General features: G+C 68.9%; 52 protein-coding genes and 11 pseudogenes. 38 read left to right on the forward strand and 25 right to left on the reverse strand.

Annotated elements, in window-relative coordinates; genetic code table 11:
* Positions 1–115: 115 nt before the first annotated feature.
* Positions 116–1,435 (forward strand): IS701 family transposase, encoded by a 1,320-nt coding sequence (locus tag ADL01_RS01965; RefSeq protein WP_420719676.1) that lies wholly within the window; start codon positions 116–118, stop codon positions 1,433–1,435.
* Positions 1,436–1,560: 125 nt separating this feature from the next.
* Here ADL01_RS01965 and ADL01_RS01970 read toward each other — a convergent pair whose 3' ends face one another.
* The 14 genes and pseudogenes from ADL01_RS01970 to ADL01_RS02030 all read right to left on the reverse strand — a co-directional run bounded on the left by ADL01_RS01970 (position 1,561) and on the right by ADL01_RS02030 (position 13,493).
* The gene (locus ADL01_RS01970; RefSeq protein WP_053740096.1) at positions 1,561–2,235 is read right to left on the reverse strand and encodes a CoA transferase subunit B; all 675 of its coding nucleotides are present in this window, start codon (positions 2,233–2,235) and stop codon (positions 1,561–1,563) included.
* Positions 2,232–2,987 (reverse strand): CoA transferase subunit A, encoded by a 756-nt coding sequence (locus ADL01_RS01975; protein ID WP_053740097.1) that lies wholly within the window; start codon positions 2,985–2,987, stop codon positions 2,232–2,234. Before ADL01_RS01975 ends, ADL01_RS01970 begins: the two co-directional genes overlap by 4 nt.
* An 11-nt stretch (positions 2,988–2,998) precedes the next feature.
* Positions 2,999–3,361 (reverse strand): SDR family oxidoreductase, encoded by a 363-nt coding sequence (locus ADL01_RS01980; protein WP_234354459.1) that lies wholly within the window; start codon positions 3,359–3,361, stop codon positions 2,999–3,001.
* Positions 3,358–4,329, reverse strand: coding sequence for a fumarylacetoacetate hydrolase family protein (locus tag ADL01_RS01985; RefSeq protein ID WP_053740098.1), 972 nt, complete (start codon positions 4,327–4,329; stop codon positions 3,358–3,360). Before ADL01_RS01985 ends, ADL01_RS01980 begins: the two co-directional genes overlap by 4 nt.
* A gap of 104 nt (positions 4,330–4,433) precedes the next feature.
* Positions 4,434–5,372: a VOC family protein gene (locus tag ADL01_RS01990; protein WP_053740099.1), complete on the reverse strand. Its 939-nt coding sequence runs from the start codon at positions 5,370–5,372 to the stop codon at positions 4,434–4,436.
* Positions 5,373–5,395: 23 nt separating this feature from the next.
* The gene (locus ADL01_RS01995; protein ID WP_053740100.1) at positions 5,396–6,454 is read right to left on the reverse strand and encodes an amidohydrolase family protein; all 1,059 of its coding nucleotides are present in this window, start codon (positions 6,452–6,454) and stop codon (positions 5,396–5,398) included.
* A 68-nt stretch (positions 6,455–6,522) separates the two neighbouring features.
* Positions 6,523–6,774: pseudogene (locus ADL01_RS02000) on the reverse strand (FAD-dependent monooxygenase); the annotation flags it as partial.
* Positions 6,775–6,796: 22 nt separating this feature from the next.
* Positions 6,797–7,768, reverse strand: coding sequence for a cyclase family protein (locus tag ADL01_RS02005; RefSeq protein WP_053740102.1), 972 nt, complete (start codon positions 7,766–7,768; stop codon positions 6,797–6,799).
* On the reverse strand, positions 7,765–8,763 hold the full coding sequence (locus ADL01_RS02010; protein WP_053740103.1) for a fumarylacetoacetate hydrolase family protein: 999 nt from the start codon (positions 8,761–8,763) through the stop codon (positions 7,765–7,767). The genes ADL01_RS02005 and ADL01_RS02010 overlap by 4 nt, the downstream gene beginning before the upstream one ends.
* Before the next feature lie 47 nt (positions 8,764–8,810).
* Positions 8,811–8,921, reverse strand: a pseudogene (locus ADL01_RS43345) (cyclase family protein); the annotation flags it as partial.
* Between the two features lie 11 nt (positions 8,922–8,932).
* On the reverse strand, positions 8,933–9,952 hold the full coding sequence (locus ADL01_RS02015) for a dihydrodipicolinate synthase family protein (protein WP_053740104.1): 1,020 nt from the start codon (positions 9,950–9,952) through the stop codon (positions 8,933–8,935).
* A 107-nt stretch (positions 9,953–10,059) separates the two neighbouring features.
* The gene (locus tag ADL01_RS02020) at positions 10,060–11,538 is read right to left on the reverse strand and encodes an NAD-dependent succinate-semialdehyde dehydrogenase (protein WP_199834728.1); all 1,479 of its coding nucleotides are present in this window, start codon (positions 11,536–11,538) and stop codon (positions 10,060–10,062) included.
* 16 nt (positions 11,539–11,554) lie between these two features.
* The gene (locus ADL01_RS02025) at positions 11,555–12,529 is read right to left on the reverse strand and encodes an ornithine cyclodeaminase family protein (RefSeq protein WP_053740106.1); all 975 of its coding nucleotides are present in this window, start codon (positions 12,527–12,529) and stop codon (positions 11,555–11,557) included.
* Positions 12,530–12,560: 31 nt separating this feature from the next.
* On the reverse strand, positions 12,561–13,493 hold the full coding sequence (locus ADL01_RS02030) for a VOC family protein (protein WP_053740107.1): 933 nt from the start codon (positions 13,491–13,493) through the stop codon (positions 12,561–12,563).
* Positions 13,494–13,701: 208 nt separating this feature from the next.
* On the opposite strand from ADL01_RS02030, the gene ADL01_RS02035 reads away from it, so the two are divergent.
* The 11 genes and pseudogenes from ADL01_RS02035 to ADL01_RS41235 form a co-directional block, all read left to right on the forward strand.
* Complete coding sequence (locus tag ADL01_RS02035) at positions 13,702–14,658, forward strand: LysR family transcriptional regulator (protein WP_159049432.1); 957 nt, start codon at positions 13,702–13,704, stop codon at positions 14,656–14,658.
* Between the two features lie 179 nt (positions 14,659–14,837).
* Complete coding sequence (locus ADL01_RS02040) at positions 14,838–16,220, forward strand: aromatic ring-hydroxylating oxygenase subunit alpha (protein WP_053740109.1); 1,383 nt, start codon at positions 14,838–14,840, stop codon at positions 16,218–16,220.
* Positions 16,217–16,756: an aromatic-ring-hydroxylating dioxygenase subunit beta gene (locus ADL01_RS02045; RefSeq protein WP_078960270.1), complete on the forward strand. Its 540-nt coding sequence runs from the start codon at positions 16,217–16,219 to the stop codon at positions 16,754–16,756. The genes ADL01_RS02040 and ADL01_RS02045 overlap by 4 nt, the downstream gene beginning before the upstream one ends.
* On the forward strand, positions 16,753–16,971 hold the full coding sequence (locus ADL01_RS44450) for a ferredoxin (RefSeq protein WP_053740110.1): 219 nt from the start codon (positions 16,753–16,755) through the stop codon (positions 16,969–16,971). The genes ADL01_RS02045 and ADL01_RS44450 overlap by 4 nt, the downstream gene beginning before the upstream one ends.
* Entirely contained in the window at positions 16,968–18,239 is a 1,272-nt protein-coding gene (locus ADL01_RS02055) for an NAD(P)/FAD-dependent oxidoreductase (protein ID WP_053740111.1), read from the forward strand. The genes ADL01_RS44450 and ADL01_RS02055 overlap by 4 nt, the downstream gene beginning before the upstream one ends.
* Entirely contained in the window at positions 18,226–19,059 is an 834-nt protein-coding gene (locus ADL01_RS02060) for an SDR family oxidoreductase (protein WP_063783437.1), read from the forward strand. The genes ADL01_RS02055 and ADL01_RS02060 overlap by 14 nt, the downstream gene beginning before the upstream one ends.
* 91 nt (positions 19,060–19,150) lie before the next feature.
* A complete protein-coding gene (locus tag ADL01_RS41230; protein ID WP_234354460.1) occupies positions 19,151–19,417 on the forward strand; it encodes a hypothetical protein in 267 nt (88 codons plus the stop codon).
* 494 nt (positions 19,418–19,911) lie between these two features.
* Positions 19,912–20,435 (forward strand): annotated as a pseudogene (locus ADL01_RS02070) (alpha-hydroxy-acid oxidizing protein); the annotation flags it as partial.
* A gap of 573 nt (positions 20,436–21,008) precedes the next feature.
* Positions 21,009–22,682, forward strand: a complete 1,674-nt coding sequence (locus tag ADL01_RS02075) for an FAD-binding dehydrogenase (protein WP_053740113.1) — start codon at positions 21,009–21,011, stop codon at positions 22,680–22,682.
* A 160-nt stretch (positions 22,683–22,842) separates the two neighbouring features.
* Positions 22,843–22,983 (forward strand): annotated as a pseudogene (locus ADL01_RS45650) (hypothetical protein); the annotation flags it as partial.
* Positions 22,984–23,091: 108 nt separating this feature from the next.
* Positions 23,092–23,295 (forward strand): annotated as a pseudogene (locus ADL01_RS41235) (transposase); the annotation flags it as partial.
* Positions 23,296–23,619: 324 nt separating this feature from the next.
* Here ADL01_RS41235 and ADL01_RS02080 read toward each other — a convergent pair.
* Both ADL01_RS02080 and ADL01_RS02085 read right to left on the reverse strand, forming a co-directional pair.
* Positions 23,620–24,864 carry an MFS transporter gene (locus ADL01_RS02080; protein ID WP_063783438.1) on the reverse strand — a complete coding sequence of 415 codons (1,245 nt, stop codon included), beginning with the start codon at positions 24,862–24,864 and terminating at the stop codon, positions 23,620–23,622.
* Between the two features lie 313 nt (positions 24,865–25,177).
* On the reverse strand, positions 25,178–26,005 hold the full coding sequence (locus ADL01_RS02085; protein ID WP_053740114.1) for an SDR family NAD(P)-dependent oxidoreductase: 828 nt from the start codon (positions 26,003–26,005) through the stop codon (positions 25,178–25,180).
* Between the two features lie 271 nt (positions 26,006–26,276).
* Between ADL01_RS02085 and ADL01_RS02090 the strand changes: the two genes are divergently transcribed.
* The 10 genes and pseudogenes from ADL01_RS02090 (at position 26,277) to ADL01_RS02125 (ending at position 34,559) form a co-directional block, all read left to right on the forward strand.
* Positions 26,277–27,479, forward strand: coding sequence for a serine hydrolase domain-containing protein (locus tag ADL01_RS02090; RefSeq protein WP_053740115.1), 1,203 nt, complete (start codon positions 26,277–26,279; stop codon positions 27,477–27,479).
* A gap of 25 nt (positions 27,480–27,504) precedes the next feature.
* Positions 27,505–28,239: a TetR/AcrR family transcriptional regulator gene (locus ADL01_RS02095; RefSeq protein ID WP_063783439.1), complete on the forward strand. Its 735-nt coding sequence runs from the start codon at positions 27,505–27,507 to the stop codon at positions 28,237–28,239.
* A 22-nt stretch (positions 28,240–28,261) separates the two neighbouring features.
* Positions 28,262–28,456, forward strand: a pseudogene (locus ADL01_RS45655) (hypothetical protein); the annotation flags it as partial.
* Positions 28,457–28,703: 247 nt separating this feature from the next.
* Positions 28,704–28,976 carry a hypothetical protein gene (locus ADL01_RS45190; RefSeq protein ID WP_053740117.1) on the forward strand — a complete coding sequence of 91 codons (273 nt, stop codon included), beginning with the start codon at positions 28,704–28,706 and terminating at the stop codon, positions 28,974–28,976.
* A 78-nt stretch (positions 28,977–29,054) separates the two neighbouring features.
* Positions 29,055–29,825, forward strand: coding sequence for an IS3 family transposase (locus ADL01_RS02105; RefSeq protein WP_107090782.1), 771 nt, complete (start codon positions 29,055–29,057; stop codon positions 29,823–29,825).
* The gene (locus ADL01_RS43365) at positions 29,822–30,043 is read left to right on the forward strand and encodes an IS3 family transposase (protein WP_324614556.1); all 222 of its coding nucleotides are present in this window, start codon (positions 29,822–29,824) and stop codon (positions 30,041–30,043) included. The genes ADL01_RS02105 and ADL01_RS43365 overlap by 4 nt, the downstream gene beginning before the upstream one ends.
* Positions 30,044–30,701: 658 nt before the next feature.
* On the forward strand, positions 30,702–31,559 hold the full coding sequence (locus ADL01_RS02110) for a 3-hydroxyacyl-CoA dehydrogenase (protein WP_053740118.1): 858 nt from the start codon (positions 30,702–30,704) through the stop codon (positions 31,557–31,559).
* A gap of 54 nt (positions 31,560–31,613) precedes the next feature.
* Positions 31,614–32,513: an alpha/beta hydrolase gene (locus ADL01_RS02115; protein ID WP_053740119.1), complete on the forward strand. Its 900-nt coding sequence runs from the start codon at positions 31,614–31,616 to the stop codon at positions 32,511–32,513.
* 184 nt (positions 32,514–32,697) lie between these two features.
* A pseudogene (locus tag ADL01_RS45660) lies at positions 32,698–32,901 on the forward strand (Zn-dependent oxidoreductase); the annotation flags it as partial.
* Positions 32,902–33,002: 101 nt separating this feature from the next.
* Positions 33,003–34,559: a bifunctional 3-(3-hydroxy-phenyl)propionate/3-hydroxycinnamic acid hydroxylase gene (locus ADL01_RS02125; protein ID WP_053740138.1), complete on the forward strand. Its 1,557-nt coding sequence runs from the start codon at positions 33,003–33,005 to the stop codon at positions 34,557–34,559.
* A gap of 142 nt (positions 34,560–34,701) precedes the next feature.
* Here ADL01_RS02125 and ADL01_RS41245 read toward each other — a convergent pair.
* A pseudogene (locus tag ADL01_RS41245) lies at positions 34,702–35,429 on the reverse strand (4-hydroxy-2-oxovalerate aldolase); the annotation flags it as partial.
* A gap of 73 nt (positions 35,430–35,502) precedes the next feature.
* Here ADL01_RS41245 and ADL01_RS44460 point away from each other — a divergent pair.
* Positions 35,503–35,661 (forward strand): hypothetical protein, encoded by a 159-nt coding sequence (locus ADL01_RS44460; RefSeq protein WP_159049434.1) that lies wholly within the window; start codon positions 35,503–35,505, stop codon positions 35,659–35,661.
* Between the two features lie 458 nt (positions 35,662–36,119).
* Here the strand turns inward: ADL01_RS44460 and ADL01_RS02140 are convergent, their stop codons facing one another.
* The gene (locus tag ADL01_RS02140; RefSeq protein WP_199834726.1) at positions 36,120–37,052 is read right to left on the reverse strand and encodes an alpha/beta hydrolase; all 933 of its coding nucleotides are present in this window, start codon (positions 37,050–37,052) and stop codon (positions 36,120–36,122) included.
* A 444-nt stretch (positions 37,053–37,496) separates the two neighbouring features.
* Between ADL01_RS02140 and ADL01_RS47635 the strand changes: the two genes are divergently transcribed.
* The 3 genes and pseudogenes from ADL01_RS47635 to ADL01_RS43370 form a co-directional block, all read left to right on the forward strand.
* Positions 37,497–37,970, forward strand: a complete 474-nt coding sequence (locus ADL01_RS47635; RefSeq protein WP_420719677.1) for a group II intron maturase-specific domain-containing protein — start codon at positions 37,497–37,499, stop codon at positions 37,968–37,970.
* Between the two features lie 6 nt (positions 37,971–37,976).
* Positions 37,977–39,197, forward strand: coding sequence for a PucR family transcriptional regulator (locus ADL01_RS02145; protein ID WP_078960273.1), 1,221 nt, complete (start codon positions 37,977–37,979; stop codon positions 39,195–39,197).
* A 29-nt stretch (positions 39,198–39,226) separates the two neighbouring features.
* Positions 39,227–39,365, forward strand: a pseudogene (locus tag ADL01_RS43370) (succinyl-CoA--3-ketoacid-CoA transferase); the annotation flags it as partial.
* Positions 39,366–39,552: 187 nt separating this feature from the next.
* Here the strand turns inward: ADL01_RS43370 and ADL01_RS02150 are convergent.
* Positions 39,553–40,197 (reverse strand): helix-turn-helix domain-containing protein, encoded by a 645-nt coding sequence (locus ADL01_RS02150; RefSeq protein ID WP_053740124.1) that lies wholly within the window; start codon positions 40,195–40,197, stop codon positions 39,553–39,555.
* Between the two features lie 108 nt (positions 40,198–40,305).
* Between ADL01_RS02150 and ADL01_RS02155 the strand changes: the two genes are divergently transcribed.
* Positions 40,306–41,079 carry an IclR family transcriptional regulator gene (locus ADL01_RS02155; RefSeq protein ID WP_053740140.1) on the forward strand — a complete coding sequence of 258 codons (774 nt, stop codon included), beginning with the start codon at positions 40,306–40,308 and terminating at the stop codon, positions 41,077–41,079.
* A gap of 89 nt (positions 41,080–41,168) precedes the next feature.
* On the opposite strand, the gene dmpG is transcribed toward ADL01_RS02155, so the two are convergent.
* Genes dmpG through ADL01_RS02180 form a run of 5 tightly spaced genes read right to left on the reverse strand, consistent with a single transcriptional unit; the run spans position 41,169 to position 45,875 of the window.
* On the reverse strand, positions 41,169–42,191 hold the full coding sequence (gene dmpG, locus ADL01_RS02160; RefSeq protein ID WP_053740125.1) for a 4-hydroxy-2-oxovalerate aldolase: 1,023 nt from the start codon (positions 42,189–42,191) through the stop codon (positions 41,169–41,171).
* The gene (locus tag ADL01_RS02165) at positions 42,188–43,132 is read right to left on the reverse strand and encodes an acetaldehyde dehydrogenase (acetylating) (RefSeq protein ID WP_053740141.1); all 945 of its coding nucleotides are present in this window, start codon (positions 43,130–43,132) and stop codon (positions 42,188–42,190) included. Before ADL01_RS02165 ends, dmpG begins: the two co-directional genes overlap by 4 nt.
* 18 nt (positions 43,133–43,150) lie before the next feature.
* Positions 43,151–43,951 carry a 2-keto-4-pentenoate hydratase gene (locus tag ADL01_RS02170; RefSeq protein ID WP_053740126.1) on the reverse strand — a complete coding sequence of 267 codons (801 nt, stop codon included), beginning with the start codon at positions 43,949–43,951 and terminating at the stop codon, positions 43,151–43,153.
* The gene (locus ADL01_RS02175) at positions 43,948–44,895 is read right to left on the reverse strand and encodes a 3-carboxyethylcatechol 2,3-dioxygenase (protein WP_053740127.1); all 948 of its coding nucleotides are present in this window, start codon (positions 44,893–44,895) and stop codon (positions 43,948–43,950) included. The genes ADL01_RS02170 and ADL01_RS02175 overlap by 4 nt, the downstream gene beginning before the upstream one ends.
* A complete protein-coding gene (locus ADL01_RS02180) occupies positions 44,892–45,875 on the reverse strand; it encodes a zinc-binding dehydrogenase (protein WP_053740128.1) in 984 nt (327 codons plus the stop codon). The genes ADL01_RS02175 and ADL01_RS02180 overlap by 4 nt, the downstream gene beginning before the upstream one ends.
* Positions 45,876–45,976: 101 nt before the next feature.
* On the opposite strand from ADL01_RS02180, the gene ADL01_RS02185 reads away from it, so the two are divergent.
* The 7 genes from ADL01_RS02185 to ADL01_RS02215 are packed head-to-tail and all read left to right on the forward strand — an operon-like array spanning position 45,977 to position 52,847.
* The gene (locus tag ADL01_RS02185) at positions 45,977–47,329 is read left to right on the forward strand and encodes an SRPBCC family protein (protein WP_078960274.1); all 1,353 of its coding nucleotides are present in this window, start codon (positions 45,977–45,979) and stop codon (positions 47,327–47,329) included.
* Positions 47,326–47,661: a non-heme iron oxygenase ferredoxin subunit gene (locus tag ADL01_RS02190; protein WP_053740129.1), complete on the forward strand. Its 336-nt coding sequence runs from the start codon at positions 47,326–47,328 to the stop codon at positions 47,659–47,661. The genes ADL01_RS02185 and ADL01_RS02190 overlap by 4 nt, the downstream gene beginning before the upstream one ends.
* Positions 47,658–48,872, forward strand: a complete 1,215-nt coding sequence (locus tag ADL01_RS02195) for an NAD(P)/FAD-dependent oxidoreductase (protein ID WP_053740130.1) — start codon at positions 47,658–47,660, stop codon at positions 48,870–48,872. The genes ADL01_RS02190 and ADL01_RS02195 overlap by 4 nt, the downstream gene beginning before the upstream one ends.
* Positions 48,873–48,932: 60 nt before the next feature.
* Positions 48,933–49,508: a 3-phenylpropionate/cinnamic acid dioxygenase subunit beta gene (locus ADL01_RS02200; RefSeq protein WP_053740131.1), complete on the forward strand. Its 576-nt coding sequence runs from the start codon at positions 48,933–48,935 to the stop codon at positions 49,506–49,508.
* 29 nt (positions 49,509–49,537) lie between these two features.
* Positions 49,538–50,395 carry an alpha/beta fold hydrolase gene (locus tag ADL01_RS02205; protein WP_234354462.1) on the forward strand — a complete coding sequence of 286 codons (858 nt, stop codon included), beginning with the start codon at positions 49,538–49,540 and terminating at the stop codon, positions 50,393–50,395.
* On the forward strand, positions 50,392–51,228 hold the full coding sequence (hcaB, locus tag ADL01_RS02210) for a 3-(cis-5,6-dihydroxycyclohexa-1,3-dien-1-yl)propanoate dehydrogenase (RefSeq protein WP_053740133.1): 837 nt from the start codon (positions 50,392–50,394) through the stop codon (positions 51,226–51,228). The genes ADL01_RS02205 and hcaB overlap by 4 nt, the downstream gene beginning before the upstream one ends.
* Positions 51,229–51,248: 20 nt before the next feature.
* Positions 51,249–52,847: a long-chain-fatty-acid--CoA ligase gene (locus ADL01_RS02215; protein ID WP_234354463.1), complete on the forward strand. Its 1,599-nt coding sequence runs from the start codon at positions 51,249–51,251 to the stop codon at positions 52,845–52,847.
* A gap of 64 nt (positions 52,848–52,911) precedes the next feature.
* Here ADL01_RS02215 and ADL01_RS43375 read toward each other — a convergent pair whose 3' ends face one another.
* Positions 52,912–53,250 (reverse strand): hypothetical protein, encoded by a 339-nt coding sequence (locus ADL01_RS43375; RefSeq protein ID WP_053740134.1) that lies wholly within the window; start codon positions 53,248–53,250, stop codon positions 52,912–52,914.
* A 32-nt stretch (positions 53,251–53,282) separates the two neighbouring features.
* On the opposite strand from ADL01_RS43375, the pseudogene ADL01_RS45665 reads away from it, so the two are divergent.
* The 4 genes and pseudogenes from ADL01_RS45665 to ADL01_RS45675 all read left to right on the forward strand — a co-directional run.
* Positions 53,283–53,662 (forward strand): annotated as a pseudogene (locus ADL01_RS45665) (cupin); the annotation flags it as partial.
* Positions 53,659–54,495 (forward strand): fumarylacetoacetate hydrolase family protein, encoded by an 837-nt coding sequence (locus ADL01_RS02225; protein WP_053740135.1) that lies wholly within the window; start codon positions 53,659–53,661, stop codon positions 54,493–54,495. The pseudogene ADL01_RS45665 and the gene ADL01_RS02225, both read left to right, overlap by 4 nt.
* Positions 54,492–54,871: pseudogene (locus ADL01_RS45670) on the forward strand (maleylpyruvate isomerase N-terminal domain-containing protein); the annotation flags it as partial. The gene ADL01_RS02225 and the pseudogene ADL01_RS45670, both read left to right, overlap by 4 nt.
* Positions 54,872–54,939: 68 nt before the next feature.
* Positions 54,940–55,131 (forward strand): hypothetical protein, encoded by a 192-nt coding sequence (locus ADL01_RS45675; protein WP_234354465.1) that lies wholly within the window; start codon positions 54,940–54,942, stop codon positions 55,129–55,131.
* The last annotated feature ends 570 nt before the right edge of the window (positions 55,132–55,701 follow it).

Raw genomic sequence — 55,701 nt, forward strand, 5'->3', positions numbered from 1 at the left:
CTTCTCCATATGTCCTGGTCACAGGGCCCTTTCGGAGTCTAGTTGGCTGACGCTGCATCAGGTTGGTGGTGGTTCGTGACTCACTCGATCGGGGCGCGTTGAGCCGGTTGTGGATATGGAGAGCGATACCGAAGTCGGTTCGTGGGATGCCGAGTTGGAGTCGTTGCTGCTGCGGGTGGGCGAGCGGTTCGGCCGCGTCGAGCCGCGGCGGCGGATGCGGGACTACGTGCGTGGCCTGCTGGGCCCGGTGGGCCGGAAGAACAGCTGGCAGATCGCCGAGCACGCAGGCAATGACACCCCGTATGGGCTGCAGCGACTACTGTCGTGGTGCCAGTGGGACCCGGACGAGATCCGCGACGATCTGCGGGACTACGTAGCCGACCAGCTCGGGCAGCCGGACGGTGTCCTGATCGTGGACGACACCGGCTTCCTCAAGAAGGGCACCGTCTCCGCCGGGGTGCAAAGGCAGTATTCCGGTACCGCCGGCCGTACGGAGAACTGCCAGATCGGAGTGTTCGCCGCCTATGCCTCTGCGAAGGGCCGGGCCCTGGTGGACCGCGAGCTCTACCTGCCCAAGTCCTGGACGGAGGATCCGGACCGGTGCCGCGCCGCCCGGATTCCGGAGAAAAGGTCCTTCGCGACCAAGCCGGAACTTGCCCGTGCCATGGTTCGGCGGGCCCTGGACTCCGCACTGCCGATCGCCTGGGTGACCGCCGATGCGGCCTACGGGCAGGAGTGGCACTTCCGGCGGATGCTGGAGGAGGCCGGCGTGGGCTACGTCCTGGCGGTGCCCAAGTCGCAGCAGGTCAAGTCTCCAGCGGGCAGCTGGCGCATCGACCATGTCCTGACCGGTGCCCCGGCCGAGGCGTGGGAGCGGATCTCCTGCGGTGACGGTGCGAAGGGGCCACGGGTCTACGACTGGGCCGCGGCCAAGCTGCCCACCGTGGAGGGTTCGGATCCCGCCCACTGCCGCTGGGTGCTGGCCCGCCGCAGCGTGGCGCGTCCCGAGGAGATCGCGTATTACCTGGCCTTCGCGCCGGCGGACGCTACTGTCGGCGAACTGGTTCGGGTGGCCGGTGCCCGGTGGGCCATCGAGGAGTGCTTCCAGGCCGCGAAGAACGAGTGCGGCCTGGACCAGTACGAAGTCCGCCGCTACGTGGGCTGGTACCGCCACATCACCCTGGCCATGCTCGCGCACGCCTTCCTGGCGGCGATGACGGCCCAGGCCCTCGAAAAGGGGGCCGCAGAAACGGTTCGAGCGGCCTCGTTCCCCTCACCGTGGCAGAAGTCCGACGGCTCCTGGACCTTGCCCATCCCCCCTCGGCCCGGCACCGGTCACCCGCGCGGCGGTTCTACTGGTCCCGCTGGCGCCGACGCCACCAGGCCATCGCCCGCCGCTGCCACTACCAGCGCCGCACGCGCCCCGATCGAGTGAGTCACGAACCACCACCAACCTGATGCAGCGTCAGCCAACTAGACTCCGAAAGGGCCCTGTGACCAGGACATATGGAGAAGCGGGTCGCTGCCCGAACCTGCGAGCGGGGTCGTGGACGACCGCGTTCAGCAGGCAGCGGTGACGGAGTCGGTCCGCAGGGGCGCGGCCGTCTTCGCGGTGATCTCGTCGAGGGTGATGCCGGGTGCGGTCTCGACGACGGCGAGGCCGTCGGGTGTGACGTCGAGGACGCCGAGGTCGGTGATGACGCGGTGGACGCACCGTTCGCCGGTGAGCGGCAGGGTGCACTCGGTGAGGATCTTCGGGCTGCCGCCCTTGGCGGTGTGCTCCATCAGGACGATGACCCGGCGGGCACCGTGGACCAGGTCCATCGCCCCGCCCATGCCCTTGACCATCTTTCCGGGGATCATCCAGTTGGCCAGGTCACCGCGTTCCGACACCTGCATGGCGCCCAGCACCGCGGTGTCGATGTGACCGCCGCGGATCATGCCGAAGGACATGGCCGAGTCGAAGAAGGAGGCCCCGGGCAGGACGGTGACCGTCTCCTTGCCCGCGTTGATGAGATCCGGGTCGACCTCGTCCGGGGTCGGATAGCGGCCGGTGCCCAGGATGCCGTTCTCGGAGTGCAGCACCACCTGCACGCCGGGCGGGAGGTGGCCGGGGATGAGGGTGGGCAGACCGATGCCGAGGTTGACGTAGGAGCCGTCGGTGAGTTCGGCGGCGGCACGGGCGGCCATCTGGTCGCGGGTCCAGCCGCGGGGTGTGTCCGTCGTCGGGCTCATGCTCGTACCGTCCTCTTCTCGATCTGCTTGTCGGCGGCCTGAGCGGGGGTGAGCTCCACGATCCGCTGGACGAAGACGCCGGGGAGGTGGACGGCGTCGGGGCTCAGCTCGCCCGGTTCCACGAGCTCCTCGACCTCGGCGATTGTGATCCGGCCGGCCATCGCCGCGAGCGGGTTGAAGTTGGCCGCGGCGCGGCGGAAGACGAGGTTGCCGTGCCGGTCCCCCCGCCAGGCCCGGACGAGGGCGAAGTCGGTGGTGATGGCGTGCTCCAGGATGTGCGGTCGGCCGTGGAAGTCGCGGGTCTCCTTGGGCGGGGAGGCCACGGCGACCGAGCCGTCCGCCGCGTACCTCCACGGCAGACCGCCGTGCGCGACCTGGGTGCCCACACCGGCCGGGGTGTAGAACGCGGGGATGCCCGCGCCGCCGGCGCGCAGCCGTTCGGCCAGTGTGCCCTGCGGCACCAGCTCCACCTCCAGCTCGCCCGACAGGTACTGGCGGGCGAACTCCTTGTTCTCGCCCACGTAACTGCCCGTCACACGGGCGATCCGGCCGGCGGCGAGCAGCACGCCCAGCCCGCGGCCGTCCACACCGCAGTTGTTCGACACGACCTGCAGGCCGGTGGCGCCCTGTTCGTGCAGGGCCCGGATCACCACTTCGGGGATGCCGCTGAGGCCGAAGCCGCCGACGGCCAGTGAAGCGCCGTCGGGAATGTCGGCGACCGCCTCGGCGGCGTTCGCGCTGACCTTGTTCACTCAGCAACCTTTCAGCCGGGGAGTACGGATGACCAGCCGCCGTCGACGACGAGGTTGGCGCCGGTGATGTACGAGGCCTCGTCGGAGGTGAGGAAGACGGCGGCGCCCACGACCTCGTCGGGGAGGCCGACGCGGCCGAGGGGGATGTGGCGGGCGATGGTGCGCATGGGGTGATCGGTGGAGAGCAGGTCACCGCGCGAGCCCTCGGTGTCGACCATCCCGGGACTGACGCAGTTGGCCCGGATGCCGTGCGGGGCGCCTTCGGCAGCGAGCCTGCGGGTCAGGGCCTCGGCCTCGGCGGCGCCCTGGCCGTGCGCGGTGCCGGTGACGACGACGACCTTGCCGAGGAGTCTCTTGGGGTGCAGGTCGTTCACGGCCGTTCCCGGGTGCGGCGGCGGGCGGTCGGCAGGAGCTGCGGATCTCTGCCCGCTACCACGGTGTTGGAGACGGTGCCGATGCCCTCCACCGTGAGCGTGACGGTGTCGCCCGGCTTCAGTGGGGGCGGGGACTGCTCGCCCCGGACGCCCCACAGCTCGGCGAGGCAGCCGCCGTTGCCGCAGGTGCCGGAGCCGAGCACGTCGCCGGGGCGGACGACGGTGCCGCGGGATGCGTAGGCGACCATCTCCTCGAAGGTCCAGCTCATGTTGGACAACAGGTCCTTGCCGACGACCTCGCCGTTCACCGAGGCGGTCAGCGCCAGGCGCAGAAAGCCGTCGGTGTCGCGGTACGGCTCCAGTTCGTCGGCGGTGACCAGGTACGGGCCGAGGGTGGTGGCCGTGTCCTTGCCCTTGCACGGGCCGAGGCGGACCTGCATCTCGCGGGACTGCAGGTCGCGGGCCGACCAGTCGTTGAAGACCGTGTAGCCGATGATGTGGTCCCGTGCGTGTTCCGGCGTCAGGTCCTGCCCCTCCCGGCCGATGACGGCGGCGACCTCCAGCTCGAAATCGAGGACCTCGCTGCCCGGCGGCACCGGGACGTCGTCGTGGGCGCCGATGACGGCGTACGGGTTGGTGAAGTAGAACGTCGGGGCGTCGTACCAGGCTTCCGGCACCCCGCCGACGCCGTCCATGGACCGCCGTACCCCTTCGACGTGTTCCTCGAAGGTGACGAAGTCCCGCACGGTGGGCGGCTGAAGCGGTGGCAGCAGCCGCACCTCGGACACGTGAGGGCCCGGCGGGACGTCGAGCGTGGCGGCGCCGGCGCCCAGGAGTGCGTCGAGTCCGTCGCCGCGGCTGATCAGCTCCGTGAGCGAGCGCGCCCCGGGAACCGGGTGGAGGGTGCCGTCCTCCTCCACGACGGCGACACCGCGCTGGTGTCGGTGTTCATAGGTGGCGAAACGCATGCACGGCTCCAGGCTCTGGCGGTCTTCGACAGCGGTGGGAAGCAGGGACGCGGCAAGGGCGTCAGGGCGGTGACAGGGCCACCGCGTCCCCGGGGTTCGAGGCGTCAGACCGGCGGGGCGACGAAGCAGCCGCGGTCGACGTCGTTGAACGACTCCTTGGCGATCAGCTCGTTCATCGGGTTCGCCGTGCCCCACTGGTCGGCGACCCCGGGCTGGGAGAAGTCATAGACGTGGGGGTGCCAAGTGTCCTCGTCCAACAGCTCCAGTTCCGTCGTGTACTCGACGGTGTTGCCGTGCGGGTCGAGGAAATAGGTGAAGGTGTTGTCGCCCGCCGTGTGCCGGCCGGGCCCCCAGACCTTCTGGAAGCCGGCGCGGATCACGCGGCCGGAGCCGCGCATGTACTCGTCGATGCCGCGCATCTCGAAGGAGACGTGGTGCAGGGCCGTGTGCGGCCCTTGGGCGATGGCCATGGAGTGGTGCTGGTTGCTGATGCGCATGAAGTGCATCGCCTCGCCCATCTTCGGATGCATCAGCGTGTCGGAGAGCCGGAATCCGAGGTGACGCTCGTACCACTCCCGAGTGCGGTTCAGATCCGGGGAGTTGAGGACGACGTGCGACAGCTTGACCGGGATGGCCTCCTTCTCCTCGATCTTGCGGTGCTGCCGGACCTCGACGTCCGCGGAGACCTCGATGGTGCGTCCGTCGACATCGAAGAAGCGAAAGCCGTACCCGCCTCCGGGGGTGTCGACCTTGCCCGGCTGGGAGATCAACTGCACTCCTCCCGCGAGGAGTTGCTCGGTGAGGGTGTCCACGTCCGCCGCGCTCGCGGCGCCGTACGAGACGAGGTCGAGGCGCTTCTCCTCGGCCTTGCGCAGCCGCACCACGTACTGTTCGGGGCTGCCCTCGGCGGCGAGGAAGGAGATACCGGAGTCCTCTGCGACCTGGGTCAGGCCCCAGACGCCGCCGTAGAAGTCGAGTTGCTTGTCGTAGTCGGGCACGGCGAGGTCGACGTGTCGCAGATGGGTGAGCAGGCGTGCGCTCATGATGGGTTTTCCTCCTGTGGGGGTCAGGTGAGGCGCAGCAGCGTTGTCGCGTTGCCACCGCGCACGGCGTGGAAGTCGTGGTCGGGCAGGCGTGCGGCGCGCAGTGCGCCGACGGGGTCCTCGGTGCCCATGTCGAAGGGGAAGTCGGAGCCGAGCAGCACACGGTCAGCGCCGACCGCGCCGATCAGCGCCCGCAGTACGGCGGGGTCGTGGACCAGGGAGTCGAAGTACAGGCGCTTGAGGTAGCTGCTGGGCAGGTGGGCGCAGCCCGCGCCCGCGTCGGAACGGGCCGACCAGGCGTGGTCCGAGCGGCCGATGTGGGTGGGCAGATAGCCGCCCCCGTGCGCGGCGATGACCTTCAGCTCCGGGTGCCGGTCCAGCACCCCGGAGAAGATCAGGTGCGAGAGCGCGACGGCGTTCTCGGTGGGCTGGCCGACGGTGTTGGACAGGTACCACTGGTCGAGGCGTTCGTCGAGCGTGCAGCCGAAGGGGTGCAGGAAGAGGATCGCGCCCGTCTCCTCGGCCCGGGTCCAGAAGGGCTCGTACGCGGGGTCGGACAGCTCCCGGCCCGGCGCGTGCGAGGAGATCTCGACACCCAGCAGGCCCATGTCCATGGCCAGTTCGAGCACGCGCACGGCCGACTCCGGGTGCTGCAGGGGGACGAGGCCCAGACCGTGCAGCTGACCGGGCGCCTGGGCGCAGTGGGCGGCCGTCGCCTCGTTGGCCAGGCGGTACACCTTCTCCGCCGTCTCCTCGTCCGCCCAGTAGTGGTAGTGCGAGGGCGACGGGCTGACGAGCTGGACGTCCACACCCTGCGCGTCCATCGCGGCCAGTCGTACGGCGACGTCCGTCAGCCTCGGCATGCGCTCGGCGACCATGGGGCCGCTGACGGCCAGGGCCGCGGGCCCGTTGCGGCGGGCGTCGAGGGCCTTGGCCTGTGCCAGGCCCGGCAGGCCGGCCACCAGGGCCTCGACCTCGGGGATCAGGACGTGCGCGTGTACGTCGACCGTCGGGGAAGTGCGCGCGTCCGTGCTCGACGAGGGGCGTTTCCCGGCGGTAGCCGGGGGCGGGTGGGCCGTCACGGCAGCTCCTTGAGTACCGGCATGGTGGCGTCCAGCAGCCCGGGCACGTCACCGGGCACGCCGTCGAGCAGCACGGTGCCGTCGGGCGTCGTCAGCCCCAGGGCGTCGAAGCCGAAGCCGTGCTCGCGGACCTCGTCCCAGACGCCGATCTCGCGCAGCACGCGCAGGGCGTTGCCCTGAAGGGTGATGCCGGAGCCGCGTACGTTCCAGTCCTCCTTGACCTCGACGAGGTCGACGTCGATACCGGCCCGCCGCAGCAGTATGGTCAGGACGGTGCCGGAGGTGCCTCCTCCGATGACCAGTGCTCTCTTTCCTGCCATGCCAACTCCTTTGTTGGGCGGATTACTTGACGGCGACCGGGTTGACGGGGGAGCCCACGGCTCCGGTGATGGGCAGGGGTGCGGCGGTGAGCCAGAACTCGTACACGCCGTCGTGGGCGCAGTCGTCCGCGAGGGCGTCGGGGTCCCACATCTCGCCGATCAGCAGGCCCATGTTGGGAATGACGACCTGGTGCAGCGGCTGGAAGGCGCTGTCGAACTCGTTCGGCCGTACTTCGAAGCCCCACGTGTCGGTGGCGATGGCGGCGATCTCGCTCGTGTGCAGCCAGCCGGCGGTGGTGAAGGACAGACCGGGAGAGTCGCCGCCCGCGTAGTCGCCCCAGCCCTCGCGGCGGGAGCGCGCCAGCCGCCCGGTCCGGACGACGACGATGTCCCCGCGTCCTACGGCCACGCCGTGCGCCTCGGCCGTCGCGGTCAGGTGTTCCTCGGTGATCGCGAAACCGTCCGGCAGTGATCCGCGTGCGTCGCCGATCACCCGGCCGACATCGAGGAGGACTCCGCGCCCGGCGACGTACGGGGCCATGTGCTCGATGCCGGTGACCAGGTCGCCGTCCGAGGTGACGGTCTTCGCGGCGTCGCGGCCGTTCCATGCCTTGCCGTGGTCGAAGATGTGCCCGAGCCCGTCCCACTGGGTGGAGCACTGCAGGGGCATCGCGATCACGTCGTCGGCGCCGCCGAAGCCGTGCGGAAAGCCCTGGCTGCCGAGGGCCGCGTCCGTTCCCGTGGCCAGCATGGTGTGCACGGGGTTGGTGCGGCGGCGCCAGCCCTTCTGCGGGCCGTTCATGTCGAACCGCTGCGACAACGAGAAACTCACGCCCCGGCGGACCAGCGCCGCGCCCTCGCGGCGCTTGGCCTCGTCGAGGAAGTTCAGCGTGCCGAGCACGTCGTCCTCGCCCCAACGCCCCCAGTTGGAATACCGCTTGGCGGCCTCGTTGATCGCGCCCTCGGCGTCCGTGGGGTCGAGCGGGGCCGTCACGACGCGGTCCTGTCGGCGACACAGCGGGTGCGCTGCGCGCCCAGACCCGTGATGGAGCCCTCCATGACGTCGCCGTCGCGCAGCAGCCGCCCCCAGTGCATGCCGTTGCCGGCCGGGCTGCCGGTCAGCACCAGGTCGCCGGGCAGCAGCCGGGAGGTCCGGGAGATGTAGGACACCAGCCGGGCGATGCCGAAGAGCATGTCCTTGGTGGACTCGTCCTGCATGGTCTCGCCGTTGAGCTTAAGTGTGACCCGCAGGTCGCCCGGGTCGGCGATCGACTCGGCGGGCACGATCCACGGGCCGAGCGGGGTGAAGCCGGGGGCGTTCTTGGAGCGCAGCCAGTCGGTGCCGATGGCCTTCATGTCCCGGCGGAAGACGGTGGCGCGGTCGGTGAGGTCGTTGGCGATGGTGTAGCCGGCCACGTACTCCAGGGCCTCCTCGACCGTCACCCGGTAGGCGGGCTTGGTGATGACGGCCGCCAACTCCAGCTCCCAGTCGGGCTGTTCGGCCCAGTCCGGGAGTACGACGTCGTCGAAGGGGCCGGTGATCGCGCTCGGCAAGCCGATGAACACGTACGGCAGGTCCTCGGCCGCCCGCCGGTCCATGACCGCGGCGACCTCCGCGCGCGCCTCCTCCACGGTGCGGGGATCGTCGGCGGAGCGGTGGGCGACCTCCAGGTCGATCACGTGCTGCCGGTAGTTGGCGCCGGACTGGAAAACCTGACGGGGCTCGACCGGCGCGTGCACTTGCAGGTGCTCCAACGGCCGCCAGTCGGCCGTCTCGTCGGCCGCGAGCTCGTGCAGGCGAGGGAGCATCTCGTCCCAGCGCTCGAAGATCCCACGGGTCGTCAGGGTGGGCTCTCCGAGGGCCGTACGAAGATCCAGCACGCGCCCCCCGGGGATCACGAGACCGGGGAAAGGCGCCTGGTCAGAGGCGGAGAGAACGCCAAGCGCGAAGGGTCCGGAGAAGGACACGGAAGCGGCTGCGGGTTTCACGGGAATGTCCTCCAGATTGCGGTGGGACCAATGTGGCCCTCAACGCCCTCGTCGAGGAAGTTGAGGGTGCCCAGGACGTCGTCCTGTCCCCAGCGCCCCCAGTTGGAGCAGTGCTTGGCGGCATCGGCAATCGCGCCGGCAGGGTCGGCACGGTCCAGTTCGTCCGGGGTCACGCCGGGTTCCTTCCGATGAAGAACTCTCGGAACGGGTCCATGCTGGGTTCGAGGCCGGCGTCGAGGAGTCCCTTGCGCAGGGCGTGCATCTGGGCGTCGTGGATGCGCTGGGTGGGCTGGCGCAGCGGCCCGCCGTTGTAGCCCTGCAGCCACCCCTGGAATTTCCATGCCTGCCGGTTGATGAAGGCACCGCCGTTCAGCATGGGAGCAAGGCCGCCCTTGATCTTGCGGGCCGGATGCAGCTGCCAGTAGATGTCGGTGGCGTCGTCGTACTTGCCCTCGCGCAGCAGCTGCATGACGCGCGGGATCATGGGTCCGAAGTATTCGTGGTCGCTCGTGGCGGACAGCTGGATCGGCATGACCTGTGCCAGCGGGATGAGCTCGCTCTCGATGGGCACCGAGATGACGACCTCGTCGCCGAAGAGCCGGTGGCACTCGATAGCGCTCTGAATGCTGGGGAAGCCGCCCTCGGCCTTGATGACCGCGATGTTGGGGCAGTCGTCGATGAGGCGGCGGATGAGCCGCGTCGGGATGTCCGAGGGGTGCACCCGGGGACTGAACCCCCACAGGAACATCGGGAACAGCATGACCGCGAGGTTCGTGGCGTCGCAGACGGCCTTGGTGTAGTCGTAGATCTCCTGTTCCGACTCCGGGTAGAAGTTCGGCGGGTAGGACAGGAGCACCAGGTCGGCACCGGCCTCTTCGGCGCCGCGCACCGCCTCGATGTTCTGCTCCAGGGTGCTCCAACTGCCGTGGTGGACCACGACGAAGTCGTCGCCCGCCTCATCACGGACGATGCGCAGGAGGTCGAGGTACTCGGGCAGGGTGATGCTGACCTCGGAGACGCCGAGGGTGCCGAGGAATCCGTGCTGCTGGGCGAGTCTGATGTCGTGCCTGACGCCCTGCTCGTTGATGCCGCGAAGGTCGGCGGTGAACGACGGGATCGTGCAGTTGACGGCTCCGACAAGCTTTTCGCGGGCCCAGTCCCGGGCCTCGGTGCGGGTGTATGCGGGCATGGTCGTCCTTTGCCTCGGTGCGTGGGTGATGGGGGTGGTGACTCAGCGCCTGGCGGGTTGGTCTCGGCGCGCTCGTCTGTGCTGCGGTGTCCGGCGCGGCAGTCGGCTCAGGGCGCGCCGGCGCCTTCCCAGGCGAGGTACTTCATCTCCAGGTACTCGTCGATGCCGTAGACGGAGCCCTCCCGCCCCAGCCCCGACTGCTTGACGCCGCCGAAGGGGGCGACCTCGTTGGAGATCAGGCCGGTGTTGATGCCCACCATCCCCGCTTCCAGGGCGGCCGAGACGCGCCAGGTCCGCTCGGCGTCACGGGTGAAGAGGTAGGCGGCCAGACCGTAGTCGGTGTCGTTGGCCATACGGACGGCCTCGGCCTCGTCGGTGAAGCGGATGAGCGGGGTGAGCGGGCCGAAGGTCTCCTCGCGGGTGACGAGCATGCCCGGGGCCACGTCCGCCAGCACAGTAGGCTGGAAGAAGAGCCCTCCACGCCGGTGCCGCGAACCGCCGCACAGGATCCTGGCACCCCGGTTCGTGGCGTCGGCGAGATGTTCCTCGACCTTCGCCACCGCTGCCTCGTCGATGAGTGGTCCCTGCTGCACGCCGTCGTCGAAGCCGTCTCCGACGACAAGGTCCTCGACCCTGCGGGTCAACGCCTCTGCGAACCGGTCGTAGACTCCCGCCTGCACGTAGACACGGTTGGCGCTGATGCAGGCCTGGCCGGTGTTGCGGTACTTGCTGGCGACGACACCGGCGACGGCGGTCTCGACGTCGGCGTCGTCGAAGACGAGCACCGGCGCGTTGCCGCCCAGTTCCATCGAGGTCTTCTTCACCGTCTGGGCGGACTGGGCCAGGAGCAGCCTGCCGACCTCGGTGGACCCGGTGAAGCTGACCTTGCGGACCAGCGGATTGCCGGTCAGCTCGGGCCCGATCTCGCGCGGGTCGCCGATCACCACGTTGAGGACCCCGGCCGGTACACCGGCCCGCTCGGCAAGCTCGGCGAGGGCCAGTGCCGTCAAGGGGGTCTGCTCGGCGGGCTTGACGACCATCGTGCAGCCCGCGGCCAGTGCCGGAGCGGCCTTACGGGTGATCATCGCGGCGGGGAAGTTCCACGGGGTGATGGCCACGCACACCCCGACCGGCTCCTTGAGCACCAGCACCCTGCGCGATGCCTCCGGTGCCGCGAACACATCGCCGCGGATCCGTTTGGCCTCCTCGGCGAACCACTCGATGAAGGAGGCGGCATAAGCGACTTCCCCGCGGGCCTCAGCGAGTGGCTTGCCCTCCTCCAGGACGATCAGCCGGGCCAGGTCCTCCGTGTGCTCGGTGACAAGGTCGAACCAGCGCCGCAGCACCTGTGCGCGCTGTTTGCCCGACCGCGCCCGCCACTCGGGCAGAGCACGATGAGCGGCGCCGACGGCCTCGGCGGTCTGTGCTCTGCCGAGTGCCGGAAGCTCCGCAATGAGGTCACCGGTCGACGGGTTGCGGACGGTGAGCCGACCGCCGTCGCCGGCTTCCAGCCACTTGCCCTCAACGTAGGCGGCCGTGCGCAGCAGCGTGGGGTCGGACAGACCGAGTGGAACGGTCGTCTCCATGGTCATGGCGGCTCTCTCACTTCTGCACGGGATGAATGGTGGCCGGCATCCGGGTTCCGAGTCCCAGCCGCTCGGCGTTGCGCGCGCACATGCCGGCGACCGCCAGGTCCTGGGCCGCTGAGCCGACCGACTTGTACAGCGCGATCTGGTTGACGTGGGTGCGCCCGGGGACGCGCTCGCCGACGAGGTCGGCCAGCGAGCAGATCTCGCCCGCCACGTCGAGACCGGCGGCTCGCGCGGCGATCAGGTCCCCGGTGTCGTCGAGCACCTCCTCGACCATGTCCGCCACGATCACGTCGGCACGGGCAATGACCTCCGGGTCCACCTCACGCTGCTCGGGCAGGGTGGATCCGATGGACACCACGGTCATGCCTGGTCGGAGCCACTTGCCGAGCAGGGTTGGGGTCTCGTCGCGGGACCGGGCGGCGCAGACAACCAGCGTGGCCCCTGCGACGGCCTCCTCGGCGCTGGCCGCCTGCGTGATCGGCAGGTCGGACAGTTCGGCGACGAATCGGGCTCGGCTCTCCGGTCGTGGGCTGTACACCCGTACGGCCTTGAGGTCTCGTACGACAGCGAGGGCGCGCACATGGTTCTGCGCTTCGAAACCGGAGCCGATCACGGCGACGGTCAGGGCGCCGGGCGGCGACAGCAGGTCCGCCGCGACGGCCGAGGTGGCCGCCGTCCGGTAACCGGTGATGGAGTGGCCGTCGAGCAGGGCCACCAGCTCGGCCGTCCGCTGGTCGAACAGGGGGATGAGGTAGGAGGCGCGGCGCGTCGGCATCGCGGCCGCGATGATCTTCGCTCCCATCAGTTCGCGTCCGGCCGGTACGCCGGTGAGGGTGCGCAGCCAGCCGTGGTCTCCGCGGGCCATGCCGCGGGCCGGATAGCGTGCTGCGTCCACGCTCGTCGCGTATGCCTCGCGCACCGCCGAGGTTGCCAGCTCCCAGTCGAAGGCCGCCCGTACCGCTGCGTCATCAAGGAAAAGAGTCACTTCAGTGGCCTTTGCGGAGGAGGGGGAGGGATCAGATCGGAGAGGGGGTCCACAGACCGCCGTCCGTCTGCTTGAGCATCACCGGCAGCATGGTCTCGGTCATCGACCCACCGGTCCCCCACTGGTCCTGCGACTGAGGAGAGGTGCTGTCGAAGACGCGGGGCTCCCACGCCTCCTCGTCCTCGATCGTCTCCAGCTCCGTCGTGTACTCGACGACGTTCTCGTTCGGGTCGAGGAAGTAGGTGAAGGTGTTGTCTCCCGGGCCGTGCCGGCCTGGCCCCCACAGCGGGCGGTGACCGGCGCGCATCAGACGCCCGGTCCCGCGCATGTACTCGTCGATGCCGCGCATCTCGAAGGAAATGTGATTCAGCGAGACGCTCGGTGCTCGGGAGATGGCGAGGATGTGATGCTGGGTTCCGCTGCGCATGAAGCACATCAGGTCGCCGAGCCAGTCCGAGAGCCGGAAGCCGAGGTACGTCTCGTAGAACGCCTTGGTCGCGGCCACATCGGTGGAGTTGATCACCACGTGGCTGAGCTTCTTGGGGACGGATTCGCGTTCCTCGAGCTCCCGGAAGGGCTTCTGCGCGACGCCGGCGGACACCTCGACGAGTCGGCCGTCGGGGTCGAAGAACCGGACGCCGTAGCCGCCGCCGGGGGTGTCCAGCTTGTCGGGCTCCCGGTCGAGAGTGATCCCGCCGGCCGCCAGCCGCCGGGCCAGCTCGTCGACTTCTGCGGGAGAGTTCACACCGAAGGCGATGAGGTCCAGTCGCTTGTCTTGGTCCTGCCGGACGCGAAGGACGTACTGTTCCGGGTCCGCGGGAGTGGCGAAGAAGGTCACACCGCTGTCGTCGGCCACCGGCTGCAGTCCCCAGATGTTCTTGTAGAACTCCAGAGCCTTGCCGTAGTCGGGCACACCGATACCCACATGCCTGAGATGGGTGATCGGACGGAAGGCTGCGGTCATCGTCGACTCCTGCTCTTCAGTGACGCCGAACAGATCGCTCGCGTCGCTTTCCCCGCTGCAAGACGCTAGACAGACGCACTCCTCGATACAAACAATCGATAGTGATGCGTTCGGATTGATGACATCAATCCGTGGTCGGAGTCGACCGTCGAGCCGCGGCAGCCGACTTCTTTCGGCATGCCTTCAGCACAGACAGGAATCCCGGTCGATGCCCACCACCAATGCGCCCATGGATCTCAACCGGGTGGATCTGAACCTGCTCGTCGCCTTCGACGCCCTGATGGCGGAACGGAGCGTGACCGCGGCGGCGGCCCGGCTGTCCATCGGACAGTCGGCCATGAGCTCCACGCTGGCTCGGCTCCGCAAGCTCCTGAACGACCCGATCCTCGTCAGGCAGGGGCGGACCATGGTTGCCACACCGGTTGCCGAGTCGCTGGTGCAGCCAGTGCAGAAGACGCTGACCGACATCAAGTCACTGCTGTCACAGCGCGACAGCTTCGATCCCGCGACCGACCACAGGACGTACTCGGTGATGGCGACCAGCTACTCGGCCGTCGCCGTACTGCATCCGCTGTTGGTGCGGCTGCCGACCGAGGCTCCGAACGTGCGGTTGCGCATCCAGCCCTTCGCGGAGGAGTACGCGGAACAGCTGACCCGCCACCAGATCGACCTCGTCATCATTCCGCGCGAGATGGTGCCCAGCGGGCCGGACCTGTGCAGTGAGGCCGCGTACACCGACCGCTACATGCTCGCGGTCGACCAGGAGCACCCCGATGTGGGCGAGAGCATCTCGGTCGAGCAGTTCAGCGAGCTGCCGTACCTCGCGACAAGCCCCGACCGGCGACCCGCCCTGGCCGAACTGCAACTCGATCTGCTCGGCATCCCGCGCCACGTCGAGGTCACCACGAGTTTCGAACTCGCCCCGTTCCTGATCCGCGGTACCCGGCTCATCACCTTGATCCCCAATCGGCTCGGGCGCCGCATCGCCCCGGCGACAGGCCTGCGGCTGCTCGAACCTCCCATGGAGCTGCCGTCGGCCACAGAAATGATGGTCTGGACGAAACGCATGGACGACGATCCGGGCCACGCCTGGCTACGGCAGCGCATGCACCATTTCGCAGATGCCTACAGCCAGGACACACCGCCCGCCCCGGCAGCCGGCTGAGACAGGACCGGTCAGGAGGAGCCTGGCCGCGTTCCATCGATTGGATCAATGCCGACGCATCGACAGGAATTGCTTTTCACCATGTGATGACAGCCATAGCCTAACGTCTCGAGCCGCAGGCAGGGCCACGGAATTCCGCTGATCGCCCCTGCTGAGCACGACTGAGGCAAGGGAGCCCCATGACTGCCATCTCTCCAGAAACGGCTGATGCCGCTGCCATCCTGGACCGCGTCGAGGCCTCGCTGAAGAACGATCTCGTCCCGGTGGAAATCTTCAACGACGAGGCGGTGTTCCGCGCCGAGATCGAGCAGATATTCACCAAGTGCTGGGTGTTCGTGGCGCACGAGAGCGAGATCCCCAAGGCGGGTGACTTCGTGCAGCGCAGAATCGGCCTCGATCCGGTGATCGTCACGCGCGACGGCAAGGGCGGCATCAATGTGCTGTCGAGCTACTGCCGTCACAGGGGCACTCAGGTGTGCCAGACCGATGCCGGCAACTCCCGGTTCTTCAAGTGTCCTTACCACGGGTGGACCTACAGCAACAATGGCGACCTGGTCGGCACCCCGCACATGCACGACGCCTACGGCGAGCGTCTCGACCCCAAGGCGTGGGGCCTGATACGCGCGCCCCGGGTGGCTACCCGGCAGGGCTTCGTCTTCGCCTCGCTGGACCCGGACGGACCGTCACTGGACGAGTACCTGGGCGGGGCCGGGTGGATGCTCGACCTGATCGTCGGGCTGGCACCCGGCGGCATGCGGGTCGCCGGGCCTCCGGAGCGCTACCGGCTGCACGCCGACTGGAAGACGGCCGCCGAGAACTTCGCGGGCGACGGTTACCACGTCGACACGCTGCACTGGAGCACGGAAGAGGTCGCGGTCGCCCAGGGGCTGCAGATGACGTGCGAGATCGCGCGCATCTACGAATTCGAGAACGGCCACGCCTTCGCCGGCCACGCCTGGACCAAGGCAGTCCATCCCGGCTACGTGCTCTGGGGCTACGCGCCGGAAATCACCCAGCACTTCGACCTGTCGGGCCTGGACGAGGCACAGCTCCACGTAGTCAACCACGAGCCGCCGACGGTCGGAACGATCTTCCCAAACCTCAGCTTCATCCGGCTGAACACCCCATCTGTGTCGAGGGGTCCTATGTCGGTGATCACCAGCTTCCGGCAGTGGCAGCCGATCGGCCCCGGCGAGATCGAACTGTGGAACTGGCAGTTCGTCTGGGACTTCATGTCGGAGGACGAGGCCCGCGACTCCTACGTCAACGGCCAGTTCACCTTCGGCTCGGCAGGCATCTTCGAGCAGGACGACACCGTCGCCTGGGAAGGCGCGCCGCGCGCCGCCCGCAGTCCGTGGATGCGCAAGGCCGGCATGGAGTTCCACTTCCAGCAGGGCAACAACAGTCAGGTCGACCAGTCGCACGACCCCTCGTGGACCGGCCCGGGCCGCAAGCGCAACACCGGCTACGGCGAGCACGCGCAGCTTCACTTCTACCGCCACTGGCTGAACGTGATGCGCGGGAACACCGGCGCCGGCACCGAGGGAGCTGAGTCAGCATGAGCACGACCGACACCCCCCGCATCGTCCCGCCGGTGAGCGCCAACCCCGAACTTCAGGCCTTGGCCACCCAGTTCCTGGCGCTGGAGGCCCGGCTACTCGACGAGGGCCGCGAGGAGGAGTGGTACGGACTCCTTGACGACGAACTTCTCTACACCGTGCCGATCCGACAGGCAGCGGAACCGCGTTCCCAGGAGATCGACCGCAACGCCTTCCGGGTCCGGGACACCAAGGCCCACGTACGCACGCGCCTGGACCGGCTCAACACCGACCACGCGTACTCGGAAATACCTCCGTCCCGCACCTTGCGCGTCGTGGGCAGCGTCGAGGTCGAGGAGATCGACCGCCCCGAGGTCATCAAAGTGTCGAGCGCCCTGCTGGTCTACCGCCAGCGCGGCATCGACCCGCACTTCGATCTCATCCCGTGCAGGCGCTACGACCAGCTCCGACTCACACCGTCGGGCCCACGCCTGCTGTCCCGCGAAATCGTGCTGACCGAAACGGCGCTGGCCACTCCGAACCTTGGAGTCATCCTGTGAGCGACAACCTCTCCGTCTCCCTCGACGGCACCCGCTGCAGGTCCTACGGCATCTGCGTCAGCGTCATGCCCGACGTCTTCGACACCCCGCCCGGCAGCCCGACGGCTGTTCTCCTGCGCGACACCGTCGACGCCGACGAGCGGGAGGGCCTCGAAGAGGCCGCCCGCGGCTGCCCCGCACAGGCCATCGCGCTCAACTCGGGACCCAAGCCGTGACCGGCGGCTCCGAGCGGGTCGTCGTGGTGGGAGCCTCCGCCGCCGGCCTCAGCGCCGCCGACGGCCTCCGGGAGGCCGGATTCACCGGCTCCATCACCGTCCTCGGCGCCGAGCTGCACCAGCCGTACGACCGACCCACGATGTCGAAGGCCCTGCTTGTCGCCGAGGAGGACCCGCAACTCCTCGAACTCCGCTCTCCCGAACGCATCGAGGCGAACCGCCTCGACCTGCGTCTCGGGCACGCCGCGGCGGGGCTCGACGTCGACCGCCGCTATGTGGTGACCACGTACGGCGAGGCGCTTCCCTGGGACGCTGTGGTCATCGCCTGCGGCAGCCGCCCCCGCGAGCTGAGGAGCCTCGCGGGCGAGGTACTGCCGACCCTGCGCACCCCCGAGGACCTGCGGGTGCTTCGGGAGGCCGCGGCGCGATACGGCGAGATGACCCTGATCGGCTCCGGCTTCATCGGACTGGAGGTCGCGGCCGCTCTCGTCGCGCGGGGCGTGGCGGTCACGGTCCTCGACGCGCTCCCGCTGCCGCTGGAGCCCGTACTGGGGCCCGAGCTGGCCACCCATCTCCGCGACCTGCACACCGCACGCGGGGTCCGCTTCCGCAGTGCAGTCGCGGTGGCGTCGGTCACGGGACAACCAGGGGCGCACGAGGTCCGGCTCACGGACGGAAGTGTGCACCGGACCCCGTTCGTGCTGACGGGTATCGGCGCCGAACCCGCCGTCGACTGGCTGGCGGGCTCCGGGATCGAGGTGACCGACGGGATCGTCACCGACGCCGCCGGCCGGACCAACGTACCCGGCGTGTGGGCTGCCGGTGACGTGGCCGCGTTCCACCACCCGCTGCTGGGACAGCGCGTACGCGTGGAGCACTGGACCCATGCGGTCGAGCAGGGCCGGCACATCGGCTTGAACATCGCCCGCGGCGAGACCACGCCCTACCAGGTAGTGCCGTACTTCTGGACCGACCAGTACGGCATGCGGTTCCAGTGCTACGGCCGCCGCCGTGCGGGCGACCGCAGCCTCGTCGTCGAGGGGTCCCTCGACGCGGGCGAGTTTCTCGTCCTGTTCGGCCACGCCGGCGAGTTCCACGCCGCGTTCGCCTGCGGGCGGGTCCGCTCGCTGCGCGACTACCGCAAGCTGCTCGCACGCGGCGGCACCTGGGACGAGGCACTCGCTCTCGCCCGCACGAACAATCCCGCGCTCGACACCACCGTGTCGTGCGTCAACCGAAAGGAATGCACCACCCATGAAGCTGCTTGACGACCACGTCGTACTCATCACCGGCGGCGGCTCCGGCCTCGGTCTCGGCGTCGCCCGCCACTGCCTCGAAGAGGGCGCGCAGATCGCGATCCTCGAGTACGACGAGGCCAAGGTGCTCGGGCTGAAGAAGGAGTTCGGCGATGACGTCCTCGTCATGCACGGCGACGTACGCAACATCGACGATCTTCGTGCCTGCCGATCTCAGATCGAGGACCGCTACGGCCGGCTCACCTCCCTCATCGGCGCGCAGGGCATCTTCGACGGCAACATCCGGCTGGCCGACATCCCCGTCGAGCGCGTCGACGCTCTGTTCGACGAGGTCTTCTCGATCAACGTCAAGGGCTACGCGCTGACCGCGCGGATCATGCATGACCTGCTGCAGGCCGAGGAAGGCGCGATCGTCCTCACCGCGTCCCAGGCGGCGTTCGCAGCCGACGGCGGCGGTGCGGCCTACACGGCCAGCAAGGGGGCGGTGGTCAGCCTGGTGAACCAGCTGTCGTTCGAGTTCGCCCCGCGGGTACGGGTCAACGCCGTCGCCCCTACGGGCATCGCGGGCAGTCAGCTCCGCGGGCCCGGCGCTCTCGACCTGCACGAGTCCAAGCAGTCGGACATTCCTGCGGACGCCTTCCGCGCGGAGTTCGAATGGGGCACGCCCCTTCAGCACCTGCCCACCCCGGAGGAGTACGGGCCCTTCTACGCACTCCTCGCATCCCGGCACAACAAGGTGATGACAGGCCAGACCGTGATCGCCGACTCGGGCACCCTGAACCGGGCCCTCATGAGCATGGGTCGGCTTATCAGCAGCTACCCGTCGGCCTGAGTGCCGCGCCTCTGCGCATCAGACCAGGTCGCAGAGGCGCGCATGCCGTCTTCCTGGTGGACGTGCGTCAACCGTACGACCATTGACGTGCGTGCTGTTGCCGCTTGGCCAGCCTGGTCCCGAACTCCACCTTAAACCGCATCCGGACACTCTGGACGTCATCAGAAACCGGCACACCAAACGCGGACAGCTCAACCATGCCGTCCCCGAAGTCCTCCAACTCCAGCGCCGAATCCGCCGCTGCAACGCCGACACTGGCGTACCGCACGGAGACATCGTCGCTCTCGCCCTCGACATCTGGCTCCGCGCAAAGGGCTACCCGCCCGAGCTCAAGCCGCGGGAGACAGAAACCTTCTGAGCAGCCCTCTCGGGCGACGTTCCTGCGACCTGGTCGACGTAGTCTCGCAGCATGTCTCTTGCGGTGTATCCGTAGATCAGCAGCCGCACCATCAGCCGCGGGTCGTAGGGGGGTGCCCCTATCTGTTTCGTCAACCCCGGTGGGGTCGGCTTGTAGGGGTTGATCCTGGTTTTCGGGAACATCCCGCGAAGCGGGACGTTCCCGGCGGATCGGGTGGCTGATGGGCATCCCGGTGGCCGGCAGGGCCGGAGTGGCCGTGCCGGCCGTTGCTGGACCGTCCACGTCAGCACATCCGTCATGCACATCCCTCCCATCGGGAGGCTATGCAGTGGCCCGCTGCCCGGCCCGAGAATCCCAGAGAGCCCGCTGCCCGGCCCGAGAATCCCAGAGACCGCCTGTGACGGACGACCACGTGCTAACGATCTCCCACTCGACCGGCACGAGAACCTGCGGAGACCTCACACCGTCCCTTCTGACCAGCGGGAATCAGGATGGCGGATCTTCAGTGGGTCCAGATCTTCGGCAACCCCCTCACCTGGGACGACCTGCCGTGGCTGCGCTCACTCACCGACCTGCCACTGATCGTCAAGGGCATCTGTCACCCCGAGGACGCCCGGCGCGCCAAGGATGGCGGTGTGGGCGGCATCTACTGCTCCCACCGGCGGCCGGCAATCCAACGGCGGCCTCCCCGCCCTGGACGGGCTGCCCGCTGTCGTCGAGGCCGCCGACGGGCTGCCGGTCCTGTTCGACTCCGGCATCCGCAGCGGGGCCGACATCGTCAAGGCCATCGCCCTCGGCGCCACCGCCGTCGGCCGGCCCTACGCCTACGGCCTCGCCCTCGGCGGCACCGACGGCATCATTCACGCTGCGCTCACTGCTCGCCGAAACCGACCTGATCACGGCCGTCGACGGCTGTCCCAGGTCGTGTCCCGCTTCGTGGTGTAAGCGACCTTGCTCGACGCGTTCCGGTAAGCCGCGCGTCGGCCACCCCATGGGACACGGCTCCCGGGTCGCGTAGCGGCTGACATGCCGTCACCACCATGCACGGCCCTGAACCGCGCCTACGCGGCGGTGACCTGCGGATTCCGGCGTCTTGATCCGCTACACCCCATGGCGGGACGCCGCCCTCGGCCACCTCACTCCAGAAGCCCTCCAGCGTGTCATGTGAGAACGCCACAACACGTTCGGCTTGAGGAACCGGGGCGCACTCGCGCCGGCTCGCCACTTCATCGGTGTCAACAGTGGTGATAACTATGGTGTCAGCAAAGATGTCACCAGCGTTGACATGACTTTGGGTGAGTGGTCATGATGACGGCGGTGTCGTTGGACCCCCTCTCCGGCACTCCACTAAGGGACAGCCATGACAGCAATCCAAGAAGAGCTGTGCCGCAGGCCCGCCTCGGACGGACGCACGGTGAAGGCGCTCGCGGATCACAGGAACGGTGACCGAGAGCGGCACTGAACTGCCCAGGACGTCGACAGCGCCCGCGTCTGGCTCCAACAGCTGCTCAACGCGCTGCTGACCGACGGCAGCGGCACCCCGCCATGAGTTCCCCAACGAGCCCTCCCAACAAGAAAAGGATCGGTCGCCATGGATGCGGACGTCATCGTCGTCGGAGCGGGCCTCGCAGGCCTGGTCGCCGCGCACGAGCTCACCAGCCGGGGCCGCAGGGTCGCGCTGGTCGACCAGGAGAACGCCGCCAACCTCGGCGGTCAGGCGTTCTGGTCCTTCGGCGGACTCTTCCTCGTCGACTCCCCGGAGCAGCGGCGCCTGGGCATCAAGGACTCCTTCGACCTGGCCTGGAACGACTGGCAGGGCAGCGCGCAGTTCGACCGGGTCGACGACGAGGACTCCTGGGCGGTGCGCTGGGCGCGCGCGTACGTGGAGTTCGCGGCGGGGGAGAAGCGGTCCTGGCTGGACGGGCACGGCATCAAGCTGCTGCCGACGGTGGGCTGGGCCGAACGGGGTGACCTGCGGGCGGACGGGCACGGCAACTCCGTGCCCCGCTTCCATGTCCCCTGGGGCACCGGCACCGGCGTCGTGGAGCCGTTCGTCTACCACGCCAAGCAGGCCGCCCGCGATGGGCTGCTCACCTTCTACCACCGCCACCAGGTCGACCAGCTGGTGATCGAGGAAGGCTCCGCGCGCGGGGTGCGCGGCACGGTGCTCGCCGAAGACCGCTCGCCCCGGGGCGTCTCCTCCAACCGCGACCGCATCGGCGACTTCGAACTCACCGCCCAAGCCGTCATCGTCACCACCGGCGGCATCGGCGCCAACCACGACATCGTCCGCCGCTACTGGCCCGAGCGCCTCGGCACCCCGCCCACGAACATGGTCACCGGCGTACCCGCATACGTCGACGGCCGCATGCTCGACATCAGCGCCGAGGCGGGCGTCCGCCTGGTCAACCGCGACCGCATGTGGCACTACACCGAGGGCATCCAGAACTGGGACCCCATCTGGCCAGGCCACGCCATACGCGTCCTGCCCGGCCCGTCCTCCCTCTGGTTCGACGCTCTCGGCCGCCGCCTGCCCGACCCCTGCCTGCCGGGCTACGACACGCTCAGCACCCTCAAGTACCTACGCACCACGGGGGACATCGCCGAGTACGACCACTCCTGGTTCATCCTCACCCAGAAGATCATCGAGAAGGAGTTCGCGCTGTCGGGCTCCGAGCAGAACCCCGACATCACCGCCAAGGACAAGGGTGCCGTCCTGCGCGACCGCCTGCTCGGCAAGGGTGCCCCCGGCCCGGTGGATGCGTTCCTGCGCAAGGGCGCCGACTTCGTGACCGCGCCCACCCTGGAGCAACTCGTCACCAGGATGAACGAGTTGACGGACAAGCCGCTCCTCGACGCGGAGGAGCTGCGCCGCCAGATCGAGGCCCGCGACATGCAGATCGCCAACCCCTACAGCAAGGACTCCCAGATCCAGGGCATCCGCAACGCCCGCCGCTACATCGGCGACCGCCTCGGCCGCGTCGCGACCCCGCACCGCATCCTCGACCCCGCGGGCGGCCCGCTCATCGGCGTCAAGCTCCACGTCCTCACCCGCAAGACCCTCGGCGGCATCCAGACCGACCTCGACTCCCGTGCCCTGGGCGTCGACGGCACCCCGATCGACGGTCTCTACGCGGCGGGCGAGGTCGCCGGCTTCGGAGGCGGAGGCGTTCACGGCTACAACGCCCTGGAGGGCACCTTCCTCGGCGGCTGCCTCTTCTCCGGGCGAGCGGCGGGACGGGCGGCGGCGAAGCAGGCCGCCTGATCGACGAACGTGCGGCAGGGGCGGTCGGGGAACCTGACCGACCGCCCCTGCGGCGCGCACTCGGCGAAGCAGGCCGCCTGATCGACGAACGTGCGGCAGGGGCGGTCGGGGAACCTGACCGACCGCCCCTGCGGCGCGCACTGGGCTACAAGGCTCCTGCCAGTGGGTGGTGGGCTGTCCCACCGGCGCCAAGCAGAGCGTGCGGTTGTCCTTCCTGCCCGACACATGCGCCAACGGAGCGCGCATCGTTACGCGGACAAGACCGGGATGCGTTCCAGTGGCGCGGGAACGTCGAGCGTGATGCCTGCTTGTGGAGTTCACCGGTGACGGTGTCGGTCCAGCGTGTGCCGGCCAGGAGGTAGACGCTGCGGCTGCGGCTGCGGCTTCGGCGACCGGCGCGACGACGATGTCAGGACTGGACGCGAGCACGAAGACGCCGGGCCGCAAGCGCGGACTGGCCGTCGATGTATTGGGACTGGTCAACGGCGTCGTCGTCCTGGCCGCCTCCGCCCACGACAACGCCGCCGGCACCGCCCTGCTCGACATGGCGGCCGAACGGTGCGGGATGCGCCTGGAGAAGGCCCTGGTGGACCAGGGCTTCAAGGACGAAGTCTGTGGGCTGCCGGACCTGGCCCGAGCTGCGCAGCGAGTCGTTCTGGCAGTCAGTACCAGGGTGGGCGGATGCCCGTCGGAAGGTCGCGCCACCACCGACCCGACTTGTGCAACGGTTCGGAGTGGTCGCCGCCGTCCGAGCCGCAGCCCTGTTGGTCGCGTGCTCCCTGACGGGCATGACCGCCGCACCGAGCTGGCCGCTCGCCGTTCTCGCGACCGGGTGGTGGGCCTGGGAGCGTCAGTCTCGGCTTCGCCGTATCCCGCCTGGCGTTGAAGCACACCGGCCAGGATTCAGCCGTCGTGGACGCACCGTGGGGCGGGTGTTTCATTCCGCTGGTGAGGCTGGTTTCTCGGTGGCCGTCCTCGCGATGGGCATGGCCTGCGGGTGGGGTGAGACGGATGCGGTGTCTGCTGCCGCGTCGCTGGACGCGGCCATCTTGAGGAGAGGGAGCGCGGCGATGAGTGTTCCGGCGGTGAGGAGGATACTCAGGACGCCGACGCCCATGTTGTCCATGATCGCGCCGACGGCCAGGGGGCCGATGCCTCCGCCGAGTGCTCCGGCGCCGCTGAGGGCGGCCACCCACCGTCCGGTGGAGTCGACGACCGAGGCGGCGGCGAGTATCTGTACCAGGACGGCCAGCCAGCACGTCTGCCAGATGACGGCGGTGGCGATGAACAGGGTGGGGCTGTGGGTGACGATGAGCAGCCCCGTGCTCAACGCTTCGACGGCGACGAACCCGGTCATCGAGCGCAGGCGGCCGAAGCGCTTCACGGCGAGCGGTCCGGCTACGGCTCCGGCGAGTGCGACGACGCTGGAGATGGCCAGGACGGCGGAGAGCGCAGAGGCAGACATGCTGGTGTGGCCGCGCCCCAGGACGGAGGCGTAGGACCAGACTCCCTGCGTGACGGCCATCAGGAGGCCCGCGCCGGCCAGCAGCACGGCGGAGGGACGGGCCGGCCGGGAGGCTGCGTCGGGGGCGGTCGCGGAAGGCCTGCTCGCCGGGTCGGGGCCGTCGGGAAGGCGGCCCACCAGGAACCAGCCGGGCAGGCAGCACACGGCCAGCAGGAAGAAGCCGGTTCCCCCGCCTGCGGACTCGTTGACCGCCGGGAAGGCGAGGAGCAGCAGGGCACTCGCGAACAGCGCGCCGATGATGGTGATCGAGGAGGTCTTGTCGGGGTCGCCGTCGGCGCCGGCCAGGGCGGCGGTGGAGGCGGCGTAGACGGCTCCGAGTCCGGCGCCGAGCAGCAGGCCGGCCAGGATCAGCGTCAGTATGTCGAAGGCGATGGCGGCGCCGATGAATCCCACGGCGGCCAGGGCCAGCCCGCCTCTGGCCATCCGGACGCGTCCGGGGCGGGCGGCGCGGTTGGTGAGCAGGAGGGTGGTGATCGCGACCGCCGTCAGCTGGCTGGCGGCGACGAGTCCGGCGCTGGTGCTGGACAGGTGGAAGCGGTCGGCGAAGTCGTCTACGAAGACGGGCATCACGTTACTGCCGCTGCTGCCCAGCGTGACTCCGGCGATCAAGGCAGCGGCGACGGTGAACGTCAGCGCGGGGCCGCTGTTCGTTTTCACTGAATGTCTCTTGCACGGAGGGCCGCCTGGCAGGCGGGCGCGGGAGCGGGAGGGAAGAGGAGCATCGTCGGAAACCTCAGAACTGGTAGGCGGTCGGGCGCCGTGTCCGGTACCGGAGCGGCGAAGGGAGCCTCCGGGCAGAGGAGGCGGACCCGACCCGGACGCGTTCGGGGGCGCAGGCCGGCGGCCGGCGGTCAGTCGGCCCAGACGTCTTCGGCGTAGGGCTCAGGGCGTGCGGGGCGCTCTGGCGGGCGCAGGTGCAGGTGAGGGAACCGGCAGGGGGCTCGCGTCGGTGGTTGCCGGGCCTGGGCGGTCAGGCATTGATCTTCCGCAGCAGACGGGTCGGGAGCCGGGCCAGCAGGTATTCGACGACGGTCCAGGGCACTCGGGGCACTGTCGCGTGGACGGCGCCGGACTCGATGCGGTCCATGATCTTGCGGGCGCCCGTGCGGGTGTCGATGAGGAACGGTCGTTTGTCGCCCAGGGATTCGTTGATCGGGGTGTCGATGTAGCCGGGGGCGACCGTGGTCACGGTGATGCCGCTGTTCCACAGCTCGCCTCGCAGCGACTGAAGGTACCTCGTGAGCCCTGCCTTGGAGGCGCAGTACGGCGCCCCGCCCGGCAGGCCCGCCCCGGCCACGACGGAGGAGAAGCCCACCACCTGCCCGCCGCCCTTGCCGCGGAAGTGTGCGACGGCGGCGTCGATGGTTGCCATCGCACCCAGCAGATTGACGTCGACCACCGCCCGGTGCGCCTGGAAGTGGCCCTCCCCGATGTTGCCTCCTACGTCGACGCCCGCGTTGGCGATGACCATTCCGAGTCCGCCGAATTGCCGGGCCGCGTCGTCGACCGTCCGCGCCACGGCCTCGTGCTGGGTCACGTCGAGGGCGGCCACGGTCACCGAACGCTGCGGGAACGCGGCGGTGAGCTGTGCCCGCAGTTCTTCCAGGAGCTCGATTCTGCGTGCGGTGAGGTACACGTCGTAGCCGCGGACGCACAGCTCGGCTGCCAGTGCCTTGCCGATGCCCGAGCTGGCACCGGTCAGGAGCGCGGTTCTCGCCGGCAGCGGGGGCCGGCCCGGGTCGACGAAGGGCAGCTTCCCGAGCAGGCGGCGCGCTGTGGTCAGTTCAGTGCCGTTCATCGGTCGCCGTTCCTGTGATCCGCGAGCGTCACCGTGCGTCCGTCCGGGGTGGGCCTGCGGCACAGCTCCTCTTGGATGGCTGTCATGCGCTGTGTCCTTCCTGGAGTGCCGGAGAGGGGATCCAACGACCCCGTCGTCAGCATGACCATTCACTCAAGGCGTGTCAACAGTGGTGACACTCGTGCTGACATCACTGTTGACACCAATGGATCGACAAGTCAGAGTGAGGGTGCCGAAGCTCGACATGTCCATGCGATGAAAGGGATCGGTAATGCGCATTGAAGCGGGTGGGTGGCTGCTGGGAGCCGCCGCGGCGGGTGCCGGGGCGGTGTGGCTGTGGCGCCACCAGGACGAGGTGATGACCGGTCGCCCGGTCAATGAGTGGACGTTTACTCACATGAATCTCCTCATGCCCACCGAAGGCGTCCGCCGCGGCGGGGATGCGCTCCCCCTGCCCCGGCGACCGCGCCCCCTGGAAGTGACCTACGGCTTCGAGGGACGGGAGCGGAGCCTTGCCGAACTGCACGCTCGAACGAACACCACCTCCTTCGTCGTGCTGCATGGCGGCGAGATCGTCCACGAGTCGTATCCGGGGTACTTCGCGGGGGACGACGTACGGTTCCAGTTGTTCTCGATGACCAAGTCGGTGACGTCGATGCTGATCGGGATTGCCATCGACGAGGGGGCGATCAAGGATGTGACCGAGCCGGTGACGGTGTACTGCGAAGGGCTGGTGGGCTCCGCCTTCGACGGGGTGACCATCGAGCATCTGCTCGACATGAGCAGCGGGGTGGGCGACCTGGAGGACTACACCGTTCGGGACGGTTTGATCGTCAGGTTCACCAAGGCCGCCACAGGAGGCGGCTCGCTGTACGAGGTCGTGTCCTCGGCCGAGCGTTCGACCGAGGCCGGCACACAGTTCAACTACTCGACGATCGACACCCAGGTCCTGGGATGGGTGCTGGAGTCCGCCACCGGCCGTTCCCTCGCGCAGTACGCCACGGAGCGCCTCTGGAGCCGCATCGGCGCCGAGCACGACGCGTACTACTGGCTCACCCGGGGGCGTCCGCGTACCGCGATCGGCGGCGGCTCGCTCAATGCCACCGCCCGCGACATGGCCCGGCTGGGGCTGCTGATGTCCCGTGGCGGGGAGCTGAACGGGCAGCGCATCGTGCCGGGGGAATGGGTGGCGCGCAGTCGGGGTCGCGGGGTGCCGCACCTGGAAGTCGGCGCGCTGGGTCCCAGCGGCTACCCGCATTACGGGTACAGCAACAAGTGGTGGACACTCGGCGGCGAGCGACGTCCGTTCACCGGGGTGGGGATCCACGGCCAGTACCTGTATGTGGACCCGGAGGCCGACGTGGTGATCGTCAAGACCAGCGCGTGGCCGACGGCGGACGACGCCTCGCGTGACGCGGAGTCCGTCACGGCGCTGCGGGCGGTGGCCGACCACCTATACGAGTACCACCGTTGACACCGTCGTTGATAGGATGACGGCCATGACACGCGCGAAGACCAACTCGGCAGGAGCGACTCCCGCGCGGCGGAAGCGGCGTCCGGCATCCTTCCTCACCCCGGATCTGATCCTGGACACCGCGATGGCCGTGATCGAGAGAGATGGTCCGGAGGCGCTCACCTTCCGTCGGCTGGGTACTGATCTGGGCGCCGACCACACAGCTGTCCTGCGGCACTTCCGCAGCAAGGACGATCTGCTGCTCGGCCTGGCCGCCCGGCTGGTCAGCGATGCCCTGCACGACTTCGCACCGTCGGAAAGCTGGCGCGAGACCCTCGCCTCGCTCGCCCGACGGATCCGTGCCGCATGCCTGCGGCACCCGGGCGTGGCCGTCCTGGTCGCGGCCCGCACCTCACGGCGCGAGCCGGAGTTCCAGGGCGCCGACGTGGTCATCGGCGCCCTGCTCGAGGCCGGCCTCCAGGGACGCGAAGCGGCCTCGTACTACCGGGTCCTGGCCGAAATGGCACTCGCCGCCAGCGCCTTCGAGGCTTCCTTCAACGTGCTGGACAAGGCCGCTCAGGAAGGCGACCGGCTGGCCTGGCGCCGCGAGTACCTGACGGCCTCGCCACAGCGGTACCCGAACCTGGCACAGGTCGCCCCCCATCTCGCGGAAATCGACGAAGAGGACCAGTTCGAGACCGCGCTCGGCCTGCTCCTCGACGCCGTGGAACTCCGCGCGCAGCGCGCCCGGGCAGAAGGAAGCGAACACACGGAGAACTGACGCCTCGCCGGGCAACAGGACACTTGGCGAGACCGCGCAAGCGCTGGCGGAGTCCCCGCTGGCTCGGGAGACGTGGCCGCCATCGACCTCGACTTCGCCATGTGGACGGGCGAGGGGGCGCCGGGCAGGCCAGGTGCGCATCCAGCTGCGGTGCTCAGCCCTGGTGTTGGACCGGGCGTGGCCCGAAGGCTACGTGACTCCGGGCGACGCCACACCCCCAGGCTCGCTGCTACGAGGGCATCGTCAGGCTGGCGGACGCCGTGTCCACCGTGCATCCCTGGGATGCCCTGCAGCAGGTCGCGCGGCGCGGGTTCTCGTGCCGGTCGGGTGGGAGATCGTTAGCACGTGGTCGTCCGTCACAGGCGGTCTCTGGGATTCTCGGGCCGGGCAGCGGGCCACTGCATAGCCTCCCGATGGGAGGGATGTAGCTGCTTCGCAAGGAACTGTCCGGGATCGAGTCGCAGTTGGCCCGGCTGGAGGCCGCCGAGGTGGTGTTCGGGCAGTGGGCCGAGGCGACCGACGGCGGACGCCGGTCGTCGGGCATCGTGGAGCCGGAGCCGGAGCCGGAGCCGGAGCCGGAGCCGGAGCCGGAGCCGGAGCCGGAGCCGGAGCCGGAGCCGGAGCCGGAACCGGAACCGGAACCGGAACCGGAGCGTGTCGTGGCCGGGCCGGGCCGGGCGCGGGCGGGATGCGGTTGGTGCCGGACCGCACCGAGGGGATGGGGCTGGAGTCCCTGACCTCGGAGTATCGACGGATCATGGAGATCGTGGCCGGGGCGGAGGGTCCGGTGATGGCCAAGGACGACGCAAGGATGCCTGCGCCGGGCCAACGAGATCCTCAGGACCGTCGGCTTTTTTCGCCCAGGAACTCGACACGACCTGGCGAAGGTACTGACGTTCCTCAAAGAACGCGGTGACCTCGGTGTCGAGCCCGTCCTCCGGGAACTGCACGTCCCCTCCTCCACTTACTATCGCTGGCGCCGCGCCGAGAGCGAGCCGTGCGAACGAAGGCGCCGGGATTCAGAGCTGACCGAACAGATCAAGGAGATCCACGCCGGCTCGGGCGGGATCTACGGCTCACCGCGCGTGCACGCCGTGCTCAGGCGCGAGGGCGTCCATGTGGGCCGCAAGCGGGTCGAGCGCCTGATGCGCGAGGCCGACATCGCGGGCATCAGCCCACGTCGCAAGGGCTTCACGCGCCGGGACCCCAAGGCCACTCTGGCCCCGGACCTGGTCCAGCGCGACTTCACCGCGAGTGCGCCGAACCGGCTGTGGGTCACCGACCTGACGATGATCGCGACCGGCGAGGGCCCGTTGTGGCTCTCGGCGATCCGGGACGCGTTCTCCCGCCGGGTGGTGGCCTGGGAGACCTCCGCACACGCGGACGCCGACCTGGTGCTGTCCACGCTCGAGTACGCCCTCGCGTCCCGCGAGGTCGAGCCCGGACAGCTATTCACCACGCGGACCACGGCTGTCAATACACGTCGATCAAGCTCACAACTCGCCTGCTGCGAGCGGGAGTTCAGGCGTCCATGGGCTCGGTCGGAGACTCCTACGACAACGCCCTCGCGGAGAACCTGTGGATGATCACCAAGACGGAGTGCATCCGCGGCCGCGTCTTCGCCACCCGGGCCGCGGCGAACCTGGCGCTGTTCGAGTACATCGACGGCTTTTACAACTCCCGGCGCATCCAGAAACGGCTCGGCCACCTCAGTCCGATCGAGTTCGAGGAGAAGCACTACGCCGACCAGGCAACGGCCGAACGAACGAACCTGAAACCCCGTCAACCCCTCCTGACCAGCTGATCAGCACCTCCCGCACACCGGGGGAACCTCATCTCCCAGAACGCGACCGACCCTCTCTCTGGCGTGGGTGATCCAGGATGTTCCCGTCCCTGAGGTTCTGCCCGGCTGGTCCCTGGTCAAGGTGGCCAACTGCCTCGCATCCTCGGCTGCGACGCCGTCGTTCATGACGAGCAGGGTCGCCGGTGATCGGGTACGCCGTCATCGCGTCACCAGAGCGCGGCAACGGCGACGAGACCCTGGACCGCAGTGGGCCCTTCTGTCGAAGCGCCACGACGGCGCGTTCACCTGCGGCTGCGGACCAGAGCACAAGGTCACGGCCTCGCGGACACCACGTTCAGGTACTGGCATGTAGACGTTCGCCGCGGGAGGCCGTGGCCTGTTCGTCAGCCTGTCTCGCCGAGGATCCTTTCGCGAAAGCTGCGGGGATTGCGGTCGGCGACCCGATCTGTGTGCCGCACTGCGGAACGACGATTAGTTCGCTCGCCTGTGATGGTCGACAGTTGTCTCGCAGGTCCTAACGACAAAGGCACGGTAGTTCGTTGGGGCATGCCCCAGTTCACATTTACGCGAGGCGACGACTCGATGAGCCGCGGCCCCGGGCCAAGGATCGCGAGGTCGAACTGGCCACCACCGATCGAAAGCGATGGAGCTTTCTGACATGACCGCTTTCAAGAACATCACCGTGCTGGGAACGGGAGTCCTCGGATCGCAGATCGCTTATCAGACGGCATTCCGCGGTTTCCAGGTGATGGTGTGGGACATCGACGGTCCCGCCCTCGAACGGGCAAAGGAGCGGTTCGCTCAGCTGGCCAGCGTCTACGCCTCTGAGGTCGAGCTCCCGAGCCCGGATGCCCCGCAGGCCGCGCTCGAGCGGATCCGCGGGACGAGCGACTTCGCCGACGCCGTGAAGGACGCCGATCTCGTCATCGAGGCCGTGCCGGAGAACCTTGAGCTCAAGCGCGACGTCTGGGCGAAGGTCGGCGCGGCCGCGCCGGAGAAGACGATCTTCGCGACCAACACCTCAAGCCTTCTGCCCAGCTCTATGGCCCTCGCTACCGGTCGGCCGGACCGCTTCCTCGCGCTGCATTACGCGAACAACATCTGGCATCGCAATATCGCCGAGGTCATGCGCACCGAGTACACCGACCCGGACGTCTTCCAGCAGGTCGTCACCTTCGCTGAGGAACAGGGCATGATTCCGATCCGGGTGCAGAAGGAGCAGCCGGGGTATGTGGCCAACACGATCCTGTTCGCGGCCCTGCGCGCGGCCATCGAGCTCTACCTCAACGAGGTCGCGGACATGCCGACGATCGACGAGGCGTTCCGTGTCTCCATGGTCACGCCTCTCGGGCCGTTCCAACTCCTCGACATGGTCGGCATGACGACCGTCTACAACGTCTACTCGGTCGGCAACGAGGTCGAGCAGCGCTTCGCGAAGCTCGTCAAGACGGAGTACATCGACAACGGCAAGCTCGGCAGGAGCACCGGTGAGGGCTTCTACCGCTATGCCGACTAGAGGGTCGGCGGATCAACCGCCTCCCCGATCACCGGAATGATTCAGAGGAACCCCATGTACGAAGACGTCACCTTCTCGCTCCCGGACGTGCAGCTCCACGGCCGGATCTATCGACCGGACGGCGACGGCCCTCACCCGGTCGTCATCTTCCACTCGGGCCTCGGCAGCGTGGCGGAAGGGAACTACGGGTTCGCTGACCTGTTCACAAGCCTCGGATTGGCTGTCCTCTTCTACGACCACCGCGGGTTCGGGTACAGCGGTGGAGACCTGCGTCAGGAAGTCGACCCGCTCCTCTTCGCCCGCGATCTCCGGGACGTCATCACGCTGCTCGCGGATCGCGACGACGTCGATGAGCGACGGATTTCCCTTTCGGGGTTCAGCCTCGGCGGGATGATCGATCTGCTGGTCGCCGGCGTCGACCGTCGGGTTGCGGGTGTCGTCTCGGTCGTCGCCCCGATCAGCGGCCTGGCGGCGCGCGATTTGTTCCCGCCGGAGGCGCTGCCGGCGGTCGACGCCGCGGTCGAGGCAGGTCGCCGTGAGCAGTTGCTCGGCGGCCAGTCCCCCGTCCTGCAGGCCACTGGCGAGCGTGTTCCCGGCGGACCGGAGGTCATGTTCGACGACCCCACCGGCGCGGAGTTCATCAAACAGTTCGACGGGCTGCCGAGCTACCGCAACGAGGTGACCCTGACGTCACTCGGTCGCCTCTTCGAGACTGAGCTGCTGCCGTTCGCTGCCAGGATCACCGCCCCGCTCCTGCTGATCGTCGGGAGCGAGGACACTATCTCCCGGGTTGAGGACGCCCGCGAGTTCTTCGAGCAGGTGCGCAGCCCGAAGCTCCTTGAGGAGCACCCCGGCCAGCACTACGCCGTCCTCATCGGAGATGGGTACAAGCAGCTCGTCGCGCAATCCGCGGAGTGGCTCGCCGAGAACGGGACCGTCCCGGTGTCCCGCTAGGTGTGCTGTTGACGGACCTCGGACGAGGTGTGATCCGCTGGTGGACGGGTGAAGACCTCCTGGCCGAGCGTGGAGCCGTCGAGGTTCCACGCTCGGGTCTGTCAGGAAATGTGTTTTTCTGACAGGCCCACAACGCCGGCTGACGGTGAGTGAGATCGCCGAGATCGGAGCGGAGTACTCAGTGCCGGACGGGCTCAGCATGGACGAGGCCGCTTGCATGCCGGTCGCCTGGGGCACGGCGTATCGGATGCTCTTTACCCAAGCCGGGGTCCGCGCCGGCGATCAAGTCCTGGTCCAGGGCGCCGGAGGAGGCGTGTCCTCTGCTGCCATCGAGCTGGATCTCGCAGCAGGCGCAGTCGTGTACGCCACCTCCAGGTCGCCTGAGAAGGCACTACCTCCGCGTTCATAGAAGGAACGGCCGGCCAACCCGTAGTAACGGCCCAGCACGAGCATCGCCGTGGGATCTACGGAATATTGAGAAGGATGAAGATGGACGACCAGTTCGACGCCGATGTGGCGATCATCGGCTACGGACCGACCGGGGTCCTGGCGGCCCTGTCGCTGGCGCACGAGAGTGCCACGACGATCGTGTTCGAACGCGAGGAAGGGATCTACCAGCGAGCGCGGGCCATGACGGTCAACGACTGGACGGTGCGGATCATTCAGTCCCTCGGAGTCGACGACCGGGTTGCACCTACGCTGGAACCGCAACGCGCGTCGCGCTGGTTGACCTACGACCACGCTGAGATCTACCGCGTCGAGCACCCCCCGTCGCTCCTCGGCAAGGAACCGCGTTTCTACAACATCTACCAGCCAGCCCTGGAAGCCGAGCTGCGCGCCTGCGCCGAGGAGCGTTCTGAGATCGACACCCGTTTTGGCTACAACGTCACGGACGTCAATCAAGACGCCAACGGAGTGACCGTCACCGCTACCGAAGTCGCCACCCGCCGATCGACATCCGTGCGAGCGCGCTATGCCATCGCAGCCGACGGCGGTTCCTCCAAGACGCGTTCGGCGATCGGTGCACGGTTGGTCGGCGAAACGCTGAACGTGACGTGGGTCGTCATCGACTGCCGGGTCAAGCGCTGGTGGCCCGACCGCGACATCCTGACCTTCTGGTCCGACAAGGATCGCCCCGCCGTGGACGTGGCCCTTTCGGCAGGCAATCACCGCTGGGAGATTCCGCTGCGGCCTGACGAGTCGCCGGCGGACTATCCGACCACCACGGAGGTTTGGAACCTGCTCCAGGCCCTCGGCGTCTCCGAGGATGACGTGGAGATTCTTCAGCACGCCTTCTACCAGCACCACACGCGGATGGCGGACACCTGGCGAGTTGGACGCGTCTTCCTGGCCGGCGACGCGGCCCACATGATGCCGCCATGGGCGGGCGCCGGGATGCAGTCCGGCATCCGTGATGCTCACGACCTGGGCTGGAAACTTGGCCGGGTGCTCAACGGGAGGCTGTCACCGCAGTGGCTCGACACCTACGAGGTAGAGCGGCGCCCGAACGTCGCCTACTACACCGATCTCGCCGTACAGCTCGGCCGCATCATCAAGCAGGAGCTCTCCCCGGAGGAGCAAGCTCGCCTCACCCCACGAACCGGTGCACAGGACTCGACTGTGGAGCGCTCCACTCCACGGCTAGCGGCCGGCTGGTTCCGAGGTCAGTTCTCGTCCGGCTCACTCGTAGGTCGGATGATCCCGCAGCCGCTGGTCACCACGACGCACGGCCGGCGAATGCTTCTCGACGACTTTCTCGGCGACGGCTTCGTGCTGCTTGGAGCTGGGTTTGATCCCGCCACCGTGCTAAGCCCTGCCGAGAAGGATGGGTGGGATGAGCTGGGCGCCCGCTACGTGACAGTCAGTCCTGCCAACGCGCACGCATCCGGACCCGATACGTGCGTCGACACCGCACGAACGCTGCTCCCGTGGTTGGAGGAGAGTGGTGTACGCGTCCTGGCCGTACGACCGGACCGCTTCATCGCCGCCACCGACGTCGACGGTCTGGCGGTCCCGGAGTTTCCCGCCGTCGCCCCTGCCAACTGATGGTCTCCCAGACCGCGTGGTGGACGCGGCCCGGGGAACCATCGAGCCCGCAGCGCTCAAGACAGCCGATCGCATCCGCAAGCGGCACAAGCCAGGTTCGCTTCGCGGGCGGAGCCGCGCTTGCCTGAGGATCAGCGCGTCCTCATGCCTTGTGCTCCCGCGCGGAAACCTCGGTAAGGGCGATGTCGTAGATCATGTCCTCCTGACCACCGACGAGCCCGCGACGGCCGCACTCCATCAGCAGGTCCCGCACGTCAACCCCATAGCGCTCAGAGGCAACTTCCGCGTGCCTCAGGAATGACGAGTACACGCCGGCGTACCCCAGGGTCAGGGTCTCCCTGTCAACACGTACCGGACGGTTCTGCAACGGTCGCACCAGGTCGTCGGCGGAGTCCTGGAGTGCGAAGAGGTCGCAGCCGTGCTTGAAGTCCATCAGGTCCGCAACCGCGATGAACGGCTCGATCGGGCAGTTTCCCGCGCCGGCGCTATGCCCGGCGAGCGATGCGTCAACACGATGGACGCCGTTCTGCACAGCCGTGACCGAGTTCGCGCCCTCAGGAAACCCGAGACATCCATGCCGATCTCGCGAGCTGCAGCGCTGTGCTGCGCGGAGATGTCGGCTTCAGTGCAGTGGGTGGCTATTCGCACCGAACGGACGCCCATCTGGTAAGCCTGCTTCAGCTCGTGGATCGTGCCGACTCCCGGGAGGAGAAGCGTGGTGAGACGCGCGCGCTCGAGAACGTCGGCGGCCGCCTCGATCCACTCCCAGTCAGTGTTCGAGCCGGGCCCGTAGTTCACCGATGAGCCGGCGAGCCCATCGCCATGAGCAACTTCGATGGCGTCGACACCCGCGTCGTCCAGGGACGCCACCCTCATCGAGACCGGCACCGAGTCCTCTCGCTAGTGTCGATGTGTCGTGGGATCGGATCGATCCCCTGCTGCCGTGGAGGGACTGCACTCCCATTGCACCATCGGGCTGCCGGCCCTGACCAACCTCACGGCGGCCGAGCTGGGCACCGAGGTACTCCAGGTGGCTTGTGAAGCCCTGGCGGACGGCACCTCGCTGCCGAACGCCCAGCGATTGGTGGCGGGAGGGGGCTGACCTGGGGCTTCGCAGGGAAATGTGCGTTGACCTGGGAAACCTTCTCTCCGTAGTCCCGCGGGTCAACGTCGTTTCCCAGGCTCATTGCCCTGGACGTGCCCTCGCAGCGTCTCACCAGAGGGCGCCTTGCACTGCTGGCAGACGGGTGGTGGGCGGCGTCGCCGCCAGGCTCAATGAGCGGTGTGCATCGTGAAGTTGCAGGTCACGGGTCTGGTGTGAATGGCGAGTTGGGTACTCGTGCTGGTCGGCGGCCGATGACCATGGCGTAGATCATCGGGCAGGTCTGGCTCCGGCGGGATGCCGGGTTCGGCTGCGCCCACGACCGGCCCCCGGCCTACGATCCGTCAGCAGGTCGGCACGCCGTGAGACCGCGGGAGGGCGCCGGGGATCTTCGCTGCGCGAGGCCAGGAGTTCGCCGAGCCGGTCGTTCGTCGAGGCGTCCATCTTCTGACCCTTCGTCAGCGCGGTGCGGTGGTGCCGATGGGCACGCGGCGTTCGATGAACTCGATCTGGTCGGCGACCACCGTCTCGAACAAGTCACCGACGTAGATGTCGAAGTGGCTGGCGTCGTATCGCTTGATCTCGCCCCGCGGCGCGCGGCGAGCCAGTTCTTCGGTCGCCTTGGCAGGGGTCACCACGTCCCGTTCGCACAGCGAGATCAGCAGCGGCGACGTCACGTCGGTCGCGCGAAGACCGGGCCGGTAGCTTGGGACCTGGAACATGTACCGAGCTGGAATCTGGGGGATCTCGAAGGGCATCCCTGCGGCCGCGTAGATCGCACGGAACCCTGGGAGGGAATCCGGGGACGTCATCACCGCCACGTCACCTGGGGCTCCGACGACGGCCATGCGCACCGGTGGACGGCCGAGCATTGCAACCACCCGGTCCTTCAGTGCGGTCCGCATCAGGCGCAGGGCTGCCTTCTTAGGCATCGCGCTCACGGTGGCCTTTCCGTCCGAGAAGGGGCACTGCGCGATCACCGCGGCGACTCGGTGGTCGTCCGCTGCCGTGATCATCACGTGTCCACCGGCGAAGGAGGTGCCCCAGAGGATCACCCGCTCGGGGTCGGCGCCGTCGATGGTCCGGGCGAACGCCACCGCGTTTCGCCAGTCCTCCAGCTGCAGCGGGATGTCGACGAACTCTCTTGGCTCGCCCGTGCTCGCACCGAAGTGGCGGTAGTCGAACGTCATCGCCAGGTAGCCGCGTTGCGCGAACCTCTCGGCATAGGTGTCGAGCCGGAGGCTCTTGACTCCTGACAGCCCGTGCGCGAGCACGACAATCGGCAGGAGCCCTCGATCGTCGGAAGCGGCGGGACGGAAGATCGAGGCTTCGCACTCGCCGTCCCCGGACCTGAATCGCGCTTCAGTCCGAGGCCCTGATACACCAGTCACCTGACTCTCCCATCGCCGTTCGTCTTTGTCCGATCGCGGGCCGGGCCGAGAGCACCGGTGCACTCATGGTCGATCAGTGACGGGCGCTACTCAATGTCGGGTTGCACATTCTTGAGCGGGTGATCTGTGCTACTTGCACAGGTGGGTCTCGTATTGTTGCGTGTCGCGTCCTGGTTCGGAGGGAGCAAGATCGCGGGCCGTAGCGTTAAGCGAACTCTGCAGGCTCGTCAGAAGTGCAGCGAAAGAGCCGAGCCGTTCATGTCACTGCGAAGGCCATGTCCGGCAGGCCCTGGTCCGGGGTTCGCCTGTCGGGTCTTGCCGGGGTAGGGGAGATGGCACGTGATCAAGGTCTCGTCTGGAGGCAGGAGAGACCCGTCTGCGGCCGGGCAGGGAGGGGTTCGATTTCCTGGGCTGTCACCTGCATGCCTGCATGTGGGGTCGGCTGTGGGAACAGAAGCGGGTCGTCCGCTACTACCTGCACCGTTGGCCCTCGCAGCGGTCGATGAAACGGGCGCGGGTCAGGTTCAAGGACCTCACCGATCGTCGCCGGGTCGGGATGAAGTTGGAGGACGTCGTCGACGCCCTGCACCTGTTCCTTCGGGGTGGGGCAACTACTTCCGCACTGGCAACGCAGCCGACAAGTTCATCGAGCTCGACCGGTACGTCGCGTGGCGGCTGAAACGGCTTCTGATCAAGAAGCAGGGGCCACAACCTACGCGCCGGACAGGCGGGGCGCTGGACCCGGACCTGATTCCACGACCAGGGGCTTCACCAGCTCATGGGCACCATCCGCTACCCGAAGGCAGCGTAACCATGCATAGAAGACCGTCGGCACGCCGTATGCGGGAAAACCGCACGTACGGATTGAAAGGGGGATGGGGAACCCGGACCGCCAGGCGGCGGCACCGGCGCCCCTGACTACCGATGCAGAGCAGCAGTTTGCGGGGCGCTACGGATGAGTTGCTGCGCAACACGTCCAAGGTGCTCCTGGCCGATACGACCCTCTTGCGGCCTGTCCAGGAAGCTGTCGCCAACGCCACCGACCGCCGCTTCGGATCGGACCCCTCCATCGCAGAGGCGATAGGTGAGGCCACCCGGGCCAACGCCCAGCATTGGGCACGCTCAATGTACGAAGACCCGCAGCGGGACGTCGAGCCCAATCTGACCAGCCAGATCGTCGGCATCGCTCGCGATGGATATCGCTGGGGCGAGGAGGACACCTTCCGCGCCTCGTACCACGCCGGCCAGCAGGTGATGTGGTCCATCTGGATGAAGATCGCCTTTTCGCTGTGCGACGAACCAGACGTCCTGTTGCCTGCTCTTGACCGGGCCTCCCGCTCACTGTCGCTCTGGATCGAGGGCACGGTCAGTGCCCTGATCGACATCCTCGAGCAGGAACGCGCAGCTCTGTCGGGCGACCAGCACGTGAGACGCCTTGAGCTGATCAATCTCATCCTGGGCGGGGCACCGGTTCCCGCGACCGCTGTTGACCAGAGACTCGGGTACCCGCTGCGGGCCAAACACCTGGGCGTGATCCTCTGGGCGCCAGCACAGGTCGCCGATCGCGAGACACTCGTGCAGGTCGCGAGCCGGCTCGGCCTGGTCGCGGAGTCCAGGAACCAACTGCTCGTCCAGGCCAGTGCTTCGTCGCTGTGGCTGTGGCTGACGCCCGGAATCCCGGTTTCGCCCGAGGCGCTCGAGGCAGCCGTAGCCCCTTACCGCGACGTCAGGCTTGCGATCGGCTCTCTGGACGAGGGGGTGGACGGCTTCCGACGCACCCACGACCGTGCGGTCGAGACCCAGCGGCTGGTGCAGACCCACAACGCCCACCGGGTCGCCTTCTATGACGAGGTCGCGGCCGTCCTCTTGCTGGCCCGAGACGACGCCCGGCTGCGCGAGTTCATTCACGCCATTCTCGGCCCGCTCGCCTCGGGTCCACAGGAACTACGTGACACACTGCGGATGTTCATCCACCAGCGGTACAACGCATCGCGGACAGCAGAGCTTCTGTTCGCCCACCGAAACACGGTCCTGCAACGCATTCGCCGCGCCCAGGACCGCCTTCCCGTCACCCTGGACCGGCACGGCACCAATGTCGGCATCGCCCTGGACGCGATGCACTGGCTGAACCTCCAGTACGAGTGAGCACGGTGCATCGTGAAAGCTGCACGTCAGAGCGCGGGGTCGGCGGTCTCAGCATGGTCTCCAACAACTGCGGGGCGATGGAGACCGGGCTGGCCGTGCTGCTCGCCGCCGAGCGGATTGCCCGGGTGACCGGCTCCTACATCGGGCGAACAGGAGTTCGCGCGGCAGGGAGCGGTCGTGTGGCTGCTTCCGTCGACGGGTTACGCCGCCTCGGTCGGGTTGGCCACCCACGGGTGCGGGCTGCGGCGGCGCTCGGGGTACCGCGGGGTCGGTAGACCGTTGGTGGCGGTGGGTTCGCTCCGGTCCGCGCGCTTCGGTCACCACGCGTCCGCTTGCTCAGATCGCCTCCCCGGGTCTACGCGACGGAATCTGGGGACGCGTCGCCCATTGCCGCTGTGACTCCCCTGGTGATGGTCGGGCCGAACTGTCGGACCTGGGGGATCGTGGTCACCATGTGGGCCGCGACCCGTTCACTGAGGCAGAGGAGCTGGTGTGGGACGTCGCCGGGGAAGCGGACGAAGTCGCCCGCGGCCAGGTCCACCGGTTCGTTGAGCGGTCCGGTGCGCAGCTTGCCGGTAATCACGTAGACATGGTGCAGGGTGCCCGAGGCGTGGGGCGGGACCACTTCCGGGGCTTTGCCGCTGCGCTCGAGGCGCAGAAGCAGAGTGCGGACATACCCGGAGCCGTAGGTCTCGTCCAAGAGGCGCTCCGTCCAGTTGACCCCGTCCGCCCACGCACCTTCGTCCTGGCGCTGTACGTAGACCGGTGTGCCCCATTCCGTGAGCAGTCGGCGCGCCGGGACGTCGAGTGCCGCACCGAGCAGGGACAGCGTCTCGACCGTGGGATTGCCCGAGCCCTGCTCGATCTTGGACAGCGTCTGTTTCGACAGGCCCGACCGGCGCGCGAGCTCGCCCAAAGACATCGCCCGCTCCAGCCGGAAGCGCCGTACATTGCGGGCCACGAGTTCGTTCTCACGTGGGGTGTCACTTTTAATGTGCATGGCGTCATTATTGACGGACGTAGGGTCTGGTTCGCATTCTTGTCACGTAAAGATTGCCGAGTGGTCAACTGAAAGTGACGCCGCTCATGGGAACCGAGGTGAATGACCATGACCACGACCCTCGCCGACGCCGTACGTGACGACCGGGCCGCCATCGACAAGGCGGTGAGTCTTCTCGTGGCGCTGGGTGACCGGTCCGGCAGGGGAGCCGGCGTCAGCGAGCTCGCGCGCAGGGCCCAGCTGAGCAAGTCCACCGCCTACCGCGTGCTGGGGATGCTCGAGCGCAATGGCGTCGTGGAGCGTCACGGCACCGGGTACCGACTCGGCGAGCGCCTGCACCGCCTGGGACAAGCGGTGCACGGCCCGGAAGCCGAGCACGTGCGCGACGTCCTGCTGCCCTTCCTGACCGACCTGTACGAACTGACCCGGGAGACGGTGCACCTGGCGGTGCTCCACGACACCCACGCCGCCTACCTCGCCAAGCTGTACGGTCACCGCTCGACGGCCGTGCCCTCACGCATCGGCGGCCGCCTCCCGGCCCACGCGACGGCGGTGGGCAAGGCACTGCTGGCCTTCGACGTCGACGCGGCCGAAGAGGCGGTGCGACGGCCGCTGCCGCGTTTCACCCACCGCACCATCACCGAACCCGAGGCGCTCTCCGCTGAGTTGGAACGCATCCGCCGCACCGGGGTGGCTTTCGACGACGAGGAGTACCAGCCGGGTCTGGCCTGCGTGGCCGTACCGGTTCTCAGCCGCAGCGGACGGGCGGTGGCGGCGCTGTCGGTCGCCGGTCGGCGCGGGCACATCGACACACGACAGGTGAGCGGCCAGGTCCGCCGCATCGCCGCCGCCGCGTCGCAGGCGTGGGCCCGGCGGATGTGACGGCGGGTCGGGAATGCCTTGAGCAGGCGCGCGCGGGCGGCCGGTGACATCTCGTCCCCGGCCGCCCGCTCCATGCTTCGGTGCCGGCCTCACCTCGTGGCCGGCTCACGCTCCAGCAGGTCGAGTGCGATGTCGACGATCATGTCCTCCTGGCCGCCGACCAGGCCGCGCCGGCCGACCTCCAGCAGGATGGTGCGGACGTCGACGCCGTACTGCCGTGCGGCGGCCTCGGCGTGCCGCAGGAAGCTGGAGTAGACGCCGGCGAAGCCGAGGGTGAGGGTCTCGCGGTCGACCTGGACCGGGCGGTCCTGGAGCGGTCGTACGAGATCGTCGGCCGCGTCCTGGAGAGCGAACAGGTCGCAGCCGTGCTTCCAGCCCTGGAGGGTGGCGACCGCGACGAAGGGCTCGATCGGGCAGTTGCCGGCGCCGGCGCCGTGCCCGGCCAGGGAGGCGTCAACTCTGGTGGCCCCCTCCTCGACGGCGACGACCGAGTTGGCCACCGCCAGGGAGAGGTTCTGGTGGGCGTGGATGCCGATCTGGGTCTCCGGCTCCAGCACGTCCCGGTAGGCGCGGACGCGTTCGCGGACGCCGTCCATGGTGAGCCGACCGCCGGAGTCGGTGACGTACACGCAGTGCGCGCCGTACGACTCCATGAGCTTGGCCTGCTCGGCCAGCTTCTCGGCGGGGGCCATGTGGCTGAGCATCAGGAACCCGGAGACGTCCATGCCGAGTTCCCTGGCCGTTGCGATGTGCTGGGCCGAAACGTCGGCCTCAGTGCAGTGGGTGGCGATGCGGATGGACCGCACGCCGAGGGAATAGGCGTGTTTGAGCTCGGCGATGGTGCCGATGCCGGGCAGCAGCAGCGTGGTGAGGGTGGCGCGCTCCAGGACGGAGGCGGCGGCCTCGATCCACTCCCAGTCGGTGTTGCTGCCGGGGCCGTAGTTGACCGAGCCGCCCGCCAGGCCGTCGCCGTGGGCGACCTCGATCGCGTCGACGCCGGCCGCGTCCAGGGCCGCGACGATCCGGGACACGTCGGCGGGCGCGATCCGGTGCCGTACGGCGTGCATGCCGTCCCGCAGGGTGACGTCCTGGACATACAGGTCGGTGGTCATGCCGATGCCCCCTGGTCTGCGTGCTGAGCGATGCGCTCGGCGGTGCGCAGGGCGGCCGAGGTCATGATGTCGAGGTTTCCGGCGTACGCGGGCAGGTAGTGGGCGGCGCCCTCGACCTCCAGGAACACCGAGACCCGGGTGGTCACCGCGGGCGCTCCTTCGGGCAGCAGGGTGTGTACGGGTTCGTCCGCCGGTACGGGGGTGAACTGGACGTCCTGCTTGAGGCGGTAGCCGGGCACGTACTTCGCCACCTCGGCCACCATGTCGGTGACGGAGGAGCGGATGGCGTCGTGGTCGGTGTCGCCGATCAGGCAGAAGACGGTGTCCCGCATGATGAGCGGTGGTTCGGCCGGGTTGAGGACGATGATGGCCTTGCCGCGGGCGGCGCCGCCCACTTTCTCGATGGCCGCGGAGGTTGTCTCGGTGAACTCGTCGATGTTCGCCCGGGTGCCGGGACCCGCCGACTTGGAGGCGATGGAGGCGATGATCTCGGCGTAGGGGATCGGGGTGACGCGGGCGACGGCGTGCACGATCGGGATGGTGGCCTGGCCGCCGCAGGTGACCATGTTGACGTTCCTGGCGCCCAGGTGGGCGTCGAGATTGACTGGTGGGATGACGAACGGCCCGATCGCCGCCGGTGTCAGGTCGATGAACGTCTTGCCGTACGGCTGCAGCCGTGCTGCGTTGGCGACGTGCGCCTTCGCCGAGGTCGCGTCGAAAACGATGTCGATGTCCTCGAAGCCGTCCAGGGCGATCAGGCCGTCCACGCCCTCGTGTGTCGTCGGCACCTTCAGGCGGCGGGCGCGGGCGAGGCCGTCGGAGTCGGGGTCGATGCCGACCAGCGCGGCCATCTCCAGCGTCTGCGACAGCCGAAGGATCTTGATCATCAGGTCGGTTCCGATGTTGCCGGAACCGATCACGGCCACTTTCGTCTTCTTCATGACGGTCATGACGGGTCCCTAAGAATGGTTGGCGGTGAAGGTGGCGCTGACCGTGCCGAGGCCGGAGATCTCCGCGGACACGGTCATGCCGGGGGAGACGCTGACCATGGGGCCGAGCGCGCCGGACAGGACGACCTGGCCGGCGCGCAGCGGGTCTCCGTAGTCGCGGGCCGTACGGGCCAGCCACAGCAGGGCGTTGAGGGGGTCGCCGAGACAGGCGGTGCCGTTGCCCTCGGAGACGAGGGTGCTGTCGGCGTACATGCGCATGGTGACCTCGCGCGGTTCGAACGCGTCGAGGGGAAGCCATGTCTCGCCGAGGACGTAGAGGCCGCTGGAGGCGTTGTCGGCGACGGTGTCGGTCAGAGAGATGTCCCAGTCGGCGACGCGGCTGTCCACGATCTCCAGGGCGGGGACCGCGTAGGCGACGGCCGCGCGGACGGCGGACAGGCCGAGATCGTCCCGGTCCAGGTCCTTAGCCAGCACGAAGGCGATCTCCGCCTCCGCCTTCGGCTGCAAGAGCCGGGAGGTGGGCACCTCGGCGAGGCCGGAGGCGTCCATGTCGGCGAAGAGGACCCCGAAGTCCGGCTGGTCCACGCCGAGTTGCTGCTGCACGGCCGGCGAGGTGAGTCCGATCTTGCGGCCGGTCACCACCGCGCCGGCGGCCAACCGGTGCTCAGTCAGACCGCGTTGGACCCGGTAGGCGGCGTCGAGGTCGGCGGTGCCCAGCAGTTCGCGGACCGGGGCGCATGGCTGCCCCTTCTCGGCGGCGGTCCGCAGCCGGTCGACGGCGGCGGTGATCGCCTCTGCGCGGTCGGTCATCGGGTCGGCTCCTGTTCTGCCGTGGCGACGGCGAAGCCCGCGATCCACTCGGGGATCGGGGTGTAGAAGCGGGAGGTCATGCGGTAGGAGCCGGTGGCGGCGAGCGAGGCGAACGCGGCGATCCAGGTGCGCACCTCGTGCGCGGAGCCGCCGCCCTCCTTGGCCATCCACTCCACGGTCCAGTCGTCCACGTCGGTGAGGCGGCCGCTTTCCAGGGTGTCGAGGACGTGGTTGTCCCAGTTGGGGTTGATCGGGACCATCGAGGTCGAGCCCGCCGCGTAGTCGTGCCCGGCCTGGATCACCCGCTGCTCGCCCCGGGCCCGCTGGTCGGGCGTGGGCGGACGGCCCTCGATGAGGGCGTCGGCTACCCGTGGCGGAGCGCCCTCCAGCACCGGTACCGGCGGGTCGTGCGACAGGCCGCCGGAGCCCAGGAAGAGCACCCGCCGGTCCAGTTCAGCGGCGGCCTCGCCGAGCGCGGTCCCCAGGGCGCGGATACGGCCGACCGGGCCGAGCGGTGTGGCGACGCCGTTGACGAAGACGGGGACGACCGGGACGTTGTCGATGCCGCCGAAGAGGACCTCCAGGGGCTGGACGAAACCGTGATCCACGGTCATGCGGGCCGAGACGGTCAGATCGATGCCTCGGTCCAGGACGCCGCGGGCCAGCGTCCGGGCGGCGTCGGTGTCGACCGACACCGGGCCGGCGCTCGAGCCGAAGTCGCCGACCGCGTGCGCGTCCGTGCCCAGGCAGAAGGGGGGCATCTCCTTGTAGAAGAAGCCGTTGTAGTGGTCCGGGGCGTACAGGACGACCAGGTCGGGATCGAAGGCGCGCACGAAGCCGCGTGCCGTCTCGACGGCCTCGTCGACGGAGGCGACCACCTCTGCAGCGGGGTCGTTCTTGCCGATGAGGGGCGAGTGGGACAGCCCTATGGCGGCAGCGTTCACGACGGTTCTCCCTGGGGGCGGATGACGAGCTTCCCGGTGAGCCGCCCGTCGATCATGAGCTGGAAGCCCTTGTGGATCTCGTCCAGCGGCAACGTGCGATGGATCACTGGGCGCACACCGGTGCCGTCCATCAGCTTCAGCAGTCCGACGAGCTCGCTGCGGGTGCAGCCGGTCGAGCCGAGGATGCGCTGCTGGAGGTAGAAGATCCGGGCCAGGTCTGCGGGCGGGTTAGTGCCGCTGGTGGCACCCGCGATCACGATGGTGCCGCCGGGACGCAGGGAGCGCATCGAGTGGGCCCAGGTCGCCTCGCCGACCGTCTCCACCACGACATCCACCCGCTCGGGCAACCGCTCACCGGTGGGTACGGCCTTGCGCGCACCCCAGGACTCGGCCCGTGCCCGCTTGTCGACGCTGCGGCTGGTGGCATACACCACGGCACCCGCAGCCACCGCCAGCTTGATTGCGGCCGAGGCGACCCCGCCGCCGGCGCCCTGCACCAACACCCGGTCGCCCGCGCGGATCTGTGCCTGGGTGAACAGCATCCGGTACGCCGTCCCCCATGCGACCGGCAGGCAGGCGGCCTCGTCGAAGGTCAGCCAGGACGGCTTGGGGACGAGGTTGCGGGTGGGGACGGACAGGTATTCGGCGAACGCGCCGTTGTGCCGCTCCGACAGCAGGGCACGGCCGGGATCGAGTGTCTCGTCGCCGTCGCCGGCGTCCGGGTCAGCGATCACCGGGTGGACGAGGACCTCGTTGCCGTCCTGGTCGTAGCCCGCGGCGTCGCAGCCGAGGATGATCGGCAGCCGCTCGGGCGGGTGGCCGACCCCGCGCAGCGTCCACAGGTCGTGCATGTTGAGTGAGGACGCCGCGACGCGGACGATTGACCAGCCGGGCCGGGGCTCGGGCTTGGGAACGTCGCCCAGGACCAGCCCGGCCAGCGGGTCGGTCGCGCTCTGGGCGACGGCGGTTGCAGCAATCATGCGGCCACGCTCCCCCGGCAGTACGGTCCGCGGACAGTCAGCGTGCCGCCGTACGGAACGAGCCGTGGCAGGGATCTGTCGTACTGCTGTTGCCTGTCGCCATGACCTCCACGAACGAACCCCAGGGCGGGGCGCCGACCACGCCGCGCGGAACCCTGCGGCGCCCGGCGGACCTGGCCCGCACCATCGACGTCTCCGGGCTCGTGGACACCGAGGGCGGACTCCTGGACCGGGTGATCTTCACCGACCAGGAGCTGTACCGGCAGGAACTGCGCCGAGTCTTCGCACCGAGCTGGCTGTTCCTCGCGCACACCGACCAGTTCCACAAGCCCGGCGACTTCTTCACCACGTACATGGGTGAGGACCCGGTCATCGTCACCCTCGACCGCGACCGCCGGATCCGGGCCTACCTCAACTCCTGCCGGCACCGCGGCGCCCGTGTCTGCCGGGCCGACGTCGGCACCACCCGCAACTTCACCTGCACCTACCACGGCTGGTCGTACAACCTGGACGGTTCACTGGTCAGCGTGCCCAACCAGGACGGCTACCCGGACTCCTTCCGCACCGAGGACTGGGGCCTGGTGGAAGTGCCGCACGTGCAGACCTACCGCGGGCTGGTCTTCGGCACCTGGAGCCCCGACCCGGTGCCGCTGCGCGAGCAGCTCGGCGACATGGCCTGGTACCTGGACGCGATGCTCGACCACGACGAGCACGGCACCGTTGTGGTGGGCGGTGTCCACAAGTGGGTGCTGGAGGGCAACTGGAAGCTGGCGGCCGAGCAGTTCGCCACCGACTGGTACCACGTGAACATGAGCCACGCCTCGGCGCTCATGGTCCTCTCGCCCTCCGGGAAGACGCCCAAGGCCGAGGTCGTGCACCGCACCGGCCGCCAGTACTCCGACGCCAATGGCAACGGCGCCGGCTTCCCGGTCCACCCCAAGAACCGCTTCGACGCGCAGACCGTGCACAAATGGACGGACTATGAAGCTCTGCGGGAACGCCTCGGTGACGCCCGCGTGGAGGGCCCACTGACCAACGGCCACGCCACCGTCTTCCCCAACTTTTCCTATCTGCCGGTCAACGGCTCCATCCGCGTCTGGCACCCCAAGGGACCCGACCGCATGGAGGTGTGGTCCTGGACCATCGTCGACACGTCGATGCCCGAGGAAGTGCGCGAGGCCCAGCGCCTGTACAACCTGCGCACCTTCGGTCCCAGCGGCATCTTCGAGCAGGACGACGGTGAGAACTGGAGCGAGGTGCAGGCCATCTCGCACGGTTTCGTCACCAACAACGTGGCCCTCAACTACCAGATGGGCATGGACTCCGAACGCGAGGACGGCCGCCACCCCGGCAGGACCAGCGAGCTGTACAGCGACGCCGCAGGGAGGGCCTTCTACGGGCGCTGGCGCGAACTGATGAACACCCCCGCCTGGCACGAGGAGCACGAAAAATGAGTGACGGCATCCGCGTCGCCGCCCTGGACGACATCCCGCAGGGCGAGGGCATCGCCATCGACAAGGCAATCACCGGAACGGCCGACAACATCGCCCTGCTGCGCGACACCGACGACATCGTCTACGCCCTGGACGACACCTGCACCCACGAGACCGCCTCGCTGGCCGACGGCTGGGTGGAGGACGGCTATGTCGAGTGCCCGTTGCACTCCAGCAAGTTCTGCCTGAAGAACGGTGAGGTCCAGGGGCTGCCCGCGACCAGGAACGTCTGCCCGCACCGCGTCGTGGTGCGGGACGGCGAGGTCTACCTCTTCCCGGGGGAGACGCCGTGAGCAACCGTGTGGTGATCGTGGGCGGTGGCGTCGCCGGGGTCAGCACGGCCAGCGCCCTGCGCGCGGGCGGCTTCGACGGCGACCTCACCCTCGTCGACGCCGGCGAGTTCCCCTACGACCGGCCCCCGCTGTCCAAGGACTTCCTCGCCGGCACCAAGGACATCGGCCAGATCGCTCTCCAGTCCCCGCAGTGGTACGACGAGCAGCGGGTCCGGCTGGTGAACCGGACCACAGTGACCGCCCTGCGGCCCAGCGAGGGGGCCGTCCAACTCGCCGACGGCGGCCTGCTGCCCGCCGACGGTGTCGTGCTCGCCACCGGAGGCGCTGCCGCCCGCCCGCCCATCCCCGGCGCGGGCAGCACTCGCGTCCACGTGCTGCGCACCGCCGACGACGCCGACCGGCTGCGCAAGGCACTCGTGCCTGGCGCCCGTCTGCTGGTCGTCGGCGCCGGCCTGATCGGAGCCGAGACCGCCTCCACCGCCGTACAGCTCGGCTGCGAGGTGTTGCTGGTGGACCCCGTGGCCGCGCCGCTGTCCACCGCGGTCGGCCCGGAGCTGGCCAACTGGCTGCACGCGCAGCACGCCCGCCACGACGTGGCTACTGCACAGGCCACCGTGGAGTCCTTCACCGACCACGCCGACGGCATCGAAGCCCGTTTCGCCGGAGCGGCCGAGCCCCGGCTCTTCGACGCGGTGCTGCTTGGCGTCGGCATGGTGCCTGACACCGAACTCGCCCGCGCGGGAGGGCTGGAGGTGGATCGCGGCATCGTCGTCGGCCCCGACCAGGTCACTTCCAACCCGCACGTGCTCGCGGTCGGCGACCCCGCGCGCACCAGCCTGGACGGCGTCCTCCTGCCACGCACCGAGCACTGGGAGGCGGCCCAGCAGGACGGGGCCCGCGCGGCGGCCACCCTTCTCGGTGCCGAGCCGCCGGCGCCCACCGCACCGTGGTTCTGGTCCGACCGGCATGGCTGCCACCTCGAGAGTGTCGGTCACATGCACGAGGCCGCCGAGAGGGTCGTACGCGGCTCCTTCGACAATCCCAGCTTCTCGGTCTTCGGCCTGCGTGACGGGCACGTGGTCGCTGCTGCGTCGGTGGACGACCCGCAGGCCGTACGGGCGGCACAGCGCATGATCGACCGCCGCCTCCCCGTGGACGCCGCCCGGCTGGCCGACCCGTCCGTGAACCTGCGCGCGCTGCTCCGCGGCTGATGTGCCGCACAGCGGCACGGCGCGTACCGCCCCCGGTCCGAGAAGGGATCGAATGACACCGTGAGCACAACCACTGAGCCGACCCGGTCGCAAGTTGGCGCCCGCGCCGACCGCGACACCCACTTCGAGGTCGAGCAGTTCTACTACGAGGAAGCCGACCTCCTCGACGCCGGCCGCTACACCGACTGGCTCGACCTGCTCGCCGACGACCTCGACTACTGGATGCCCACGCGCACCAACCGCCTGCGCCGCCAGCAGTCCCTGTCCGTCGCGGCACGTGGCGAGGCGGCCTTCTACGACGAGACCAAGGACAGCCTCGCCTGGCGCATCCGCCGCTTCGACTCCGGCATGGCCTGGGCCGAGGACCCGCCCTCGCGCACCCGCCACCTGGTGACCAACGTGATGGTCCGGCACGCCGACCCCGCCGAACACGACGGGGTCGGCGAGAACGATCTGTGGGCACAATCGGCGTTCCTGGTCTACCGCAACCGCCTGGAGCGCGAGGAGAACGTCTTCGCCGGTTCCCGGACCGACCTTCTGCGCCGTACCGCAGGCGGCCGCCTCCAGGTCGCCCGCCGAACCATCCTCCTCGACCAGAACATCCTGCTGGCGAAGAACATCTCGACGTTCTTCTGAGTCGCCGCTCCACTTTGATGGGACACCTCGTGACCGACCTCGACCTCAGGCACCACCGCGTTCCCACCACCCTCGGTGAGATCACCGTGGCCGAAACCGGTGAAGGCCCCGTGCTGGTGATGCTGCACGGCGGCGGGCCCGGCGCCTCCGGCGTCAGCAACTATTACCAGAACCTTCAGGCCCTGGCCCGGAACTTCCGTGTGGTCCTGCCGGACCAGCCGGGCTTCGGCGGCAGCTACCGGCCCACCGAAGAGGACCTGGAGAAGCGGTCGATCACCGAGATCACGGTCGACGCGTTGTACCAGGCACTCGACTCGCTCGGCATCGACACCTTCCACCTGTTGGGCAACAGCCTGGGCGGGGCCGCCGCCATCGCCATGGCCCAGCAGCGCCCCGAGCGGGTGACCGGGCTCGTCCTCATGGCGCCCGGCGGGGGCTGGCTGCCCTTCGGCCCCACGCCCACCGAGGGCCAGAAGGAGATGTTCCGCTACTACAATGGCGGCGGGCCCAGCGAGAAGAAGATGGCCGCGTTCATCCGCACCATGGTCTTCGACCACAGGCAGTTCGGCGAGGACGTTGTCCGCGCCCGCTACGAGGCCTCCCTGGACGAGAGCCACAGCGCCTTCTACCACCACTACAACGCCGCGTTCGCCAAGCGCGGCGGCATGGACCCGCTCTGGCGCGACCTGCACAGGATCAAGGCGCCGACGCTGCTGCTGTGGGGCCGCGACGACCGCACCATCACCCTCGACGGCGCCCAGCTCCTGCTCAAGCACATCCGCGACGTACAACTGCACGTCTTCGGCCGCTGCGGCCACTGGGTACAGCTGGAGCGGCAGCGCGAGTTCGAGGAACTGATCACCGGCTTCCTCACGGAGCGATCATGAGTGGCGGCTGGCTGGACGGGTACGCGGCGCTGATCACCGGCGGCGGCTCCGGCATCGGCCGCGCGGTCGCCGAACGCTTCCTCGCCGAGGGCGCCTCCGTCACGATCCTCGGCCGGGACAAGGACCGGCTCGACGACGTCGTACGCCAGGCCGCCGACCCGGAGCGGATCCACACTGTCACGGCCGACGTCCGCGACAGCGAGGCCATGCACGCCGCCGTCGAGCAGACCGTCGAACGCTTCGGCAAACTCGACACACTCGTCACCAACGCGGGCGTCTGGGACTACCAGCGACAGCTCACCCGTCTCACCGGCGGGGAACTGCACACGGCCTTCGACGAGATCTTCTCCGTCAACGTCAAGGGCTACCTCCTGGCCGCCGAGGCCGCCTGGCGCGAGCTGGTGAAGACCCGCGGCAGTATTGTGATGACGTTGTCCAACGCCTCCTTCTACGTGAACGGAGGCGGCCCGCTCTATACCGCCAGCAAGCACGCCTGCCTCGGCCTGATGCGCGAGCTCGCCTACGAGCTGGCCCCCAAGGTCCGTGTCAACGGTGTCGCCTGCGGTGGCATGAACACGGACCTGCGCGGCCCCTCAGCGCTGGCGCTCGCCGACCGCTCGATCTCGGCGTCGTTCGCGAAGAAGGCACCGGGCTCCCCGCCGCCGCCCATCCCCCTGCACGACTGCAGCACCGACCCCCGCGACTTCACCGGGCCGTACGTGCTGCTCGCCTCCCGTGCCCAGAGCGGCCCGATCACCGGGCACGCGATCACCGTCGACGGCGGCATCGGCGTACGCGGGTTCGCGACGGCCGCCGGCGGCGACCATCTCTGAAGCTCAACGAGGAGCCGCTCGTGACCACGCTCTCAGCCGTGACCCCGCACCCGGCCAACTCCGGCCTGCGGGTCGACCTGAACCCTGCCGCCGCGGTCGAACACAACGCCCGCTACCACGGTGACACCGTCGTCATCCGCTACCCCGGGGGTGACCTCACCTACGCCGAACTTGACGACAAGGCTGCCCGCCTGGCCGGAGTCTTCGCCGACGGCGGCGTCGCGGACGGCGACCGGGTCGCCTACCTCGGTCTCAACAGCAGCTCCTTCCTGGTGACGATGCTGGCCGCGTTCCGGCTCGGCGCCGTCTTCGTGCCGGTCAACTTCCGGCTCGCCGAAGCGGAGCTGGAGGCTGTGCTCGACGGCAGCGGAGCCACGGCTCTGATCTGCGAGGAGGGGCTCCGGCAGAGCGTCGACAAGGTACGCGGCCGGACGAGCCTCGCCCGCTTCCTTCTCGTGGACGACGACCCGGAAGCCCCGACGACGGGGGCGCCGGGATGGGAGCCCTGGGCGCCACTGCTCGGGGCGGCCCGGCCGGCCGCCGGTGTCCCGGCCAAGGGCGCCAACGATCCCGCGATCCTCATGTTCACCTCCGGAACCACCGGCACGCCCAAGGGCGTCGTCCTGACCCACGGAAACATCTGGTGGAACTCAGTGAACGTGGAGCTGCGCCTGGACACCCGGCGCGGCGACGTCACGTATGCCGCCGCCCCGCTGTTCCACATCGGTGCCCTGAACAGCTTCGTGATGCGCACCCTCGTGCGCGGCGGCACGGTGGTGATCCGGCGGGGCTTCGAGCCGCAGACGTGTCTCGACGACCTCGTCACCCACCAGGTGAACTCCATATTCGGGGTGGCCCAGATGTTCTCAGCGCTGGCCCGCGTTCACGGCGTCTTCCAGGCGGACCTCAGCCGACTGCGGTCCGTCGTGGTCGCGGGAGCGCCGGTGCCGCCTTCCCTGATCGAGCTCTACGCCCAGCACGGCATCCTGCTCCAGCAGGCATGGGGACTGACCGAGACCGCTCCTTTCGCCACCCACCTGCCGGCCGAACGCACCCTGGAGAAAACGGGTTCCGCCGGTATACCCATGCCCTTCACTGAAGTCCGCGTCGTCGACGCGGCGACCGGCCTGCCGGTCAAGGCGGGGGAGAGCGGGGAGATCGTCGTCCGCGGCCCGAACGTCACCGCCGGCTACTGGAACAACCCCGAGGCGAACCAGGCGGCCTTCGACGAGGACGGCTGGTTCCACTCGGGCGACATCGGCTACCTCGACGAGGACGGCTACCTCTACATCGTCGACCGCCTCAAGGACATGATCATCAGCGGCGGCGAGAACGTCTACCCCGCCGAGGTCGAGCGCGTCCTGTCCGCCATGCCCGGTGTGGTCGACGTCGCCGTCGTCGGAGTGCCCGACGACCAATGGGGGGAAACCGTGGCGGCGGTGGTGAGCGTGGAGGAGGCCTCGGAGATCACACTGGAGGCTGTGCACGCCTGGGCAGCCGGACGCCTGGCCCGCTACAAGCTGCCGAGACGGCTGACGATCGTGCCCGCCGTCCCCAGAAATGCCTCCGGCAAGCTCGACAAGGCCCACGTCCGACACCTGGCCGGAAGGGACGGCTGACGTGCTCTCGATCCCCGCGCTCCCACAGTTGGACGTCGAAGGCACATGGCAGACGACGAGGGAGTCATGGAGCCGCCTTACGGGCACGTTGCGCCTGCGCCGGCGCGACACCGACGTCCTCGTCCGCGTGGAGCGCTGCGCGGCCGGCCGGCTCCGGGACGCCTATCCCGTCGCGGCCCATGACGTCGAACTCGTCCTGGAGTCGGATCAGCGCGCACAGACGGTACCTGCCCTTCTGCGAACACTGCTGGAAGCCGTTCGAGTAGCTGATCCACGCTGTCGCCGGGTGGTGTACGCGGTGGGGGAGGGAGACCGCGTCGCCCAGCAACACGCGGAGGCGGTCGGCTTCCGGTTCGTCGTCGACGTCGACCTCCAGGACCGGCAGCTGAGCCTTTTGGTCCACGAACCCGAATGGGTCACACGCGCCGATACGGACCTGGCAGGCAGGGCACTCCGCTGCTGGCCTATCGCTGGGCGGACACCGACGCCGCCCTCTCCGACCAGCTGGAGCACGCCGGACACCCCGGCACCGTAGAGCCCGGCCACGCGCTGGTGCGCTACACCAATCCCACCGACGGCAGGGACGTCTTGCCGACCATCCGCGCACAGTTCCACCGCATCCGCAGCGGCGCGGAGACTACCCCGCGCCTGGAAACGGGGTCGTCCGTGTACCAGGTCTTCGGCCGTCGATCCGGTCACAGGCGTCGCCCTCGGACTCCGACTCCGGAGCGCTGGACCTGTTCCAGTTCAGCGACGCTCCGATCCTCTCCAAGCTCAACCTGTTCCGCGCCCACACCGAGGAGAGTCACGCGTGAAGCTCGCAACCATCCGTCTCGACGGCCGCACCGCCGCCGTCCGGGTCGAGGACGACTCGCTCGTCGATCTCGGACTGCCGCACGTGGGCGCGGTGCTGGCCTTGCCCGGCGGTCTCGGCACCACGGCGTGGACCGACGGGGCACGTCTGTCCGCGACCGACGCGGTGTTCGCACCCCTGGTGCCGTGTCCGGGCAAGGTGGTCTGCGTGGGGCTCAACTACCAGGAGCACATCAAGGAGATGGGCCGCGACCTGCCTGAGTACCCCACTCTGTTCGCCAAGTTCGCCGACACGCTCATCGGGGCTCGCGACGACATTCACCGCCCCGTCGAGACCGAGCAGTTCGACTGGGAGGCCGAACTCGCCGTGGTCGTCGGGCGGCAGGTATGGCGCGCCGACGAGGCGGAGGCCGAAGCGGCCATCGCGGGCTTCACGGTGCTCAACGACATCACCTGCCGCGACTGGCAGTTCCGTACCCGCGAGTGGCTGCAGGGCAAGAACTGGGACTCCACCACCCCGCTCGGCCCCTACCTCGTGACCACCGACGAAGTCGGCGGCCCGCGCCCCGCGCTCGACATCCGCTGTGAGGTCAACGGGCAGGTGATGCAGCAGGACAACACCGGCGACCTGCTCTTCGACCCGGTCGACCTGGTCCGGTACGTCTCCACGATGATCCGGCTCAACCCCGGCGACATCATCGCCACCGGCACGCCCGGTGGCGTCGGCCACGCCCGCGAGCCCCAGGTGTTCCTGCGGGAGGGCGACACCGTGGTCACCGAGATCGAAGGCCTGGGCCGTCTGGAGAACCGCGTGATCACCGAGGGTGCGCCATGACCGACCTGCGGACGGCGCTGACCTGGGTCACCGAAGGCACCGCCCTGTGCCGAAAGGCCATCGCCGAGCTCGACGAAACGACGTACGGCTCCCCCTCGCTGCTGCCCGGCTGGAGCCGCAGGCACGTCGTGGCCCATCTCGCCGGCAACGCCGAAGCGCTCGGCAACCTGGTGCACTGGGCGCGCACCGGCGAGCCCACCCCCATGTACCGCTCCCCAGGACAGCGCGACGCCGCATCGAGTCGGGCGCCCGGCTGCCCGCGTACCGGCTCACCGCATGGTTCGAGCAGTCCGCACAGGAGCTCCACGATGCCATGGCCGAACTGACCGACACCCAGTGGCGCGCCGAGGTGGTCACTGTTCAGGGACGCACGGTGCCGGCCTGCGGCATCCCCTGGCTGCGTGGCAGAGAGGTCATGGTGCATGCCGTCGACCTCGATGGGGCGTGCGCTTCGCCGACCTGCCGGAGGACTTCCTCACCGCCCTCCAAGACGACATCCACGCCAAGCGTGGCGCCGCCACTCCCGCCGTGCGCGGTGGTTCCGTGGAGGTCACCGCGTATCTGGCGGGCCGCCCCTACACGGACGTGACCACCGTCGACGGCTTCCCCGCCGAACCCCTGACCCCCTGGCTGTGACAACCGAGGAGAACCACATGAGCACTCCCTTCAGGATGCGGTCGACCGGGTCGCGGAGGGCGGTTTCGTGCTGGTCTCTCCCGGCGTCTACCGCTGCCCCGCGAGACGCGCTGCGGGAGCAGAACGGGGGGTGCTGCGCGGGCGGAGCCGGACACGGGCCTGGTCCGCGACCCCCTGGGCCACCCGACCCTGGTCCAGGCACCCCCGGGCATCTCCTTCCAGGACGTCCCGCCACCCCCGCCCCAGCACCGGATGCCGGCGGCCGAAACGACGAGGGCGCGCCCGGCGATCGGCCTTCCGGGCAAGGTGAACCCGCGGAAGTTCCTGTTGCCGGACGCCTGATAAGGGGCGCGGGGCTGTATCGATGTGCGGCTCCGCCGCGTGGCCGCGACAAGCCACAACGCACCCGCACCCCCGCCCAAGCCCCTCACCGCTCCCCCCAAGGCGCCCCCGGCGATGGCCCTTCGGGGCAGGGTGAACCCGGGGAAGTTCCTGTTGCCGGACGCTTGAAAAGGGGCCCGGCGCTTTATGGATTTGGGGCTCCACCGGGTGGGCGCAAAAAGCCACAAC

The organism is Streptomyces sp. NRRL WC-3618 (assembly GCF_001280005.1).
Taxonomy (GTDB): Bacteria; Actinomycetota; Actinomycetes; order Streptomycetales; family Streptomycetaceae; genus Streptomyces.

Excerpts from the sequence above, each read along its gene's own strand:
- ADL01_RS01965 (WP_420719676.1), top strand. The coding sequence starts at position 116 with ATGGAGAGCGATACCGAAGTCGGTTCGTGGGATGCCGAGTTGGAGTCG.
- ADL01_RS02185 (WP_078960274.1), top strand. The coding sequence starts at position 45,977 with ATGACCTCCACGAACGAACCCCAGGGCGGGGCGCCGACCACGCCGCGC.
- ADL01_RS02020 (WP_199834728.1), bottom strand. The coding sequence starts at position 11,538 with ATGGAGACGACCGTTCCACTCGGTCTGTCCGACCCCACGCTGCTGCGC.
- ADL01_RS02155 (WP_053740140.1), top strand. The coding sequence starts at position 40,306 with ATGACCACGACCCTCGCCGACGCCGTACGTGACGACCGGGCCGCCATC.
- ADL01_RS02165 (WP_053740141.1), bottom strand. The coding sequence starts at position 43,132 with ATGAAGAAGACGAAAGTGGCCGTGATCGGTTCCGGCAACATCGGAACC.
- ADL01_RS02150 (WP_053740124.1), bottom strand. The coding sequence starts at position 40,197 with ATGCACATTAAAAGTGACACCCCACGTGAGAACGAACTCGTGGCCCGC.
- ADL01_RS02180 (WP_053740128.1), bottom strand. The coding sequence starts at position 45,875 with ATGATTGCTGCAACCGCCGTCGCCCAGAGCGCGACCGACCCGCTGGCC.
- ADL01_RS02145 (WP_078960273.1), top strand. The coding sequence starts at position 37,977 with ATGCAGAGCAGCAGTTTGCGGGGCGCTACGGATGAGTTGCTGCGCAAC.
- ADL01_RS02090 (WP_053740115.1), top strand. The coding sequence starts at position 26,277 with ATGCGCATTGAAGCGGGTGGGTGGCTGCTGGGAGCCGCCGCGGCGGGT.
- ADL01_RS43365 (WP_324614556.1), top strand. The coding sequence starts at position 29,822 with ATGATCACCAAGACGGAGTGCATCCGCGGCCGCGTCTTCGCCACCCGG.
- ADL01_RS01990 (WP_053740099.1), bottom strand. The coding sequence starts at position 5,372 with ATGAGCGCACGCCTGCTCACCCATCTGCGACACGTCGACCTCGCCGTG.
- ADL01_RS02125 (WP_053740138.1), top strand. The coding sequence starts at position 33,003 with ATGGACGACCAGTTCGACGCCGATGTGGCGATCATCGGCTACGGACCG.
- ADL01_RS02060 (WP_063783437.1), top strand. The coding sequence starts at position 18,226 with ATGAAGCTGCTTGACGACCACGTCGTACTCATCACCGGCGGCGGCTCC.
- ADL01_RS02170 (WP_053740126.1), bottom strand. The coding sequence starts at position 43,951 with ATGACCGACCGCGCAGAGGCGATCACCGCCGCCGTCGACCGGCTGCGG.
- dmpG (WP_053740125.1), bottom strand. The coding sequence starts at position 42,191 with ATGACCACCGACCTGTATGTCCAGGACGTCACCCTGCGGGACGGCATG.
- ADL01_RS02015 (WP_053740104.1), bottom strand. The coding sequence starts at position 9,952 with ATGCCCGCATACACCCGCACCGAGGCCCGGGACTGGGCCCGCGAAAAG.
- ADL01_RS02190 (WP_053740129.1), top strand. The coding sequence starts at position 47,326 with ATGAGTGACGGCATCCGCGTCGCCGCCCTGGACGACATCCCGCAGGGC.
- ADL01_RS02045 (WP_078960270.1), top strand. The coding sequence starts at position 16,217 with ATGAGCACGACCGACACCCCCCGCATCGTCCCGCCGGTGAGCGCCAAC.
- ADL01_RS02040 (WP_053740109.1), top strand. The coding sequence starts at position 14,838 with ATGACTGCCATCTCTCCAGAAACGGCTGATGCCGCTGCCATCCTGGAC.
- ADL01_RS02075 (WP_053740113.1), top strand. The coding sequence starts at position 21,009 with ATGGATGCGGACGTCATCGTCGTCGGAGCGGGCCTCGCAGGCCTGGTC.
- ADL01_RS02095 (WP_063783439.1), top strand. The coding sequence starts at position 27,505 with ATGACACGCGCGAAGACCAACTCGGCAGGAGCGACTCCCGCGCGGCGG.
- ADL01_RS02085 (WP_053740114.1), bottom strand. The coding sequence starts at position 26,005 with ATGAACGGCACTGAACTGACCACAGCGCGCCGCCTGCTCGGGAAGCTG.
- ADL01_RS02035 (WP_159049432.1), top strand. The coding sequence starts at position 13,702 with ATGCCCACCACCAATGCGCCCATGGATCTCAACCGGGTGGATCTGAAC.
- ADL01_RS01970 (WP_053740096.1), bottom strand. The coding sequence starts at position 2,235 with ATGAGCCCGACGACGGACACACCCCGCGGCTGGACCCGCGACCAGATG.
- ADL01_RS02030 (WP_053740107.1), bottom strand. The coding sequence starts at position 13,493 with ATGACCGCAGCCTTCCGTCCGATCACCCATCTCAGGCATGTGGGTATC.
- ADL01_RS02115 (WP_053740119.1), top strand. The coding sequence starts at position 31,614 with ATGTACGAAGACGTCACCTTCTCGCTCCCGGACGTGCAGCTCCACGGC.
- ADL01_RS02110 (WP_053740118.1), top strand. The coding sequence starts at position 30,702 with ATGACCGCTTTCAAGAACATCACCGTGCTGGGAACGGGAGTCCTCGGA.
- ADL01_RS01985 (WP_053740098.1), bottom strand. The coding sequence starts at position 4,329 with ATGCGTTTCGCCACCTATGAACACCGACACCAGCGCGGTGTCGCCGTC.
- hcaB (WP_053740133.1), top strand. The coding sequence starts at position 50,392 with ATGAGTGGCGGCTGGCTGGACGGGTACGCGGCGCTGATCACCGGCGGC.